Source organism: Rhodococcus sp. NPDC019050 (genome assembly GCF_055664235.1).
Map to the genome: position 1 here is coordinate 308,302 of NZ_JBVOON010000001.1, position 55,281 is coordinate 363,582.

General features: G+C 67.5%; 55 protein-coding genes, 1 tRNA gene and 1 pseudogene (2 of these 57 cut by a window edge). 21 read left to right on the forward strand and 36 right to left on the reverse strand.

Annotation, left to right across the window (positions count from 1 at the left end; all coding sequences use genetic code 11):
- The 3 genes from AC0B44_RS01455 to rsmI form a co-directional block, all read right to left on the reverse strand.
- Positions 1-1,020, reverse strand: partial view of an nSTAND1 domain-containing NTPase gene (locus AC0B44_RS01455; RefSeq protein ID WP_471901148.1) — the beginning only. Its footprint begins 2,955 nt before the window's first position; 1,020 of the gene's 3,975 nt are visible here — the first part of the coding sequence; it begins with the start codon at positions 1,018-1,020; the stop codon falls past the left edge of the window.
- Between the two features lie 251 nt (positions 1,021-1,271).
- On the reverse strand, positions 1,272-2,684 hold the full coding sequence (locus AC0B44_RS01460; protein ID WP_471901149.1) for an alanine/glycine:cation symporter family protein: 1,413 nt from the start codon (positions 2,682-2,684) through the stop codon (positions 1,272-1,274).
- A gap of 63 nt (positions 2,685-2,747) precedes the next feature.
- The gene (rsmI, locus tag AC0B44_RS01465; RefSeq protein ID WP_471901150.1) at positions 2,748-3,614 is read right to left on the reverse strand and encodes a 16S rRNA (cytidine(1402)-2'-O)-methyltransferase; all 867 of its coding nucleotides are present in this window, start codon (positions 3,612-3,614) and stop codon (positions 2,748-2,750) included.
- Between the two features lie 23 nt (positions 3,615-3,637).
- Here rsmI and AC0B44_RS01470 point away from each other — a divergent pair, with 23 nt between their 5' ends.
- Positions 3,638-5,191: a dolichyl-phosphate-mannose--protein mannosyltransferase gene (locus AC0B44_RS01470; protein ID WP_471901151.1), complete on the forward strand. Its 1,554-nt coding sequence runs from the start codon at positions 3,638-3,640 to the stop codon at positions 5,189-5,191.
- Here the strand turns inward: AC0B44_RS01470 and AC0B44_RS01475 are convergent, their stop codons facing one another.
- The 4 genes from AC0B44_RS01475 to mscL (AC0B44_RS01490) all read right to left on the reverse strand — a co-directional run bounded on the left by AC0B44_RS01475 (position 5,192) and on the right by mscL (AC0B44_RS01490) (position 8,692).
- Positions 5,192-5,971 (reverse strand): T3SS (YopN, CesT) and YbjN peptide-binding chaperone 1, encoded by a 780-nt coding sequence (locus AC0B44_RS01475; RefSeq protein WP_471901152.1) that lies wholly within the window; start codon positions 5,969-5,971, stop codon positions 5,192-5,194.
- Between the two features lie 109 nt (positions 5,972-6,080).
- Entirely contained in the window at positions 6,081-7,685 is a 1,605-nt protein-coding gene (locus tag AC0B44_RS01480) for a BCCT family transporter (protein ID WP_471901153.1), read from the reverse strand.
- Between the two features lie 130 nt (positions 7,686-7,815).
- Positions 7,816-8,178: a GntR family transcriptional regulator gene (locus AC0B44_RS01485; RefSeq protein ID WP_471901154.1), complete on the reverse strand. Its 363-nt coding sequence runs from the start codon at positions 8,176-8,178 to the stop codon at positions 7,816-7,818.
- A 49-nt stretch (positions 8,179-8,227) separates the two neighbouring features.
- Positions 8,228-8,692, reverse strand: a complete 465-nt coding sequence (gene mscL, locus AC0B44_RS01490) for a large conductance mechanosensitive channel protein MscL (protein WP_471901155.1) — start codon at positions 8,690-8,692, stop codon at positions 8,228-8,230.
- A 124-nt stretch (positions 8,693-8,816) separates the two neighbouring features.
- Between mscL (AC0B44_RS01490) and arsC the strand changes: the two genes are divergently transcribed.
- On the forward strand, positions 8,817-9,164 hold the full coding sequence (gene arsC / locus AC0B44_RS01495; protein ID WP_471901156.1) for an arsenate reductase (glutaredoxin): 348 nt from the start codon (positions 8,817-8,819) through the stop codon (positions 9,162-9,164).
- Positions 9,165-9,181: 17 nt separating this feature from the next.
- On the opposite strand, the gene AC0B44_RS01500 is transcribed toward arsC, so the two are convergent.
- On the reverse strand, positions 9,182-10,396 hold the full coding sequence (locus tag AC0B44_RS01500; RefSeq protein ID WP_471901157.1) for an arginine deiminase: 1,215 nt from the start codon (positions 10,394-10,396) through the stop codon (positions 9,182-9,184).
- 87 nt (positions 10,397-10,483) lie between these two features.
- Here AC0B44_RS01500 and AC0B44_RS01505 point away from each other — a divergent pair, with 87 nt between their 5' ends.
- Entirely contained in the window at positions 10,484-10,969 is a 486-nt protein-coding gene (locus AC0B44_RS01505; RefSeq protein ID WP_471901158.1) for a heme-binding beta-barrel domain-containing protein, read from the forward strand.
- On the opposite strand, the gene AC0B44_RS01510 is transcribed toward AC0B44_RS01505, so the two are convergent.
- Positions 10,929-11,804 carry an SDR family oxidoreductase gene (locus AC0B44_RS01510; protein WP_471901159.1) on the reverse strand — a complete coding sequence of 292 codons (876 nt, stop codon included), beginning with the start codon at positions 11,802-11,804 and terminating at the stop codon, positions 10,929-10,931. The two genes, AC0B44_RS01505 and AC0B44_RS01510, sit on opposite strands and share 41 nt — an antisense overlap.
- A gap of 62 nt (positions 11,805-11,866) precedes the next feature.
- Positions 11,867-12,010, reverse strand: coding sequence for a hypothetical protein (locus AC0B44_RS01515; RefSeq protein ID WP_471901160.1), 144 nt, complete (start codon positions 12,008-12,010; stop codon positions 11,867-11,869).
- Between the two features lie 147 nt (positions 12,011-12,157).
- Between AC0B44_RS01515 and AC0B44_RS01520 the strand changes: the two genes are divergently transcribed.
- Both AC0B44_RS01520 and AC0B44_RS01525 read left to right on the forward strand, forming a co-directional pair.
- Positions 12,158-12,520: an ArsR/SmtB family transcription factor gene (locus AC0B44_RS01520; protein ID WP_471901161.1), complete on the forward strand. Its 363-nt coding sequence runs from the start codon at positions 12,158-12,160 to the stop codon at positions 12,518-12,520.
- Positions 12,517-13,032, forward strand: a complete 516-nt coding sequence (locus AC0B44_RS01525; protein WP_471901162.1) for an SRPBCC family protein — start codon at positions 12,517-12,519, stop codon at positions 13,030-13,032. The genes AC0B44_RS01520 and AC0B44_RS01525 overlap by 4 nt, the downstream gene beginning before the upstream one ends.
- Before the next feature lie 77 nt (positions 13,033-13,109).
- Here the strand turns inward: AC0B44_RS01525 and AC0B44_RS01530 are convergent.
- The 5 genes from AC0B44_RS01530 to AC0B44_RS01550 all read right to left on the reverse strand — a co-directional run bounded on the left by AC0B44_RS01530 (position 13,110) and on the right by AC0B44_RS01550 (position 17,344).
- Positions 13,110-13,185: transfer RNA gene (locus tag AC0B44_RS01530), tRNA-Ala, on the reverse strand.
- A gap of 178 nt (positions 13,186-13,363) precedes the next feature.
- Positions 13,364-14,263, reverse strand: coding sequence for a divisome protein SepX/GlpR (gene sepX, locus AC0B44_RS01535; protein WP_471901163.1), 900 nt, complete (start codon positions 14,261-14,263; stop codon positions 13,364-13,366).
- Positions 14,264-14,498: 235 nt separating this feature from the next.
- Positions 14,499-15,134: a GNAT family N-acetyltransferase gene (locus tag AC0B44_RS01540; protein WP_471901164.1), complete on the reverse strand. Its 636-nt coding sequence runs from the start codon at positions 15,132-15,134 to the stop codon at positions 14,499-14,501.
- The gene (gene glp, locus AC0B44_RS01545) at positions 15,134-16,399 is read right to left on the reverse strand and encodes a molybdotransferase-like divisome protein Glp (protein WP_471901165.1); all 1,266 of its coding nucleotides are present in this window, start codon (positions 16,397-16,399) and stop codon (positions 15,134-15,136) included. Before glp ends, AC0B44_RS01540 begins: the two co-directional genes overlap by 1 nt.
- A 33-nt stretch (positions 16,400-16,432) precedes the next feature.
- A complete protein-coding gene (locus AC0B44_RS01550; protein WP_471901166.1) occupies positions 16,433-17,344 on the reverse strand; it encodes a UTP--glucose-1-phosphate uridylyltransferase in 912 nt (303 codons plus the stop codon).
- Positions 17,345-17,404: 60 nt separating this feature from the next.
- Here AC0B44_RS01550 and AC0B44_RS01555 point away from each other — a divergent pair, with 60 nt between their 5' ends.
- From AC0B44_RS01555 to mscL (AC0B44_RS01570), 4 genes are all read left to right on the forward strand, one after another.
- Positions 17,405-18,007: a 5-formyltetrahydrofolate cyclo-ligase gene (locus AC0B44_RS01555; protein ID WP_471901167.1), complete on the forward strand. Its 603-nt coding sequence runs from the start codon at positions 17,405-17,407 to the stop codon at positions 18,005-18,007.
- Between the two features lie 84 nt (positions 18,008-18,091).
- Positions 18,092-18,409, forward strand: coding sequence for an FmdB family zinc ribbon protein (locus AC0B44_RS01560; RefSeq protein ID WP_471901168.1), 318 nt, complete (start codon positions 18,092-18,094; stop codon positions 18,407-18,409).
- 97 nt (positions 18,410-18,506) lie between these two features.
- A complete protein-coding gene (locus AC0B44_RS01565) occupies positions 18,507-19,229 on the forward strand; it encodes an SAF domain-containing protein (protein ID WP_471901169.1) in 723 nt (240 codons plus the stop codon).
- Between the two features lie 216 nt (positions 19,230-19,445).
- Positions 19,446-19,880, forward strand: a complete 435-nt coding sequence (gene mscL / locus AC0B44_RS01570) for a large conductance mechanosensitive channel protein MscL (protein WP_471901170.1) — start codon at positions 19,446-19,448, stop codon at positions 19,878-19,880.
- Between the two features lie 86 nt (positions 19,881-19,966).
- Here mscL (AC0B44_RS01570) and AC0B44_RS01575 read toward each other — a convergent pair whose 3' ends face one another.
- The 7 genes from AC0B44_RS01575 to AC0B44_RS01605 all read right to left on the reverse strand — a co-directional run bounded on the left by AC0B44_RS01575 (position 19,967) and on the right by AC0B44_RS01605 (position 26,320).
- Entirely contained in the window at positions 19,967-20,626 is a 660-nt protein-coding gene (locus AC0B44_RS01575; RefSeq protein WP_471901171.1) for an MspA family porin, read from the reverse strand.
- A gap of 53 nt (positions 20,627-20,679) precedes the next feature.
- A complete protein-coding gene (locus AC0B44_RS01580) occupies positions 20,680-21,393 on the reverse strand; it encodes an MspA family porin (protein ID WP_169652560.1) in 714 nt (237 codons plus the stop codon).
- Between the two features lie 578 nt (positions 21,394-21,971).
- Positions 21,972-22,205, reverse strand: coding sequence for a hypothetical protein (locus AC0B44_RS01585; protein ID WP_471901362.1), 234 nt, complete (start codon positions 22,203-22,205; stop codon positions 21,972-21,974).
- 4 nt (positions 22,206-22,209) lie between these two features.
- The gene (locus AC0B44_RS01590) at positions 22,210-22,707 is read right to left on the reverse strand and encodes a MogA/MoaB family molybdenum cofactor biosynthesis protein (protein WP_471901172.1); all 498 of its coding nucleotides are present in this window, start codon (positions 22,705-22,707) and stop codon (positions 22,210-22,212) included.
- A gap of 87 nt (positions 22,708-22,794) precedes the next feature.
- Entirely contained in the window at positions 22,795-24,060 is a 1,266-nt protein-coding gene (locus AC0B44_RS01595; RefSeq protein ID WP_471901363.1) for a S1C family serine protease, read from the reverse strand.
- A 161-nt stretch (positions 24,061-24,221) separates the two neighbouring features.
- Positions 24,222-25,622 (reverse strand): HAMP domain-containing sensor histidine kinase, encoded by a 1,401-nt coding sequence (locus AC0B44_RS01600; protein WP_471901364.1) that lies wholly within the window; start codon positions 25,620-25,622, stop codon positions 24,222-24,224.
- Between the two features lie 8 nt (positions 25,623-25,630).
- Positions 25,631-26,320, reverse strand: a complete 690-nt coding sequence (locus tag AC0B44_RS01605; RefSeq protein WP_471901173.1) for a response regulator transcription factor — start codon at positions 26,318-26,320, stop codon at positions 25,631-25,633.
- A 78-nt stretch (positions 26,321-26,398) separates the two neighbouring features.
- Here AC0B44_RS01605 and AC0B44_RS01610 point away from each other — a divergent pair.
- The 5 genes and pseudogenes from AC0B44_RS01610 to AC0B44_RS01630 form a co-directional block, all read left to right on the forward strand.
- A pseudogene (locus AC0B44_RS01610) lies at positions 26,399-26,533 on the forward strand (30S ribosomal protein S14); the annotation flags it as partial.
- 23 nt (positions 26,534-26,556) lie between these two features.
- Positions 26,557-26,814 carry a 30S ribosomal protein S18 gene (gene rpsR / locus AC0B44_RS01615; RefSeq protein WP_072699716.1) on the forward strand — a complete coding sequence of 86 codons (258 nt, stop codon included), beginning with the start codon at positions 26,557-26,559 and terminating at the stop codon, positions 26,812-26,814.
- A 515-nt stretch (positions 26,815-27,329) separates the two neighbouring features.
- Positions 27,330-28,256 carry an AEC family transporter gene (locus AC0B44_RS01620; RefSeq protein ID WP_471901365.1) on the forward strand — a complete coding sequence of 309 codons (927 nt, stop codon included), beginning with the start codon at positions 27,330-27,332 and terminating at the stop codon, positions 28,254-28,256.
- Between the two features lie 45 nt (positions 28,257-28,301).
- Positions 28,302-28,703, forward strand: a complete 402-nt coding sequence (locus AC0B44_RS01625; protein ID WP_471901174.1) for a hypothetical protein — start codon at positions 28,302-28,304, stop codon at positions 28,701-28,703.
- Positions 28,704-28,723: 20 nt separating this feature from the next.
- Positions 28,724-29,911 (forward strand): MFS transporter, encoded by a 1,188-nt coding sequence (locus tag AC0B44_RS01630; protein ID WP_471901175.1) that lies wholly within the window; start codon positions 28,724-28,726, stop codon positions 29,909-29,911.
- A 13-nt stretch (positions 29,912-29,924) separates the two neighbouring features.
- Here AC0B44_RS01630 and AC0B44_RS01635 read toward each other — a convergent pair whose 3' ends face one another.
- Both AC0B44_RS01635 and AC0B44_RS01640 read right to left on the reverse strand, forming a co-directional pair.
- Positions 29,925-31,859, reverse strand: coding sequence for a vWA domain-containing protein (locus tag AC0B44_RS01635; protein ID WP_471901176.1), 1,935 nt, complete (start codon positions 31,857-31,859; stop codon positions 29,925-29,927).
- Positions 31,859-33,244 (reverse strand): ATP-binding protein, encoded by a 1,386-nt coding sequence (locus tag AC0B44_RS01640; RefSeq protein WP_471901177.1) that lies wholly within the window; start codon positions 33,242-33,244, stop codon positions 31,859-31,861. The genes AC0B44_RS01635 and AC0B44_RS01640 overlap by 1 nt, the downstream gene beginning before the upstream one ends.
- A gap of 188 nt (positions 33,245-33,432) precedes the next feature.
- Between AC0B44_RS01640 and AC0B44_RS01645 the strand changes: the two genes are divergently transcribed.
- On the forward strand, positions 33,433-34,392 hold the full coding sequence (locus AC0B44_RS01645) for an alpha/beta hydrolase (protein ID WP_471901178.1): 960 nt from the start codon (positions 33,433-33,435) through the stop codon (positions 34,390-34,392).
- A gap of 276 nt (positions 34,393-34,668) precedes the next feature.
- Positions 34,669-34,908, forward strand: coding sequence for a hypothetical protein (locus tag AC0B44_RS01650; protein WP_471901179.1), 240 nt, complete (start codon positions 34,669-34,671; stop codon positions 34,906-34,908).
- 44 nt (positions 34,909-34,952) lie between these two features.
- Here the strand turns inward: AC0B44_RS01650 and purH are convergent, their stop codons facing one another.
- From purH to AC0B44_RS01670, 4 genes are read right to left on the reverse strand one after another with little or no spacing between them, the layout of a single operon-like run.
- The gene (gene purH, locus AC0B44_RS01655) at positions 34,953-36,512 is read right to left on the reverse strand and encodes a bifunctional phosphoribosylaminoimidazolecarboxamide formyltransferase/IMP cyclohydrolase (protein WP_471901180.1); all 1,560 of its coding nucleotides are present in this window, start codon (positions 36,510-36,512) and stop codon (positions 34,953-34,955) included.
- Complete coding sequence (gene purN, locus AC0B44_RS01660) at positions 36,499-37,146, reverse strand: phosphoribosylglycinamide formyltransferase (protein WP_471901366.1); 648 nt, start codon at positions 37,144-37,146, stop codon at positions 36,499-36,501. The genes purH and purN overlap by 14 nt, the downstream gene beginning before the upstream one ends.
- A 54-nt stretch (positions 37,147-37,200) precedes the next feature.
- A complete protein-coding gene (locus tag AC0B44_RS01665) occupies positions 37,201-38,760 on the reverse strand; it encodes a cell division protein PerM (RefSeq protein ID WP_471901181.1) in 1,560 nt (519 codons plus the stop codon).
- 49 nt (positions 38,761-38,809) lie between these two features.
- On the reverse strand, positions 38,810-39,967 hold the full coding sequence (locus AC0B44_RS01670; RefSeq protein WP_471901182.1) for a DUF5336 domain-containing protein: 1,158 nt from the start codon (positions 39,965-39,967) through the stop codon (positions 38,810-38,812).
- Between the two features lie 76 nt (positions 39,968-40,043).
- Here AC0B44_RS01670 and AC0B44_RS01675 point away from each other — a divergent pair, with 76 nt between their 5' ends.
- The gene (locus tag AC0B44_RS01675) at positions 40,044-40,667 is read left to right on the forward strand and encodes a YigZ family protein (protein ID WP_471901183.1); all 624 of its coding nucleotides are present in this window, start codon (positions 40,044-40,046) and stop codon (positions 40,665-40,667) included.
- 87 nt (positions 40,668-40,754) lie between these two features.
- On the opposite strand, the gene sucD is transcribed toward AC0B44_RS01675, so the two are convergent.
- Both sucD and sucC read right to left on the reverse strand, forming a co-directional pair.
- A complete protein-coding gene (sucD, locus tag AC0B44_RS01680; RefSeq protein WP_169621435.1) occupies positions 40,755-41,657 on the reverse strand; it encodes a succinate--CoA ligase subunit alpha in 903 nt (300 codons plus the stop codon).
- A gap of 16 nt (positions 41,658-41,673) precedes the next feature.
- Positions 41,674-42,843, reverse strand: a complete 1,170-nt coding sequence (sucC, locus tag AC0B44_RS01685) for an ADP-forming succinate--CoA ligase subunit beta (RefSeq protein WP_471901184.1) — start codon at positions 42,841-42,843, stop codon at positions 41,674-41,676.
- A 469-nt stretch (positions 42,844-43,312) separates the two neighbouring features.
- On the opposite strand from sucC, the gene AC0B44_RS01690 reads away from it, so the two are divergent.
- Positions 43,313-44,269 carry a M23 family metallopeptidase gene (locus tag AC0B44_RS01690; protein ID WP_471901185.1) on the forward strand — a complete coding sequence of 319 codons (957 nt, stop codon included), beginning with the start codon at positions 43,313-43,315 and terminating at the stop codon, positions 44,267-44,269.
- A gap of 96 nt (positions 44,270-44,365) precedes the next feature.
- On the opposite strand, the gene pcrA is transcribed toward AC0B44_RS01690, so the two are convergent.
- The gene (pcrA, locus tag AC0B44_RS01695) at positions 44,366-46,729 is read right to left on the reverse strand and encodes a DNA helicase PcrA (protein ID WP_471901186.1); all 2,364 of its coding nucleotides are present in this window, start codon (positions 46,727-46,729) and stop codon (positions 44,366-44,368) included.
- A gap of 128 nt (positions 46,730-46,857) precedes the next feature.
- Between pcrA and AC0B44_RS01700 the strand changes: the two genes are divergently transcribed.
- Positions 46,858-47,166 (forward strand): chorismate mutase, encoded by a 309-nt coding sequence (locus AC0B44_RS01700; RefSeq protein ID WP_471901187.1) that lies wholly within the window; start codon positions 46,858-46,860, stop codon positions 47,164-47,166.
- 114 nt (positions 47,167-47,280) lie between these two features.
- Here AC0B44_RS01700 and AC0B44_RS01705 read toward each other — a convergent pair whose 3' ends face one another.
- Positions 47,281-48,732, reverse strand: a complete 1,452-nt coding sequence (locus AC0B44_RS01705) for an NAD-dependent succinate-semialdehyde dehydrogenase (protein ID WP_471901188.1) — start codon at positions 48,730-48,732, stop codon at positions 47,281-47,283.
- Positions 48,733-48,810: 78 nt separating this feature from the next.
- Between AC0B44_RS01705 and pgi the strand changes: the two genes are divergently transcribed.
- Complete coding sequence (pgi, locus tag AC0B44_RS01710; RefSeq protein ID WP_471901189.1) at positions 48,811-50,448, forward strand: glucose-6-phosphate isomerase; 1,638 nt, start codon at positions 48,811-48,813, stop codon at positions 50,446-50,448.
- 25 nt (positions 50,449-50,473) lie between these two features.
- On the opposite strand, the gene AC0B44_RS01715 is transcribed toward pgi, so the two are convergent.
- From AC0B44_RS01715 to AC0B44_RS01725, 3 genes are all read right to left on the reverse strand, one after another.
- On the reverse strand, positions 50,474-51,256 hold the full coding sequence (locus AC0B44_RS01715) for an FAD:protein FMN transferase (protein WP_471901190.1): 783 nt from the start codon (positions 51,254-51,256) through the stop codon (positions 50,474-50,476).
- Positions 51,257-51,329: 73 nt separating this feature from the next.
- Positions 51,330-52,952, reverse strand: a complete 1,623-nt coding sequence (locus AC0B44_RS01720) for an acyl-CoA dehydrogenase family protein (RefSeq protein WP_471901191.1) — start codon at positions 52,950-52,952, stop codon at positions 51,330-51,332.
- Positions 52,949-53,545, reverse strand: coding sequence for a TetR/AcrR family transcriptional regulator (locus AC0B44_RS01725; RefSeq protein WP_471901192.1), 597 nt, complete (start codon positions 53,543-53,545; stop codon positions 52,949-52,951). The genes AC0B44_RS01720 and AC0B44_RS01725 overlap by 4 nt, the downstream gene beginning before the upstream one ends.
- A 74-nt stretch (positions 53,546-53,619) precedes the next feature.
- Between AC0B44_RS01725 and AC0B44_RS01730 the strand changes: the two genes are divergently transcribed.
- Positions 53,620-54,843: a hypothetical protein gene (locus AC0B44_RS01730; RefSeq protein ID WP_471901193.1), complete on the forward strand. Its 1,224-nt coding sequence runs from the start codon at positions 53,620-53,622 to the stop codon at positions 54,841-54,843.
- Here AC0B44_RS01730 and AC0B44_RS01735 read toward each other — a convergent pair.
- Positions 54,834-55,281, reverse strand: the 3' portion of a protein-coding gene (locus tag AC0B44_RS01735; RefSeq protein WP_471901194.1) for a helix-turn-helix transcriptional regulator. Its footprint extends 272 nt past the window's final position; the window shows 448 of its 720 coding nt (coding positions 273-720); the start codon falls outside the window, past its right edge; the stop codon is at positions 54,834-54,836. The genes AC0B44_RS01730 and AC0B44_RS01735 overlap by 10 nt on opposite strands.

Below are 55,281 nucleotides of genomic sequence, written 5' to 3' on the forward strand. Positions count from 1 at the left end.
CACCCCGACCATCCGTGCGGGAATCGTGATGACCTCGACGAGATCGGAGCGTTCGAGTGGCTGCACCGTCTTGGTGCGACGTTCGAGTGCGCGTGCGAGCACCGGAGACGTCACGGCCTTGTCGTAGAAGTCGGAGCGCATGGTCGCGACGACTATCGCGGGAGCGTCACCGACATGGCCGGTGGCGGCGATCTCGAGCAACCGCAGGAATTCGGTGCGCTCGGCGGCGTCGGCGCACTGGGTGAACAGTTCCTCGATCTGGTCGACGACGATGAGCAGCGTGGTGGCCGAGGTTCGCGCGAGTTCGTCCCGCAACACCGCCTGCACGGCGGCCGGGTCGGTGCGGTCCCCGACCTCGGCGAGTCCGGGAAGCAGTTCGCTCAGGCGTGCGACCGGGTGCGTTCCGGGAGTGAGTACGAGCGACCGGTAGTCCGATCCCTCGCTGCACAGCAGCGGGATCAAGCCGGCCCGCACGAGTGAGGACTTTCCGACGCCGGACGCGCCGGTGACGATAACGGGGCCCTGTCCGTGGGCGGCCGTCACGACGTCCGCGAGCGCACGCACGCTCTGGGCGCGGCCGAAGAACAGGCGGGCGTCGTTCTCCTGGTACGACGCGAGGCCCTTGTACGGGCGGACGCCCTGCGGCACCGCCGGTGGTGTCTTCTCGGTGCGTGGCGTGCCGCTCTGTCCGCGGGCGTTGGTCCACCAGGATTCCCACTGTTTGAGTGAGTAGAGACCCGTGACGGGCGGCTCGGAGTTCAGCGCGCGGGCCGCGCGGATGAGGACGACGAGCACCGGGTGGACCGATTCGAAACTCGCGGGTAACCGGGTGCCGCTCCGCCAGTCGCTCACGCGCTGGACGGACACGGCCCTGTCGGATCCCATGGCGCGTGCTACCGCAGCGGCCTCCGACACCACCTTCTTCAGTGCCGGCCGGCCCGCCGCGGCGAAGAGCATGCGGAGTTGGTCGGCGAAGAACTGCCGCTGCGCGGCACCGGGCTTCCGGCTGGTCTCCGACATCTGTTCCGCGCCCTTTCACCTCCCGTTTCCTCGCGGAGCGGGTCCCATCTGTCCGCTGCGGAATAATTCCTCACCGCGGTTGAGCTGGGATGATACCCGTTCCGCGCGTCATCGTCTTTGTACGACCCGCCGCGGACGAGGCAAAGTAGGTGCCACGCAAGGGTCACACCTTGCCAGGTGGGGTGAGGCCTCCGCGCTGATAGGGACTGATGAGGGGTAGCCCCGGTCCGCGCGGAGGAAGCCCGCTCGCCTTACACGCTGTCGGGCCTGTCGCCCGGCCTGTCGGCGGTCCGGTTCTCGCCGAGCAGATAGGGATCGCGGTCGAGGTACGCCTTCGTCTCCCGCGCGATCATTCCCGACAGCACCAGCAGGCCGATCAGGTTCGGCAAGGCCATCAGGCCGTTCATCACGTCGGAGAAGTTCCACACGACCTCGAGCTCGGTGGTCGCTCCGATGAAGATGACCACCACGAAGATCGCGCGGTAGGGCAGCACGCCTCGTGCCCCGACGAGCCGTTCGAGGCACCGTTCGCCGTAGTACGACCATCCGAGGATCGTCGAGAACGCGAAGAACACCACCGAGACGGCGACGATCCAGCCACCCCACTCACCGCCGAGACCGGTCGTGAATGCGGTCGACGTCATGGTCGCGCCGCGTTCGCCCGTCGTCCACGCCCCCGTCGTGATGATGACCATTCCGGTGAACGTGACGACGATGATGGTGTCGATGAACGTCTGCGTCATCGACACGAGTCCCTGGCGCACCGGGTGCGTGGTCTGTGCCGCAGCAGCCGCGATCGCCGCGCTGCCCATTCCCGACTCGTTCGAGAAGATGCCGCGCGCGACGCCGTAGCGCAGCGCCACCATGAACACCGAGCCGATGAACCCGCCCGTGGCGGCGGTGCCAGTGAAGGCGTCGGTGAAGACCAGAGCGAACGCGGACGGAAGCTCACCGATGTTCAGTGCCAGCACGAGGATGCCCGCGCCGACGTAGAGAACGATCATCGCCGGCACGAAACCGGCGGTCACCTTGCCGATCGACTTGATTCCGCCGAGAAGGACCGCGCCCGCGAGCACCGCCATCACGACCCCGCTGCCCCAGGTGGGCACACCGAACGTGTCGTCGAGCTGGGTGGCGACAGTGTTCGCCTGGGTCATGTTGCCGATTCCGAAGCTCGCCAGGACCGCGAACACCGCGAACAACAGACTCAGGACGAGGCCGAACCGGTTCGGGATCGCGCGCGCCAGGTAGTGCTGCGGTCCGCCGTTTTGTTCACCTCTCGCGTCGAGGCGGCGGTACTTGACCCCGAGGAACGCCTCCGAGTACTTGCTGGCCATGCCGACGAGGCCGGTGATCCACATCCAGAACAGCGCGCCCGGTCCACCGAAGTAGATCGCGGTGGCCACGCCGGCGATGTTGCCGACGCCGACGGTCGCTGCCAGGGCGGTGGTCAGCGCCTGGTACTGCGAGATGTCGCCTTCCGACGCACCGGGGTCGTGGCGGGTGATCAGGCCCAGCCGCAGCGCGGGCCACAGCTTCCGGAACTGCACACCGCGCAGTCGCACGGTCAGCACCAGGCCGGTGCCCAACAGAAGCGGAATCAGCAGGAACGGACCCCAGACCACCTCCGCTGTCTTGACGAAAAAGTCGTTCAGCGCGTTCATGTACTCCCCTGGTCGTCGATTCGACCGGGAAAGTGTAGGCGCTCCCGCGGGGGCTGCCTCGCGTCAGGTACGTCGGGCGTCGAGCACGGCGTCGTACAATTCACGCTTCGACACCCTGGTCCCGGCCACCTCTGCGCACGCGTCCTTCAGCCGCATTCCCTCGGCAACAAGGCCTTCCACAGCGTCGACCAGATCCTCGGGGTCGGTGTGCACGGCCGCGGCCCCTTCGAGCACGACGGTGATCTCGCCGCGCGCCCCGTCGACAGCCCATTCGGCCAGTTCCGCGAGGGTTCCGCGGCGAACTTCCTCATAGGTCTTCGTCAGCTCCCGGCAGACCGCCGCGCGCCGGTCACCGCCCAACACGGCCACCGCGTCGGCCAGGCACGCCGCCAGCCGATGCGGTGCCTCGAAGAATACGACCGCGCGCGCTTCGGTGGTAAGCGACTGGAACCAGGCGCGTCGCTGCCCCTGTTTCCGGGGCGGGAACCCGTCGAAGCAGAAGCGCTCGACCGGCAGACCCGACAATGCGAGCGCCGTGGTCACCGCCGACGGGCCGGGCAGACAGGTCACGGGCAGGCCTGCCTCCACACACGCCGCGACGAGCCGGTACCCGGGATCGCTCACGGACGGCATACCGGCGTCGGTGACCAGAAGAACCGTCAGACCCGCCTCCACATCCGCGACCAGGCCGGGCAGCCGAGACACCTCGACCTGGTCGTAGAAGCTGACGACCCGGCCGGTGATGGTGACTCCCAGCGCGGCGGCGAGCGAACGGGTGCGCCGGGTGTCCTCGGCGGCGATGACGTCGGCGGTACCGAGGGCATCGCAGAGTCGTTTCGATGCGTCCCCGATCTGGCCCATCGGTGTGGCGGCCAGTACGAGTCGTCCTTGTCCCGGGGACTGCGCCTGCGCCGGATTTACTGCCTGCATGGGGTTCAGCCTACGATCGGGACGTGACCGTGACGGACCACCGCCCTGATCCGGCGCCGGACCGCCGCCTGCTCAGCCCCGGGCCACTCGTCCCGCCGCCCGATCCCGGTCCCACCGACCGGGCCCGCGGATGGATCGTCACGGCGTTCGTCACCGCGCTCGCGGCGATCACCCGGTTCACGATGCTCAACTACCCCACCGACGCCAAGACGCCCGTCTTCGACGAGAAGCACTACGCGCCGCAGGGATGGCAGGTGCTCACCGGCGGCTGGATCGAGGACAACCCGGGCTACGGCCTGGTCGTGCATCCCCCGATCGGAAAACAGCTGATCGCGGTCGGTGAGGCCCTGTTCGGCTACAACGGGTGGGGCTGGCGTTTCTCGTCGGCGGTGGCCGGGGTGGTGCTCGTCCTGCTGGTCGTGCGCATCGTGCGGCGCATGACCCGTTCGACGATGCTCGGCGCGATCGCCGGCCTGCTTCTGGTCGTCGACGGCGTGACGTTCGTGTCGTCGCGCCTGGGAATGCTCGATATCTTCCAGGCGGTGTTCGTCGTCGGCGCGTTCGGGTGCCTGATCGTCGACCGCGACGACATCCGGGCGCGCATCGCACGTGTGCGGGCGGAGGGGCGTATCACCGACAGCCCGTGGGGTCCGCGGTTCGGTGTGCGCTGGTGGCGCTTCGGGGCGGGCATACTGCTGGGTCTGGCGATCGGCACAAAATGGTCCGGCCTGTATTTCATCGCGTTCTTCGGATTGATGTCGGTGGCGTTCGATCTCGCCGCGCGCCGCTCCTACGGGGTGCAGCGGCCCTGGATCGGGACGGCCCTTCGGGACATCCCTCCTGCCCTGTACGCGCTGGTCGTCGTCCCTGTGCTCGTGTACCTGGCGAGTTACTGGTCGTGGTTCGCCAGCGAAACAGGTGTCAACCGACACGCCGTCGGCAATCAGATCGGCCGGGACAGCACGTTCTCGTTCGTCCCCGACGCGGTGCGGTCGCTGTGGTACTACAGCGCCAACGTGCTCGAGTTCCACTCCGGCTTGACGAATTCGGCCGGCAACCAGCATCCCTGGGAGTCGAAGCCGTGGACGTGGCCGATGGGCCTGCGTCCGATGCTGTACTACTTCGCCGACGGCGAGAACATCTCCGGTTGCGGTGCCGAGCAGTGCGTCAAGGCGGTGATGCTCGTCGGCACCCCCGCGCTGTGGTGGGTGTCGCTGCCCGTCCTCGCGTGGGGACTGTGGCAGATGCTCGTCCGCCGCGACTGGCGGTGGGCCGCGATTCTCACCGGATACGGTGCCGGCATCCTGCCCTGGTTCGCCTCGCTCGACCGCCAGATGTACTACTTCTACGCCGTCCCGATGGCACCCTTCCTGGCGATGGCCGTCGCCCTGACCCTCGGCGACATCCTGGGTGGACGGCAAGCAACGCGGCGGCGGCGCACCGTCGGCCTACTCGTGGTGTGCCTCTACCTGGGCCTGGTGGTGGCGAACTTCGTCTGGTTGTGGCCCATCCTCACGGCGGTGCCCATCTCGCTCGAACAATGGAACTCCCAGCTGTGGTTGCCCAGCTGGCGTTGATCACGACGGTGGTTCGTCGAGGACCGTCTCTTCGATGTCCGGGTCGATGACGTCCGGATCGATCTCGCCGCTGTAGCGGGTCCCGTCGAATCGCCGCGCAAACCGTGCGTCCACGGTGCCGAGGAAGATCGTCAGCATCTCGAGCAGGTCGTTGAGGTGGCGCGGAACGAACGGGTCTCCGAGCATGTCGACGGTCGCGACGAGCCGGTCCTCGACGAGCACGACTTTGATGTGGGGCCAGTCGCGGTTGAGGTCGACGAGGGCTTCGGCCGCCCCGGACCGTTCGGCGATGCCGTGCAGGAGCGGCGCCCACAACTGGACGCGGTGGGCGGGGCGATCGACGATGACGAACACCGCGTGCGAGTCGAGGACGAGCACGAAATCGCCGTCGGCGTCCACAGGGGCCGGTCGGCCTAGGCGACGGGTGAGGGTGTCCGACACCCGGTCGCGGAGGGCGCCGTCGGCGAGCGCGTCGTCGGTGTGGAGGAAGATCGGATGTACGACGTTGCGGTGTCCCCGCAGCACGGAAACGACGTGACGTGCGAGTTCGTCGGCGTGTGCCACGGAACGGGTGACGGTGTCCGCACCGGCGACCGCCACCTCGACGCGGCCCTCGGGCCGGGGACATATCCGCACATAGGTGGCCGGTCCGTGTGCCGTGTCCATGCTGATCCCGATCGACTCCGACCCGGCAAGAGCGACGATGCGGTCGGCCAGGGTCTCGCCGAACCGGTCCCAGTCCCGGTCCAGGACTTCATCGAAACGGTCCTTCTCGGTCACGCGCACTCCTCTCGAAGAGCAAAGGCGGGCAGCGGACACGGTACTGCGGGCCACGGGCATGTCCGGGCAGGCGCGCGGATGATCTTGCGACTCGTTACTCCGTGCGCGCTCACTTCACCTGGCGCAACGTCCTTCGCGCACGGCGGGTACCGGTGATGAGCGGATCGGTCGACAGGTCGCGATACAAGCAGACGCACAGGCCGATCATCACCACCACGAACGGCACCGCCGCGATGATCGTCATCGTCTGGAGTGCGTTGAGAGCGTCGGATCCTCCCGTCCAGAGCAGCAGCGCGGCGACACCACCGGTGAGCGCGCCCCAGAACGCCACGATCCAGGGACTCGGCCGCAGTGTCCCGCGTTGGCTGAGGCTGCCCATGACCATCGACGCCGCGTCCGCGCCGGAGACGAAGAAGATCGAGACGAGCAGCATGACCACGACGGTGGACACCCCGACCAACGGAAGGTTGCCGAGCATGCCGAACAGTTGGCCTTCCACATTTTCTGCGCCCGCGATGTCGAAACCGTCCTCCTGCTGCCGGATCGCCGCGCCCCCGAAGATGGCGAACCACAAAAGACTGACGACGCTCGGGACGAGCATCACACCGACTACGAACTCCCGGATCGTTCGGCCGCGACTGATGCGGGCGAGGAACATCCCGACGAACGGTGCCCACGACACCCACCAGGCCCAGTAGAAGATCGTCCAGCTCGAGAGCCATTCCCCGGCCGGACTGTTGGATGCGGCAGTGCGCGCCGACATCTGGGCGAAGTCCGAGGCGTACGCACCGAGGGTCGTCGGGATCAGGTTGAGGATGAACACCGTCGGCCCGAAGACGAAGACGAAGAGCGCGAGGATTCCTGCGAGGACCATGTTGATGTTGGACAACCACTGGATGCCCTTGGCGACTCCGGATACCGCCGATGCGATGAACGCGAGCGTCAGGATCGCGACGATCCCCACGAGCAGGGCGACGCCGGCCGTTTCGAGCCAACCGTTGATCTCGAATCCCGACCCGATCTGCAGCGCACCGAGACCGAGCGACGCCGCAGTGCCGAAAAGCGTCGCGTACAGGGCGAGAATGTCGATGAATTTCCCGAGCGGGCCCTCTGTACGACGGCCGAGGAGGGGAATGAAGGCGGCACTGATGAGTTGCCTGCGCCCTTTCCGGAAGGTGCCGTATGCGATGGCCAGTCCGACCACCGCGTAGATCGCCCACGGGTGCAGGCCCCAGTGGAACATCGAGGTCGCCATCGCGGTTCCGGTTCCGCCGACGGTGCCCGGAGGCGCGTCGACGTAATGGCTCAGCGGTTCGCCGACGCCGAAGAACATCAAGCCGATGCCCATGCCCGCGCTGAACATCATCGCGATCCAGCTGACGGTGCGGAACTCGGGTGTTTCCCCGTCCTGCCCGAGGGGGATGCGGCCGTACTTGCTCAGTGCGAGCCACAGCACGAAGAACACGAATCCGCTGGCTGCGAGGACGAACAACCAGCCGAGTTCGACCACGATCCAGTCGAGCACGTTCGCCGTGACCGTGTCGAAGCTCTCGGTGCCCAGCAGACCCCACAGGACGATGACGACGACGAGACCGGCCGCGACGCCGAAGATCACGCGGTCGGTGCGGGGTGGGTGCCCGGTGGTGTCGGGCGAAGAAATTACGCTCGTTTCCGGGGTTTCTCCGGGCACGAGCCGATCAGGAGGCACGCTCATTCGTCAAACGTTGCAAGGTCCAACAGGTTGTGAGGCGCTTTCGAAGAACTGTGCGGTCACCGAAACACTCGGAAACACGTCGACCTGCGCTTTTTCTCCGCGTTTACCCTTTCTCATCACGGGATGAACGTCAGCCCGCGCGGAGGGCCGCCCGCACCAGTGCCAGCACTTCTTCGTCGGTGATTCCGAGCCCGCGGACCGTGGCGACGTATTCGCTCGTCGCGCGCTGGGCGCCGACTCGCGTCGGGTCACCGTTCGCGGCGACGAAGGTGCCGCCCCTGCCACGCGTCTCCAGGACGCCCGCCTGCTCGAGTTCGCGGTAGGTCTTCGCGACGGTGTTGGGTGCGATCCCGAGGGTCTCGGCGAAACCGCGAACCGTGGGCAGTTTGGTGCCGGAGATGAGGTCGCCTCGATGCACGAGTTCGACGATCTGGCGGCGGAGTTGCTCGAAGGGCGGGACCGCCGAGTCGTGGTCGATGACGATATCGAGCATCTTGGCAGGCTAGCAGCGCTTCCGCGTCGTCATCGCCACAACGGAAGAGCTACCCGGCGTTCACTTTCGTAGCGCCGGCACGGCCGTCCTCACGCCGGTCGAGAGAATCGTCGCCGCCCTGCTTGTACGTGCCCGTCTCGAGCAGGTCGCGGATCTGGATCAGCAGGTCCGTCTCGCTCAGCGGCTCGTCCTCGGGTTCCTTGTCCGGCGCGAAACGCGCCTTGGCGAGGTTCACCGGGAGGATCAGCACGAAGTACACGACCGCGGCGATGATGAAGAAGTTGATCCCCGCCGCGATCACGGCGCCGATGTCGATGAAGGTGGCGTCGTTGGATGCGATGACCCGGAATCCGAAGCCCATCTCGTTGTCGCCGCCGACCGCTGCGATGAGCGGGTTGATGATGTTCGAGGTGAATGCGGTCACGATGGCGGTGAACGCGGCGCCCACCACCACAGCGACAGCGAGTTCGATGACGTTGCCGCGCAGGAGGAAGTCCTTGAAGCCTTTGAGCATGTGTCCCGCGCGCCTTTCGAAGATCCGTATGGAGGGTAGTAACCCCGCGAGATCGTAGAGGCAGACGGGGACGGCCCTCAAACCGGTGGCGCCGGCGGACGGGTGGGCAGTGCAGAATCAGGCCATGGCTACCCACGCGACGATCTATCACAATCCCCGGTGCGGCACGTCTCGCAACACCTTGAAGTTGTTGCAGGAATCGGGCATCGAACCCACTGTGGTCAAGTACCTCGATACTCCGCCCTCGCGGGACGAGCTGACGACATTGCTCGCCGACGCCGGGCTGAAGCCCAGCGAGGCCATCCGATCCAGGGAGTCGCTGTACACCGAACTCGGCCTCGCCTACGCGAGCGAAGAGGACCTGCTCAGCGCCATGGTGGAGAATCCGATCCTCATCGAGCGGCCCCTGGTCGTCACCGACAAGGGCACCGTTCTGGCTCGCCCGGCCGACCGGGTGCGCGAGATCCTCTGACGACCTCCCGCCGAGGTTTACACGGGTGCTCGGGACAGTGGGCACGACATGCATCGCGGGCCGCCGCGGCCGGAGCCCAGCTCCGACCCGGCGATCCGCAGCACTTCGATCCCGGAATCCTCGAGCCGCGTGTTGGTTTCGACGTTCCGTTCGTACGCGACCACCACGCCGGGTGCCACTGCGAGAGTGTTGTTGCCGTCGTCCCACTGCTCGCGCTCGGCGACCACGGCATCGAGACCGGTGTCGATCACCCGCATCTTTTCGATACCCATGGCGTCGGCCGCGGCTTCGAGGAAGGGCCGCGGACCGGAGATCCGGACTCCACCGTCGCCGGATTTACGAATGGTGAAGGCCTGCAATGTTTCGCGAACGGCCGGATACATGACCACCGCGTCGACATCGACCATCGTGCACACCGTGTCGAGGTGCATCGACGCGCGTTGCTGGGCAATCGGCACCGCCAGCACGGTGTGCGCGATTCCGTCTTCGAATGCACTGCGCGCCAGAGCTTCTGCTCCAGCGGGGCTGGTTCGCTCGCCCACTCCCACCGCGATGACGCCCGGCGCCGGCAACAGAACGTCGCCACCCTCCACCGGGGCGGTGTGGGATTCGTAGGCACGTCGCACGCCGAGGAATTTCGGGTGGAACGCGTAGATGAGATCGGTGAGGTTGGATTCCCGGCGCCGCGCAGGCAGCGCGAGCGACGGAATCGCCACGCGGGGACCGATCCAGAACGACGAGTCACGGGTGAAGAGCAGGTTGGGCAGCGGATCGATAGCGAAATCCCCACCGTGGTGCATCAGCCGCACCAGTGACGGCGCGACGTCCAGACCCTCGGCGGGAAGTTCGTCGAACGTCATGCCGGCGACGAGTATGCGGGCGAGGTCGGGCGCGGGCACCGAACGGAGATGCCCCGCGAGTTCTTCCGCCAGTGGGTGCCCGAGCCGACGCGGGTCGACGGCGCTGGAAATACTCTGCACCCGCGCCGCCCCGCTCACCTCGAGCGTCTCGGTCAGCAGGTCGGTCAACAGGAGGACCTCGACGCCGCGGCCACGCAACACTTCGGCGAAGGCGTCGTGTTCTTCCTGCGCGCGTGCCACCCAGGGCAGGGCGTCGAACAACAACTGGTCGTTGTTCCGGGGAGTGAGCCGCTCAAGTTCTGCCCCCGGCCGGTGCAACATCACCGCCCGGAGCGCACCGACTTCGGAATCGACACCCCACGGAGCATTCATGCTCCGAATCTAGCGACTGCGGGCGGGTTGGGCGCGGCCGGTGGGAGGATCACACGAACGTGTCCGTTATGAGCAGGAGGCCCGCCCGTGTCACAGTCCCCGTCCCAGGACTCCCCCGATCCGCTGGGTGAACTGGCGCCGTTCGCCGGCCGCTGGACCGGGGAAGGAGAGGGCCACTACCCCACGATCGACGACTTCGCCTACGTCGAGACGATCGAGCTGATGCCGTTGCCCGGCAAGCCGTTTCTGATGTATGTCAGCCGCACGAAGCATCGTGACGAGGGACGGCCGTTGCATACCGAGAACGGCTATCTGCGGAGGTCCGGCGGCGACGTCGAATTCCTCATCTCACAACCCACCGGGTTCGTCGAAATCCAGCGTTCCCAGCTGTCGCAGGGAGTGCTCGACTTCACACCCGTGGTGCTCGAACGGTCGCCGGACGCGAAGCCTGTCCACGAACTGAAACGACGATTCGTCCTCGACGGCGACACCCTTCGGTACGACCTCTGGATGGCTCACGCCGACACTCCCCTCACCCACCATCTGCGCGCCGAGTTGCGGCGCGAGGGGTGACCACGCGACGGAAGTAGTCGTTGGCGGTCTGCATGACCAGGTTGTAGGGCGGCGCGAACTTGCGTGCCCACCAGTATCCGAACCGGGTGTCGAACGAGGTGTAGACGAGAAACCGGTTCTTCTTGATGCCTGTGACGATGCAGCGGGCCACCGTCTCGGGCGACGCCGCGTGCTTGACGAAGCGTTCGGTGATCTTGCGGACCTCGGGCCGGTCGCGGTCGACGCCCACGATCTGCACGCTGTCGACCAACGGCGTGCGTACCGCGCCCGGCACCACGAGAGAAACACCGATCCCGTCCTTCTTGAGATCGAACCGGAGGACCTCCGACACTCCGCGCAGTCCGAACTTGCTCGCGCTGTACGCCGAGTGCCACGGCAGGGCCAGGAGACCGGCGGCAGACGAGACGTTGACGAGGTGCCCGCCCCGCCCGGCTTCCATCATCGGCGGCACGAAGTTTTCGATCACGTGGATGGGACCCATGAGATTGACGTCGACCATCTGTTTCCAGTGCTTGTGCTCGAGACGATCGACGGTTCCCCACACCGACACGCCCGCCACGTTCGCCACGATGTCGAGGGACCCGCACCGCTCGTGGACGTCCGACGCGAACGCGGTGACCGCGTCGTAGTCCGCGATGTCGAGGGCAGCCGAATGCAGAACAACACCGCCGCCGTCTTCGACCTGCCTCAAAACCTCCGCCAGTCCGTCAGCCGCCAGATCGGTGAGGACCAGTGCTGCTCCCTCACCGGCAGCTTGGAGTGCCAGAGCGCGCCCGATACCGCTCGCGGCGCCGGTCACGAGAAACTTGGTGCCGCGCAGATCCGTGATCGCCATGGCGACACACTAACGGCCACGGCACGATTCGGTGCCGAGTAGACGCTAGGAGACGCTGACGCTCAGAGACGCTGGGCCATTTCCTCCTGGTATTGCTGGATGGTCCGCTCGATGGTCACGTTGTCTTCGGTGCGGCCTTCGCTCCGTGCGAGGTCTGCGCGTTCGCGCAGCACCCGGATGGCACGGCGAAGCTCGTCATCACTCATCCTCTGGTCCATGGATCCAGTCTGACCGTTCCGGCTGCGCCCCGCTACCGCTCGAGCAGCCTCGTCTCCGCCGTGTTCGAGGCACTGCGACCGGGCTTTCTCGTATATATCAGTGCGTGTATATATGTGTAAGCGCATACTGAAGATGTGACCACGACCACCGTGTTGGGAACCATCGCCGAACCGACCCGCCGGCGCATCCTCGATGCCGTCCGATCCCGCGAGCGCTCCGTCGGCGACCTCGTCGAGATCATCGGTATGCCGCAGCCCGGCATCTCCCGTCATCTCAAGGTGTTGCGCGAGGCAGGACTGGTCGAAGTCCGACGCGACGCGCAGCGGCGGCTCTACCGCCTCCGCGCAGAACCGCTCAGAGAACTGGACGTATGGCTCGAGCCGTACCGCGCCGAGTGGTCCGATCGCCTCGATGCCCTCGAACGACATCTCGGCAGGACAGCACGCTCTCCCGAACGCACGACACCACCCGACCCCACAACGAAGGAGCAACCATGAACCCCAGCACCAACGGCACCGTCGAGCGCACGCCCGGAGGCGGCGTCGTCCGCTTCGACCGCTCGCTTTCCTTTCCCATCGATGAAGTTTGGGCCGCGCTCACGGAACCGGAGCGGCTCGCCGACTGGTGGCCGCCGTTCGCAGCAGACGTAACCGTCGACCTGCGGGAGGGCGGCAAGATCGTCTTCGATTGGCCGGATTCGGACTTCCCGACGCTCGAGTTCACGATCGTGCGTCTCGAAGCGCCCACCCTCCTGGAACACAGTCACACGAGCCCCGGCTCGTGGATGCGTTACGAACTCGAACCCACCGACGACGGCACCCGGCTCCTCGCCACCTACTTCGTTCCCGATCTCGACACGGCCATAGCGCGCGGCGACCTGATCGGGCTGCACTACTCGCTCGACCGCCTCGTACCGGCGCTGTCGGGCCACCCGGTCGGGTGGGACAATGCCGCCTTCGACGCACTGCGGGAGGTGTACGCGAACCTCGGCGCCCAGCCGCAGGGCTGACGCGAAAAAGGCAGAAGACAACCACCGGAAACGACGAATGCGGCCTCCCGGAGGGAAGACCGCATTGCCCGAACTCGTGGTGGAGCTGAGGGGAATCGAACCCCTGACCTCTTCGATGCGAACGAAGCGCGCTACCAACTGCGCCACAGCCCCGTAGGTTCCTGACGGAACCGACTCGGAAACCTTAGCAAACCTTCCTGTGCAATACGAAATCGGTTGATCGTTGCAGGTGAGTCGTCCTTTCAGGCCGCAGCGGAAGGGCCCGCACCGTACTGGTGCGGGCCCTTCGCGTGCCGTCTCTTCGAGCCGTCCGATCCCGTGTGTCGCGGGATCACTGCCCCGCTGCGCGGGGGATGTAGTCGCGCGGCGGTTCGTCCCCGCCCCGCTCGTCGTAACCCATCTCGTCGTAATCCCGGTCGTGGTACCCACGTGCGCCGTAGCGCGGCTCCTCGTATCCCGGGTCGAGGTAACCCGAGTCGTCGACGTAGTACCCCAGGTGGTCGAAGTCGGGATCTTCGTCGTCGATCTCCAGCACGACGGCACCGCGTCTACGCAGACGTTCGGGAACCAGTCTCAGTTCTTCGTCGGTACGCGACTCGACACCGAGACGGGACCGCTGAAGCCGGGCGAGCCGACGCCGACGGATCTCCTGCTCGAGTTGCACCTGCCGGCGGAGGTAGAAGAGGTAGCCGACGATCGCAGCGGTTGCCGCGCCACAGATCCACCACATCACCGACGACACGATCAGAGCGAGGGCTCCGGTGAGGATCGCGGCGATCAGCAGTGCGAGGACCGTGCGCTGACGGGCGTCGTAGCGCTGGGCGCTGGCCACGGCATCGGCGTGCGGGTCGAATCCACCCCGGCCGCGGCGCTGCGGCACGAAATCGCGTGCCGTCGCCCGCTGGGGCCGGTGGTCGTGTGCAGTTTCGTATTCAGAGTCGAATTCGTCGTGGGTGTCGAGATCGGGCCTGTCCTCGAGGTCTGTGTCCATGCGGTCCTCCGCTGGGTGTCCGTGCGTGCGGTCACGACTCGGACGCCAGTGCGGGTCGCTGCGATGACCGGCCGCGGGCCCTCTCGGGGCGATCGGCTCGTCGTCACCGCGATGCAGAACCCGTGTCGCAAGCGCGGCGTCGGTCGTCTGCCGGATCCGTGGACGCTTGGTGACCAGCATCGGGACCAGAACGAACAACCACACGGCAACAAGACCGATCCACAGGAGTGAATTCGGCATCCGGCGGCCCTCCTCCCAGTCGTCACCTGCCAGTCCGTCGGCGCCACCGACCTAACTCAGGCTAGCGGCATCCACATAAATACCCGTAGAGAAACGCCGACTCAGGTGACTACTGCAGCCACTCGAGGCACGCTCTCCCACGTGACACATTGTTCACTCTAGTCACAGAGATCACGCAGACGCTGAGGATTTTCACTCAGGTTCGTAGTTACATTTGTTACACCGCAGAGACGTTTCAAGACCACGTTGCCCGGCCACCCCGAACGAGGCGGTCGGCCACCGACCCGGGAACCTCTTCGACGGTCATCGCAACCAGCAGGTGGTCACGGAATCGGCCGTGCACGTCGAGATAGCGCTGGAGCAGGCCTTCTTCACGGAAACCGACGTTCTGGAGCACCGCTCGGCTGGGCAGATTCTCCGGTCGCACGGTCGCCTCGACCCTGTGCAGACCCACCGGACCGAAGCAATGATCCAGGCCCAGGGCGACCGCCGCGGTGGCGACGCCGAGGCCGTTGACGTCCTTCTCCACCCAGTAGCCGATCCACGCAGACCGCAGCGCACCGCGCACGATGTTGCCGACCGTGATCTGTCCGCAGAAGCGCCCGTCGAGTTCGATGGCCATCGGGATCATGTGTCCCCTGTGCGCTTCGGCTCGCAGACTCCGGTACAGGCCGGGCCACACCGAGATGTGGTGCCGCATGTCCCACGGGGACTCTCCGGTGGGCTCCCACGGCTCGAGGTGTGCGCGGTCGCGCAACCGCAGGCGACTCCAGGCGGCCGCATCCCGCAGCCTGAGCGAGCGCACGGTGACGAGGCCACCTTCCACCCGTAGCGGACCCAACCGTGCCGGCCATCCGGGGTGTCGGGACATCAACCGCGCTGCCCGAGAAACGCCACGTCCACACGTTCGCCGGCGCGCACCTCGGAGGTTTCCGGTTCCACGATCACGAGGCAGTTGGCTTCGGCGAGCGTCGCGAGCAGATGCGACGACGCGCCCGCAGCACCCCCGAGCGCCTGCACGAGATAGTCGCCGGTCGCCTCGTCGCGCAGCAACTGCCCGCGGAGGTATCCCTTCCGGCCGGGGATCGAGGTGACGGGTGCGACCGTGCGTGCGGACACGATTCGGCGCATCGGCTGCCTCCGCCCGAGCGCAATGCGGATCAGGGGCCGGACCATGACCTCGAAAACGACGAGAGCACTGACGGGGTTGGCCGGCAGCAGAAACGTGGGAACCTCGTCCCGGCCGAGCCGGCCGAAACCCTGCACGGACCCCGGATGCATCGCGACGCGTTCCACCTCGAGGTCGCCGAGATCGGCCAGGGCCTCCCGGACGTCCTCGAGGGCGCCGCCGCCCACCGCACCGGCGATCACCACGATCTCGGCGCGAATGAGCTGACCCTCCACCACTTCACGCAATCGCTTGGGGTCGGTGCTGGCGATGCCCACCCGGTTCACGTCGGCCCCGGCGTCGCGGGCGGCCGCGGCGAGCGCGTAGGAGTTCACGTCGTACACCTGGCCCGGACCGGGGGTGCGTTCCACGTCGACGAGTTCGCCGCCGACGGAGATCACCGACAGTCGCGGCCGGGGATGTACGAGCACCTTGTCGCGGCCCACCGCGGCGAGCAGGCCCACCTGTGCGGCGCCGATGATCGTGCCCGCACGCACCGCGACGTCACCCGGCTGCACGTCGTCACCGGTGCGACGGACGTAGTCGCCCGAGCGGACGGGCTTGAGCACCTTGATGCGGGCGGCACCTTGATCGGTGTAGTCCAGCGGCAGGACCGCGTCGGCGAGCGTCGGCAGCGGAGCACCGGTGTCGACACGCACCGCCTGGCGAGGTTGCAACCGGATGGGCTGTCGCGACCCCGCGCGGACTTCACCGACGACGGGGAGAACAATGTCCTCGGTTCCCGCGTCGTCAGCATCCGACGAACGGCGCCCTTCCGGAGGTCGCACATCGACGCCGCGCACGGCGTAGCCGTCGATCGCGGCCTGGTCGAAACCGGGCAGCGGACGCTCGGTCACCACTTCCTCGGCGCACAGCAAGCCCTGCGCTTCGGAAATGGCTACCCGGACCGGCCTGGGTGCGACTGCAGCCGCTGTGACCCTCGCCTGCTGATCCTCAACCGACCGCATACCGCTTCTCGACCTCCAGCCAGGTGCTGCCTGTCACTTTTCCAGGCGCTCGATCAGCCACTCGCGCAGCGAGGGACCGTACTCGTCCGTGTTCAACGCAGAGTCAACCGCAGCGCGAAGGTACCCGCCGGGATTTCCGAGGTCGTGTCGGGTGCCGCGGTGCACCACCACGTGGACGGGGTGACCCTCGGCGATCAGCAGTGCGATGGCGTCGGTGAGCTGGAGTTCTCCGCCCGCTCCGGGCTCGATGCGGCGCAGTGCGTCGAAGATCGCCCGGTCGAGCAGGTAACGACCGGCGGCGGCGAACGTGGACGGAGCGTCTGCGACGTCCGGCTTCTCGACCATGCCCAGAACCTTGAGCACGTCGGGGTTGACGGCATCGGGGACGATCTCGACGTCGAAGACGCCGTACGCGCTCACCTGCTCCTTGGGCACGTCGATCGCGCACAGCACCGAACCGCCGCGCTTGGCGCGCACCCGCTGCATGACCTCGAGGACACCGACGGGCAGCACGAGATCGTCGGGCAGCAGCACGGCGATCGCTTCCTCGTCGTCGTCGAGAGCAGCCTCCGCGCACGCGACCGCGTGGCCCAGTCCGAGCGGCTTCTCCTGGATGACCGACTCGACTTCGAGCAAGCCCTGCGCCTTGCGAACCTTGGCGAGAAGTTCGTACTTGCCCTTCTCCTCCAGCTTCGATTCGAGGACGAGGTCTTCGACGAAGTGCGCGACGACACCGTCTTTACCGGGTGCAGTCACGATCAGCAGTCGCTCCGCGCCCGAATCGGCTGCCTCCCCCGCGACGAGCTCGATACCCGGGGTGTCGACCACGGGGAGAAGCTCCTTGGGGACCGTCTTCGTTGCGGGGAGGAACCGCGTACCCATGCCCGCCGCCGGGACAACCGCGGTCTTGAAGCGCCACGCCGCGCCGTCCGTTTTGTTCGTCATAGACTCCCACCCTAACTTCGGCCAACCGATCGATGGCCCCGTGATCTTAAGGCGACCCTGATGGCCCGCACTTCCAAAGCAGTCTGGCGTACCCGAATTCTTTCAGCGCGACACCATCTGGAGAGCGATCTTCGCCACGTCGAAGAACGCGCTCTCACGGCGGCGGCTGCGTCGCTGGCGCCCGCCGGGTCCACGGTCTGTGCGTACGTCCCGGTCGGATCGGAACCTGGTTCGACGGCGTTCCTCGACGCGCTCGTGGACACCGGCCTCACCGTTCTCGTGCCGGTCACGCGGAAAGGATCAGCGCTGTCGTGGGCTAGGTATCTCGGGGAATCATCGCTGGTACCGGCCACTTTCGGGCTCAGGGAGCCGACGGGCGAGATCCTTCCACCCGAAGCTGTCGGCGAGGCGCACACCGTACTCGTCCCCGCCCTCGCGGTGGACGTCCGCGGCGTGCGACTGGGCCGGGGCGCCGGCTTCTACGACCGCACCCTGCACCTGGCATCTCCCGATGCGAGGATCGTCGCCGTCGTCCGCGACGACGAGCTGGTCGCGGAGTTGCCCGAAGATCCGCACGACATTCGGATGGGGTGGGCGCTCACTCCCGGGAAAGGGCTGGTCCGCCTCGGTACAGAGAACCGTGCGGAACAACACACCCGCTAGCGTTGTTGGCACTGTCGGCGATAGAGTGCCAAAGCTGCGGCATGACGAATGCCGCGGTACGACGAATTGGCGGAGGATCAACCGGTGCCCACCTACTCATATGCCTGCACGGCGTGCGACAACAAGTTCGACATTGTGCAGTCGTTCAGCGACGCTTCCCTGACCGAGTGCCCGGAGTGCAGCGGCAAGCTGCGCAAACTGTTCAACTCCGTCGGCATCGTCTTCAAGGGCAGCGGCTTCTATCGCACCGACTCCCGCAGCGGCAGCACCGCGAGCGAGAGCGCGAAGACCGAGTCGAAGTCGAGCAGCTCCGACACCTCCGGGTCCTCGACGAGCAGTTCCTCCTCGAGCACCTCGTCGTCGTCGAGCACGTCCTCGGCCCCCGCAGCCGCAGCGAGCTGACCCGACTTTCTCCACAGGCGGCCTGAGAATCCCCAGACCGCCGACGACCACGCTCCGCAGGACCGGCGGGCATGAACCGAACGCATAGCGTCGGCACATGCCCGTCGGTCCGTTTGCTTCTGTGCCCAGGTCCTCTCCTGCCGCGCGGGAACGCGCACCCCGGCCCGGCTCCTTACAGCCCACCCTCCCCGACCGTATCGCCGAACGACTGCGCCCCGGCCGGGCACGCGCGGGAACCGCGCGTCGCGTGGGTGCGGGGCTTCTCACCGCTCTCGCGATAGTCCTTGCGCTGCGGGGCAACTCGGACACCGAACAAGTGCCCGTCGTCATCGCCGCGCGGGATCTGACTCCCGGTCGCATTCTCACCGCCGACGACCTCACCATCGCCGACCGCGACTCCTCGAGTCTCGCCGCAGGCTCCCTCACAGATCCCGCGAACGCAGTGGGCCACACACTCGCCGGCCCCGTCCCCAGCGGTGAAATCCTGGTGGACGCGCGGTTGGTCGGGCCACGCCTCGCGTCCGCGGCTACAGGCGACGAGGAGGCCCGCGTGGTGCCGATCCGGCTCGCGGACGCCGGGGTCGGCGAACTGCTGCGCGAAGGCGACCTCGTGGACGTCGTGACCGTCGCCGGCGGGCCGGATGTCGCCGTTCCCGACGCGCACGTCCTGGCGCGGGGCGCGATCGTCGTACTCGCGCAGCGCGCGGACTCCGCTCGCGACCGGCACGACCGGGTGATTCTGGTGGCCCTCGAACCGGATCAGGCCACGGCCGTGGCAGCGGCATCGCTCGTCAGTGCATTGACGGTGACGCTGCATTGACGGTGACGCTGCATTGACGGTGACGCTGCACTGACGGTGACCCGGCACTGGGGTCGACCCGGCACCGAACGCGCGGCCGACGGAGATCTTGAGTCCGCATCGAACTGCGGGAGTACGCCATACCGAACGCGCGGCCGGTTTATCGTCGACCTGTGGATGCGATCCACAGCACGTGCCTGCGCTCGTTGCCGGAACCCCCGCACGAAGGAGAGCACCATGCTCAAAGGCTTCAAGGACTTCCTGCTCCGAGGTAACGTCCTCGACCTCGCGGTCGCGGTGGTGGTCGGAACCGCCTTCACGGCGATCGTCACCGCCTTCACGACATACGTCATCGAGCCCTTGATCGCCGCGCTGGGCGGCGACAACGAATTGGGTTGGGGCTTCCAGATCCTCGCCGACAATCCGGCCACGTTCATCAATGTGGGTGCGGTGATCACGGCCGCGATCAACTTCATCATCATCGCCGCGGTCGTGTATTTCGTACTCATTCTTCCCGCCAACGCGGCGAAGAAGAAGTTCGTCACCGAGGAGGCGGACAAAGAGGCGAGTGCCGAAGACCTGCTCATCCAGATCCGCGACATCCTCGAAGCGCAGGCCGGTACGCCGGGCCAGGGCGGCGCGCACACTCGGCCCACGCCGGATCTGTCGTAGACCTTCCGCACGAAAAAGGCTGGGCCCACTCGGATTTCCGAGTGGGCCCAGCCTGTGGTGCGGTTCGGCAGCTGCCGGACGTCTACTTAGACGGTCCAGACCTGACCGTAGGTGGTGACGTTGTCGCCGTTCGCGGTGATCGCGCGGACGAACGGACGCACCTGGACAGCGCCGAGGACGCCGGAAGCGGTGCCGTGGACGTTGGCGAACTGAACGGTCTTGAAGTCACCGTCGAACTCGCCCTCGGCGACGACGAGCTCCTCGATGCCCGGAGCCGGGGTCAGCTCGAGCTCAGCGTATGCCTGCGGGAGGATGTCGGTGACCGTCAGGTCAGCCGAAGCCGGACCTTTGAGCGGATCGAGGCCAACCCCGAATTCTGCCTCGAGGCCCGGGGTGGAGTAGGTGACGCCGATGGCGCCGTCGATGCTGCCGGCCCATGCGAACTGGTAACCGAACTGGAAGGTGGTGCCCTCCGCGTCGGCTGCACCCTCACCGAGGATGTTGGCGGTGCCGCGGCCGTTGTGGAAGAACTCGCGGTTGAACGGGCTTCCGCCGAGGGCCGGAACGCCCTGGATGAAGGTGTCTTCCTGCGTCACGACGACCTCGAGGCCGTCGGAGACGATGCGGTTCTGATCGTTGACCTCGGCCGAAGCGGCACCGGAGGCACCGAGGACCAGACCGAGAACGGCGGCACCGGCCACAGTGGCGTTACGGGCGGCCTTGAAGCCACGCGACTTGATTCCCATGATTACTCCGTTTTTGGTGGTGGGTACTACTGGTGGGATGGGCAGTGCAGGACTCAGAGGGTCCAGACCTGGCCGTAGGTCGTGACGTTGTCGCCGTTCGCGGTGATGGCGCGCACGAACGGACGCAGCGAGACCGGGCCGATGACGCCGGTGGCGGCACCGTGAACGTTGGCGATCTGAACTTCCTTGAAGTCGCCGTCGAATTCGCCTTCGGCGACCACGACTTCTTCGATCCCGGGTGCCGGGGTGAGCTCCACGGCCGCGGTGGCCTGCGGGAGGATGTCGCTGACCGTGGTGTCGATCGGGCCGACCTCGGGCGCGTAGACCTGAACGCCGTCGACCTCGACCGGGTTGCCTTCGTCATCCAGGACCGGCACGAACGTCGTGGTGGCCGAGGCCTCCAGCTGCGGGCTGCTCCAGCTGAAGCCGATCGAGCCGTCGATCGACGCCGACCATGCGACCTGGTAGCCGAACTGGAAGGTCGTGCCCTCGAAATCGGCGGCGTCGGGGCCGACGATGTTTGCGAGACCACGCCCGTTGTGGAACCACTCACGGCTCAGGGGGCTGCCACCGATCGGGGGCACACCCTGAATGAAGGTGTCCTCCTGAGTGACGATGACTTCGTTGCCGTCGGAGACGATCCGGTTCTGATCGTTGACCTCTGCGCTCGCGGCGCCGGTCGATCCGAGAACCAGACCGGCCACGGCGGCCGCCGCCACCGTGGCGTTGCGGGCGGCTCTGAAACCGCGTCGCGTCTGAATCTTCATGAATGCCTCATCCGTTCTCTGAGTGCCGGGTGGCGCACCCGCGTCCGGCACTGCTGGTCGCCCTCGTCGCCCGCGAAGGCGTTCTCCACAGCGAACGCACCGCCGGAGTGCCCGCCGGTGCGTTCGGTGCGTCAATCGTCCACACGGTTTTGCGTTACCGATTCGAGATCGAAGAGCCGGTGTGTGAGACCTCTCCACGACCTGATCGAACCTGAGAGGGAGATTAGACCGTGACCTTTCGCGGGGCAACGGCTACAGATTCACGCATCCCGGACATCCGCCGATGTGCGCTCGTCGCTCGGCGAGGCCGACTGTATTCGGGGCCACATGCCCCGGCTGTCACATGTGTCTCACGGCTGCGGCACGCACGAATCGGCGGCGCGCGGGGTTTCAGCAGGTGACAGTGGGCATTCCCCGTTTCAGAGACGGAGAAACCTTCGAAGAATGTGCCCGGGGGCACATGATCCTTGTTGCCGTGAACAAGACTGCGGACTGAACGGAATGTTTCGAGAACGTTTCGTTGCGGCCTATAACGGGTTCATCTCGAACCAAGGGTAGGCTCACCAACGTGTTGAAGATCACACGAGTCCGTGGTGTGGAGGTACTTGTCGCCGGAGCCATTCGTCGGAATCCCCGCCGCCGCCGCGCCCGTCACCCCCTGTGTCGCGTTCGTCCCGGGTGGTCTCGGGAAGTACGTCGCCGAAGATGCGCGCGAGCCGCGCCCGGTCGATCCGGGCGCGGCTCGGGGACGGTGACGCAGACTGTTCGGCTGCGTTGTCGGCGGGTGTTCCGCTCGACTCGTCGTCGGAAATTGTCCTACTCCTCCACTCGCGAAAATTCCTGGATCACATGTGCCGCCAGCGGCAGCAACGTCGCCATGCCGTCGCGGATCGCGGCGCGCGACGACGCCAGATTGGCGACGAGCGTCGACCCGGACACGCCCACCAGACCGCGCGACAGGCCGGCGTCCACATTGCCGGAAGCGAGACCCGATGCACGCAGCGCCTCGGTGATGCCGCGGATCTCGCGATCGAGAACGTCCGCGGTGGCGTCGGGCGTCACGTCACGCGGCATGACGCCGGTTCCGCCGACCGAGATCACGAGGTCGACACCGCCGATCACCGCGGTGTTCAGTGCGTTACGGATCTCCACCTCGTCGGCTGCGACCGTGACCACTCCGTCCACGGCATAACCGGCTTCCACCAGCAACTCCGTGACGAGCGGACCGGCCGCGTCGGGGCTGTCCCCGTGGGAGACCCGGTCGTCGACGATGACGACCAGCGCACGGCCGATTCTCAGGTCTTCCATTTCCATGACACCCACGGTAGTTCTCGGCTGCGGCACACGCGCTACATGCGCGGAATTGTGAGCTATGTCCATTTGTTCGGGCTCCTCGCCGCTCTACCCCGACGTCGTTTCGACGTCGACGGTGTTCTGGTTTCCGTTCGCATCCTGGTAGGTGATCTTCACCGTTTCGCCGGGTGCGCGCGAACGGATCGCCGCGATCAGGGAATCACCGTCGGTGATGACCCGGTCGTCGACCTTGACGATGAGTGCGCCGCTGGGGATACCCGCGCGCTCGGCCGGCCCACCCGCCACGACCTCGGCGACACGTGCGCCGTCCTCGTTGTTCTGCGACGGCACCTGGACGCCGATGACGGCGTGCTGCGCCTTGCCCGTGTCGATCAGTTCGTCGGCGATGCGCCGGGCCTGGTTGACGGGAATCGCAAATCCCAGGCCGATCGACCCCGACTGCGAACCGGCCGTGGCGATCGCGGTGTTGATCCCGACGAGCCGGCCGTCCATGTCCACGAGCGCGCCACCCGAGTTCCCGGGGTTGATCGCGGCATCGGTCTGGATCGCGTCGATCACCGAACTCTGATTCCCGGTCTGGCCGCTGGTCGACACCGGTCGTTCGAGCGCCGAGACGATGCCGGAGGTGACCGTGCTCTCCAGGCCGAGCGGGGAACCGACCGCGACGACCTCCTGCCCCACCTGGATATTGTCGGAATTGCCGAGCTCGATCGGCGTGAGGTCGTTACGGCCCTCGGCACGGATCACCGCGATGTCGGAGACGGCGTCCGTCCCTTCGATGCTCGCGGGCGTCGAGGTGCCGTCGGAGAAGTAGACCTTCAGTTGCGCCCCACTGCCGGCGCCCTCGACCACATGGTTGTTGGTGAGAATCAACCCGTCCGACGACAGAACGACGCCCGAACCTTCCCCGCTGCCGGTGCGGCCGAGGACCTCGATGCGCACAACGCTCGGCACCACTTTCTGCGCGACGGCCTGCACGCTCCCCTCGGGCGCCTGGACAACGGTCGCGTTGTCGTTCACGGGCGCGTCGAGCGAGTTCACCGCCGGGCCATTGCTACCGGAATCGTTCACCGCCAGCGCACCCACCGCCCCGCCGATGCCCCCGCTGACCAGAGCGAGCGCGATCGCGCCGGCCACCAGCGCCGAGCGGCCGGGCATACGTCCGGGGCTGCGCGTCGGCTGCGGGGCCGGTCCCTGCGGGTACCCGCCGGTCGGCTCGCCCGGACCGTACGGTCCGGGAATCTGGCCGGGGCCGCCTACCGGCTGCGTCGGTCCGTACGGGCCGGATGGCTGCCCTTGCCCATAGGGATGGGGTTGCGGTGAACCTGCACCGCGGGTCGGGTCATCGTTCATGGTCATCGCCTTCATCCGATTCGAGCATCAGGACGAGTGTCCGGTCGCGCGAGGCGCTGCGACGCCTCGGCATCCACTATTCAGAATGGACTGCTCGTCTGAGAGGGGGCTTAAGATTCGGCCCCGAAGTTCCTGTCAGTCCGATCCGCCGGGATGAGCCGCTATGCCCGGTGCGCCCCGGTCTCGTCGTCGAGGTCGGGCGTTCCCGGCAGCACGATGCGGATCAACGCGCCGCCCCGCTCGGATCGATCGACGGCGATCGTGCCCCCGTGTTTCATGACGATCTGACGAACGATGGCCAGCCCCAGCCCCGACCCCGGCATCGAGCGCGCACTGGTCGCGCGATAGAACCGCTCGAAGACGAGTTCGCGTTCCTCTTCTGGGATGCCGGGACCCGCGTCGTCGACCGTGATCTCCATCAGACCGGGACCGATCTGCCGCATGCGGACGAACACCTCCGCGCCGGCGGGACTCCATTTGGCCGCGTTGTCGAGGACGTTGACCATGGCCCGGGTGAGCGCCGCGTGATCGCTGAAGACGTACCAGGGCTCGGTCGTCGCGGTGAAGACGACGTCGGTCCGGCGTCGTCGCGCCCGCTCGAGACTGCGGTCGACCACCTCGGCGATGTCGACGGCCTCGAACACCGCCTCCGGCGCATCCTCGCGCGCGAGATCCACCAGGTCCCCGACGAGCGTGGAGAGTTCTTCGATCTGCCCCACGACATCCTCGCGAAGCTCGGCCATGTCCTCGGCGGGCAGGCTCGGTGCGCCCGGCCTGCTCGCCGCGATGAGCAGTTCCATGTTGGTACGCAGGGAGGTCAGCGGGGTCTTCAGTTCGTGGCCGGCGTCCGCGACGAGCCTGCTCTGCCGTTCGCGCGACTCGGCGAGCGCCCGCAGCATCATGTTGAAACTCTCGGTGAGCCTCGCCAGCTCGTCGTGTCCGCTCACCCGGATCGGCCTCAGGTCGTCGGTGCGCGCGACCCGCTCGGCGGCGGCCGTCAGCCGCGCGACCGGTCTCAGGCCCGTCCGGCCGACGGTCGCTCCCACGGCCGCGGCCAGCACAACGCCACACCCACCGACGACGAAGAGCACGCTCGCCATCCGGTTCAGCACTTCCACGGTGGGCCGCAGCCGTTGTGCGATGACCACCGTGCTGCCACCGGGCATGCGCTGGGCGAGGACGCGTTGCTGGTCGACCGTCCGTAGCGACGACTCGCGCTCGCCCTCCGCCACGGCCAGCTCCGGTTCGCCGATCGGTACCGACGATCCGGGCGGGACGTACCGGCTCAGGTCGCTGTAGATCAACGCGACGCTGATGTCGGAACTGTAGAGCTGGGCGCCACCGATGTATCGCGGGTCGTAGGTGATGAGCGTGCTCGACTCGACCAGCGCCTCGGCGCGGGCACGAAGTTGCTGATCGACGTCGGCGTACAAGGCGCGGGCCACGACGGCGTACGCGGCGATCGAGGTGACCGCCACGGCGAGTGCGACAGCGCCCGCCGCGAGCAGGGTGACCCGGGTACGGAGCGGCACCGACCGCGTCAGCAGCATCGGCGGCCGCATCTTCGACTTCACGGTGCGGTCTCGCGCAACACGTACCCGACACCGCGCACGGTGTGGATGAGGCGGGACTCACCCCCGGCCTCGGTCTTCCGCCGGAGGTAGCCGACGTAGACCTCCAGGGCGTTTCCCGAGGTGGGGAAGTCGTATCCCCACACCTCCTCGAGGATCCGGCTGCGGGACAGCACTCGCCTAGGGTTCGCCATCAGCATCTCCATCAGGGCGAACTCCGTGCGCGTCAAGCTGATCCGGCGCTCACCGCGGGTGACCTCCCGCGTCGCCGGGTTGAGGGTGAGGTCCTCGAACCGCAACGTCTCCTCGGCCGACGCGTCGGGGTCCGGAGTGGCGCGGCGCAACAGTGCTCGCAGGCGCGCCAGCAGTTCCTCGAGTGCGAACGGTTTGGGAAGGTAGTCGTCCGCTCCGGCATCAAGACCGGCGACGCGCTCGGACACCGAGTCGCGGGCCGTCAGCACCAGAATCGGCAGGTCGTCGCCGGTACTACGCAGGCGCCGGCACACCTCCAGGCCGTCGACGCGGGGCATCATCACGTCGAGCACCATGGCGTCGGGCCGGGACGCCACGACGTGTTCGAGGGCTTCCTGCCCGTCCGACGCGAGGTCGACGGTGTATCCGTTGAAGCTGAGAGAGCGGCGCAGCGATTCCCGCACTGCCCGGTCGTCGTCGACCACCAAGATGCGCATGGTTCTCAGTGTGGACCGAGCCGCTGAGAATTGACTGAGCGGCGTGCCGTACCGCCCGAGCTGTCCTGCGGTCCGGACCGTGCCGCCCGTCCGGTAAGATTACTCAATCGAGACGCTGCGGACGGCCGCCCGCGCGGCCACTGCGGAGGTTCGGGCTCTCACGAGGGTGCACGTGAAGCAGCCCACCGCGGGGAAATACCCGGCGTCCACAAAGTCGAGCTGGTGAGGAGCGAGATATGGCAGTCAAGCGAGGACCGTCCAAGAAGTCGCGTGCCGTTGAGGGACGCAAGCCCAAGAAGAATCCCCTCTTCGCGGCGAAGATCGATTACGTCGACTACAAGGATGTGAACCTGCTCCGCACGTTCATCTCCGACCGCGGCAAGATCCGCAGCCGTCGCGTGACCGGGCTGACCCCGCAGCAGCAGCGTCAGGTCGCCATCGCCGTGAAGAACGCGCGCGAGATGGCTCTCCTGCCCTACATCAGCAGCAAGTAGGCGCCCAGCGCCGGCAAGCTCCGACAACCGCTCCTTCCGCATTCCGGGAGGAGCGGTTGTTCGTCTGCGGCCCCGCAAAATCGGGCAAACTGTGCATTATCATCGCCGAACGGCTGAACCGCTGCCACAAACACCAGAATTCCCTGTTTTCGGTTGGCATCCATTCCGATTTCCGGATAAGTTTTTGTCCGCTGAACGAATTGCACTGCCGGGGAGGACAGGGAATTCGTTTCGGCGGAATGCCCCACACGGCGTGACGGCTCACCAGTCCCCACCGACACCGAGCCTTCCGAGCGTGATCACGGGGCATTCACCCCGCCTGCTGCCCTTCGGGGCAGGTTGTCGGGGACGCCCCGCCGGCGGCGGGATAACACCCACCGTCGGCGGCGTAGCGTGACCGACCCCCTGGCTTGCTGCCGTCCCCCACAGGCCCGAGCCGAATCCGTTACCGGTGGTAACCTTTTTCGCCGGGTCGAAAAGGCCCGATAGAGCTTTCGTACGAGTGGGTGAATTCGGTGTCGGGCGTGGTCGCGGGGTTCACCGTCATCTTCGTCATCATCGCCATCGGATTCGTACTCGGGCGCCGCGGGACTCTCGGCGCCGAGGCACAAACCGTGCTCAGCCGGTTGGTGTTCTTCGTTGCCACCCCGGCACTATTGTTCGACGCGCTCGCCACCTCCGACCTCGCGGTCATCTTCTCGCCGAACCTCTATGTCGCCGCGGCCACCGCATTCGCCGTCGCGATCACCTATTTCGTCGTCGCAGCGTTGTGGCTGAAACGTTCCGTCCCCGAACTGACCATCGGTGCGTTGTGTGCCGGGTACGTCAACTCCGCGAACCTCGGTATCCCGATCGCGGTGTTCGTCCTCGGCGACGCGTCGTTCGTCGCGCCGCTGCTGCTCTTCCAGATCGTGGTGCTCTCCCCGATCGCACTGACGATGCTGGACCTGTCGACCATGCGTGCCGGCGCCTCCCGGCTCGACACACTCACGGCACCGTTCAAGAACCCCATCGTGCTCGCGGGTGCCGCCGGACTCGCGGTCGCGGTGAGCGGCTGGACAGTTCCCCAGGCGATCCTCCAGCCGTTCCACCTGCTCGGCGGAGCCTCGGTGCCCGGCGCGCTGCTCGCCTTCGGGTTGTCGCTGCAGGGCGTACGGGTTCTGGAGAAGGGTACGAGCCCCCGCCGCGACGTCGCCCTGGCCTCGGTGCTGAAAATCGTCGTGCAACCACTTCTCGCGTACGCGATGGGTCGCTACCTGCTCGGCCTGGAAGGCCACGCGTTGTTCGCCGTCGTCGTGGTCGCCGCCCTGCCCACTGCCCAGAACGTCTTCGTCTATGCCAGTGCGTACGGGCGCGGCATGGTGCTCTCGCGCGACACCGCGCTCGTCACCACCCTCGCCTCGATTCCCGCGATCGGCATCATCGCCTCCCTGCTGACGTGAGTGCCGGAGACCATCCCGGCGCAGGTGCGGGCCTAAGGTGGCCGCATGCGCCTGATCGCCCTGCTCGCTTCGAGCGTTCTCGCCGCCGCGTGCGGATCGAACAGCCACGACATCGAGCCGTTGCCGGAAATCGCTGCGCCGCAAGGGGCGACCGCATTCGTCGCGCGGCCGGACATCGTCGACGCCCATCCGGTGCAGATCCAGGGCTGGTCGCGGGCGGGCGACGACCGTATCGCGCTGCACTTCGAGACGGGAACCCCGGAATGCTACGGCGTCGACGCCGTCGTCACCGAGACTGCCGACGCCGTGGGTGTCACGGTTCTCGGCGGCACACTGCCCGAGGCGAAAGACAAGATGTGCATCATGATCGCGGTGACCGGAACGCTCGAGGTTTCGCTCCAGCAACCGCTCGGAGAGCGGATCGTCACGGCAGGTGAGCCGCACTGACTGCGCCCGACCGCGACGCGATGTTCCCGACTCCCCGGACCGGCGTCCCACGACACTGGTTGTTGTACCTGTGCACCGCGACCGCTCTCCTGCACGCCGCGTTCCAGTCCGTGAGGGTGCTGGTGTCCTATCGGATCCTCGCGCTCGGCGGCGACGCCGCGACGATCGGTCTCGTCACCGCCCTGTACGCGATCGTGCCGTTGGTTGCGGCAGTCCGGATGGGCCGGTCCGTGGACCGCGGTCACGCCGCCATGATCCTGCGAACCGGCGTCGTGGTGTCCACGCTCGGCGTCGGGCTCATCGCGGCGAGTTCGGGCCTGCTGGTCCTCGCGGCCGGCAACATCGTGCTCGGGCTGGGGCAGTTGCTCGTCACGGTGTCGGGCCAGGCATTTGTTTCGATCCTCTCGCCACCCGACAGGCTCGACCGGGGATTCGCGGGGATCACCCTCGGCGTGTCGGTCGGCCAGGCGGTCGGGGTGCCGATCGCGGGGATCATCGCGGCCAACCACAGTGCGGACGACGGCAACGTCGAGACCACGGGAGCGTTGCTGGCCATGACGGTGATTTCGGCGGTCGCGCTGCCGTTCGTGCTCGGACTCCGGGAGCCGCCTGGCTCGGGTCGCACCGCCGACGACGGTGCGCCCCAGTCGGTGCGGTCGATGCTCGGCACCCGGGGCATGAAACCGGCGATGCTGTCGAGTCTGATCGTGCTGGCCTCCGTCGACCTCGTCGTGGTGTACCTCCCCCTCCTGGGAGAGCAGTTCGGCTTCGGGGTCCTGCTCGTCTCGGCACTGCTGACCGCGAGGACGATCACGTCGATCCTGTCCCGCGCGCTGTTGCCGTGGGCGCTGCGGCACGTCGGCCGGCGACGCCTGCTCATCTCCGCCACGGCCGGCACCGTCGTGCCTGTCGCACTGATCCCGTTCGTGCCGAATCCCTGGCTCATCGCCGCGCTACTCGCGGTGTGCGGGGCGTTCTGGGGCGTCGGCCAGCCACTCACGATGACGTGGGTCGTCGAACTGGTGGCACCGTCCGACCGGGCGTCGGCGCTGGCGGTGCGTCTCACCGGCAACCGTCTCGGGCAGGTGCTGATCCCTGTCGCCGCCGGAGGGATCGCCGGGGTCGCCGGCGTGGCGTCGGTGTTCTGGGTGACCGCTGCGTTGCTGTCCGCAGCGGCCACCTCGACCTGGCGTGCCCTGCGCACCTGACCCCTCGGGTCCGTCAGCGCCGGCGCATCCGCACGTAGTCGCCCACGACCGCAGCACCGAGACCGTCGAGGTCGGGTGCGACGACCCGTCCGCCCACCCGTCGTGCCATGCGGTCGACAATCCGCGCGAGCCCGGGGTCGTCACCGAGCCGGAAGATCGTCACCTGGGCGCCGATCTTGGCGAGGTGATCGAGTTCGCGCACCGTCAGGCCGAGCGTGCGCGCACTCGGTGGATAGTCGAATGCCGCATATCCCTCGGGTTCGAGATGGGCGGTGGGCTCACCGTCGGTCACCACCAGCACGACGGGCTGCGCGTTCGGATGACGACGGAGGTGCCGGCCGGCCAGCATGAGCGCGTGGTGCAGGTTGGTGCCCTGCTCGTACACACCGTCGAGACCCGCCAGTTCCGGTGCCGTCACCACCCGCGCGTGCCGCCCGAACGAGATCAGTTGCAGGGCGTCGCCGCGGAATCGCGTCGACACCAGGTGGTTCAGTGCGAGTGCGGTGCGCTTCATCGGCACCCAGCGGCCGTCCATGACCATCGAGAACGACGTGTCGACGAGCAGCGCGACCGCCGCCTGCGCCCGCTGTTCGGTGTCGACGACCTCGACGTCGCTCACCGACATCCGGACCGGCACCCCCGGGCTGCGCAGGGTCGCGTTGGTAAGAGTCCGCACGACGTCCCACGGCTCGGTGTCGCCGAACTCCCACGCCTTCGTCGCCCCGGTGGGTTCGCCCATCGCCCCGGCCCGCCGCGATTCGCGCTGTCCCGTGCGAGACGAGATCCGGTTCATCACGTCCCGCAGCGCAGTCTGGCCGAGTTGGCGCATCGCCTTGGGCGACAGGCGCCACTGGCCGTCCGCCCCGCGGTCGAAGAACCCCTGCTGCTGAAGCTCCTTCTCCAGAGCCGCGAGCGTGCGGGCGTCGGCGACCGCCTGCGGCCCGAGATGCCGTTCGAGTTCGTCGAGGTCGATGTCGTCGAGCGACGCCCCGGCGTACTGCTGCGACAACTGCTCGGCGAGCTGGTCCAGTTCCGAGATCTCCTGGAGGGCGGACGTCGCCTCGCCCAGTCCCATCCCTTCGTCGCCGCGGGCACGTTCGGACCCGGCCCAGTCCTCGCCGGGCCGCGCGGCGCGCAGGTGGCCGTCCAGCCGGTCGAGCTGGTTGGTCAGAGCCGGCGACCCGAACGCCTGCTGCGCGAGTGCGTCGAGTTCTTCGCGCTGTTCCGGTGTGAGCGAGTTACGCAGTCGCTGGGCCGCCGCCGCACGTTGAGCGAGCGAGTCGAGCAGTTCTTCCACGTCCTGCGGGTCGTCGGGGAAGAACTCGCCGTGCTCGGCCATGAACTGTTCGAAGTCCTCGGGGGTGTCCTCCCCTCGGGCGTGCTTGTCGAGCAGGTCGTTGAGGTCCTCGAGCATTTCGGAGATGCGCTGCCGGTCTTCCTCGGTGGCGCCTTCGAGTGCCTGCTTCATGCCGGCGAACCGCTGGTCGAGCATTTCGCGGCCGAGCAGGTCGCGAATCTTCTCGTAGTCCGCCCACGCCCGGTCGCTGCGCCAGTCGTAGTCGGCGAGTTCCTGGACGGCCTGCGCCGGTGACGCCGGTAGCTCTTCGATGCGCATTTCGGCGAATCGGGCGTCGTCGTCGAGGGCGCGCGCAAGCTCTTTCCGTTCCTCGAGGACCGCCCGGTCGAGCAGTTCGCGCACCTCCCTCAGAGTGCCGTCGAGATTGGTGCGGTCGAGCAGTTCCTTCCTGCGCCGGTTGGCTTCCGCGGCGAGTTTGTCCAGGCCGCGCATCCCGTTGCTCCCGCGACGCAGCAGTTCGCGCAGCGCTCGCTGCGGCGACGCCCCGGCCAGGACGTCGTCGCCGATCGTCGCGAGTGCCTCCCGCAGATCCACGGGAGGTGCGAGCGGGTCGCCTCCGTGGTACGGGCCGTAACGCGCGGAACGCTCCATCAGGAGTACACCGCCGTACCGCCCGGGCCGGCGTCCTTGGCGATGCGTCGCGCCAGGTAGAGGCCTTCCAGCGCGAATTCTGCTGCCGCGGCGCGGGTTCCGCTGTCGGACCCACCGAGCCGCTCGGCGATGGTGTCGAGGACGGGCAGTTCGGGCAGTGCGTCGAGCAGCCCTTTCGCGGTGACCCGTTCACCGGTGATCACCGGTTCGCCCTCCTCGACCGCTGCGACGAGAGGCGCGAGATCGATCCCGGCCAGCCGCGTGCGGGCCGTCTCCGCGGTCGCACGGCGCAGCAGGTGATCGAGGACTTCGAACTCCCGGCCTTCCTCCCCGGACTCGAATTCCACCTTCCCGCGCAGCACCTCGACGACGGTGCCGAGGTCGACGGGCCGCGCCACCGGGTCGTCCTCCCCCAGTACCGCGCCGCGGTGCATCGCGGCGGCGGCGACGGTTTCGGCGCCCGCCACGGCGAACCGCGCGGAGACGCCGGAGCGCTGGTCGACGGATGTCGACTCACGGAGCAGGCGGGTGAAACGAGCGAGAATTTCGAGGAGGAAATCGGGGACCCGAGCCTGGAGGTCGGCTTCCTGTTCGATCACCGCGATCTCATCGTCGAGTTCCGTCGGGTAGTGGGTGCGGATCTCCGCGCCGAAGCGGTCCTTGAGCGGGGTGATTATCCGGCCACGGTTGGTGTAGTCCTCGGGGTTCGCACTCGCGACGAGCAGGACGTCGAGCGGGAGGCGCAGGGTGTAGCCGCGCACCTGGATATCGCGTTCTTCCATGACATTGAGCAGCGACACCTGGATACGCTCGGCGAGGTCGGGAAGCTCGTTGATCGCGACGATGCCGCGGTGCGCGCGAGGGACCAGACCGAAGTGGATGGTCTCGGGATCGCCGAGGCTGCGTCCCTCCGCGACCTTCACGGGATCGACGTCGCCGACGAGGTCGGCAACCGAGGTGTCGGGGGTTGCCAGCTTCTCGGCATACCGCTCGCTGCGGTGACGCCATTCCACCGGCAGGTCGTCGCCCAGTTCCGCCGCGCGGCGGATCGACGCGGGGGTGATGGGTTCGTAGGGGTGCTCGCCGAGTTCGGATCCGGCGATCACGGGAGTCCACTCGTCGAGAAGCAGGGAGAGGGTGCGCAGCAGGCGTGTCTTGCCCTGGCCGCGTTCTCCGAGCAGCACCACGTCGTGGCCGGCGAGCAGGGCCCGCTCGAGCTGGGGTACGACGGTGTCGTCGAACCCGACGATGCCGGGCCAGGGATCGGTACCGTCGCGCAGCGCCGCGACGAGGTTCTGCCTGATCTCGTCCTTGACCGGACGATGCACGTGGCCGGAGGCGCGCAGCTCTCCGAGGGTGGACGGGCGCGATGTGGGAGACGTCACCCCATCAAAGGTACGACCGTGCGACGGTTTCGGCACCTGCTACACGAGGAACCCTGCCCCCACCTTCACAGCAGCGACGCGATCGCCGCGAATCACCGGGGAATTCGCTCCGTACCGGCGACTTCGGAGGTGCGCGTTCGGGACGCCTGAGTACGGACCGGGCAACCCCTTTCTGATAGACACGGTGTATGTCGGACACCGAGATCACCTTTTCCAGCGGCGACGTGACCCTGCACGGCAGTGTGCGGGTACCCGTGTCGATGAGGGGTGCGGTGCCCGGTGTGCTGTTGCTCGCCGGCAGTGGGCCCACCGACCGCAACGGTGACAGTGCCCTGCTGCCGGGGCCGATCGGTACGCTGCGCCACCTCGCCGACGTCCTCGAACGACACGGATTCGCGAGCCTGCGCTACGACAAGCTCGGCAGCGGCGTCACGGGCCTCGGTCCCTACGACGTGGAGGACGTCGCCGATCTCGGATTCTCGACGTTCATCGACGCCGCGTCCGCGGGTCTCGATTTCCTCGCCGCTCAGCGCGGTGTCAACGCCGACCGCCTCTACGTCGTCGGGCACAGCGAAGGCGCGCTCATCGCCCTGTCGCTCGCGCAGGACAATCCCCGGATCAGGGGCATCGGTCTGCTCGAACCCCTCGCGGTACGTCTGCTCGATCTGCTGACCGCCCAGATCGACGCCCAACTCGACGCGGTGGTCATCGCGCAGAAGCTTCCCGTGCAGATCGCCGACGAACTCCGTCTCGCACTGACCGGGGCCGTCGAATCCCTGCGCGCCGACGGCACTCTCAGCGACAACCTGCCCGAACCGCTCCGCAACGCGGGTCTCGTCCCCGCCAACGCAAAAGCTCTCGCCGAGGAAGACGCACTCGATCCTCGGATGCTCGCCGCCCAGATCGACGGCGACCTGCCGGTCTTGTCGAGCGCGTCGACAAAGGACATCCAGGTACGCATCGAAGATGTCGATGCGCTCGACGATGCCCTCGTGCACACCCGGCTGACCAAGTTGCGGATGACGCACACGAACCATGTCCTCAAGGACATCGGCATCCAGCAGTCGACGGGTGCCGACTACGTCGCCGACCTTCCGTTCTCGCAGGAGTTCACGTCCGGATTCGAGGCGTGGCTGAAGAGCCTGTGAGCGCCCCCGCGAAATAACAAATGTCGCTTTCGCGTTATTGGTGTATGGTCTCCCGTTAACCCGTTGGTGCGCCCGAGAAAGGTACGGTTCGATGCGATACAAGCACATGCATGTCGTCGGCTGCCCCGTACCGTTCATGCATTTCCGCGCACCCTTTGCCGCGAGGCGACCCCGAGAATAGAAGTCACACGACGACTCCCTCTCGGGCACCCGGGCACATCGCCCCGGGTGCCCTTTCTTATCCCCACAGCTTTGATTCCTGACAGGAGAAACACCATGAAACTTCGTATCGACCCTGGCGGATCCGTGCCGTCGGACCTGCCCGGCGACCTGACCGGTCATGCCATCACGATCGATCTCAGTCGCGTCGGCGGAACCGAAAGCGGTGCCGCCGCAGCAGATCTGATCCGCGAACTGCTCGACCGGGGCGCTGCACGCCTCGTCATCTCCGAGGGCCGCGGATCCCGGGGAACCGAGTCCGCGCACGACGACGCCGCCCACTCGCACGCTGCCTGACCTGCAGGCACGTGCGCCGTGGACGGCGCCGTCCGGTACTTGCGTCAGTGCGCGAAGTGGCGAGCACCCGTCAGATAGAGGGTGACCCCTGCTTCGCGTGCCGCCTCGATGACCTCGTTGTCGCGCACGGATCCACCGGGCTGAACGACGGCCTTCACGCCGGCCTCGGTGAGCACCTGCAGACCGTCCGCGAACGGGAAGAACGCATCCGACGCGGCTACGGAACCCACCACGCGGTCGCCCGCGCGGGTCACGGCCAGACGCGACGAATCGACGCGGTTGACCTGTCCCATGCCGACTCCGACGGTCGCGCCGCCCGAGACCAGCAGAATCGCGTTGGACTTCACGGCGCGCACGGTGCGCCACGCGAACTCGAGGTCACGCAGGGTTGCTTCGTCCGCGGCGTCGCCGCACGCGAGTTGCCAGTTGGCCGGCGAATCACCTTCGGCATCGAGCGCGTCGCGTTCCTGCAGCAGCAGGCCGCCGGAGATCTGACGCATCTCGATCTGCGACGACTTCGGCGAGTCCGCCCGCAGGATGCGGATGTTCTTCTTGCGGGAGAGCACTTCCACCGCACCGTCCGCATACGACGGCGCGATGATGACCTCGGTGAAGATCTCGGCGACCTGCTCCGCCATCTTCACGCTCACCTCACGGTTCGCGGCGATCACGCCACCGAACGCCGACACCGGGTCGCATTCGTGGGCGTTGCGGTGGGCGGTCGCGATGTCGTCGGCGATCGCGATGCCACACGGGTTGGCGTGCTTGATGATCGCAACGCACGGCTCGTTGTGGTCGTGCGCGGCGCGCCAGGCTGCGTCGGCGTCCTGGTAGTTGTTGTACGACATCTCTTTGCCGTGGAACTGCTCAGCCTGCGCGAGTCCCGGCTCGCCCGACTCGTCGACGTACAGCGCGGCGGCCTGGTGCGGATTCTCGCCGTAGCGAAGCACATTCGCGCGAGTCCACGTGGCGCCGGTCCAGCCCGGGAACTTCGATTCCTCGTCCGACACCGCGTAGCCGCTGTTCATCCAGCTTGCGACCGCGACGTCGTAGGCGGCCGTGTGCTGGAACGCCTGCGCGGCCAGGCGCTTGCGCTGCTCGAGGGTGAAGCCGCCACCCGCGACGGCGTCGAGGACATCGCCGTACGCGGCGGGATCCACGACCACAGCCACCGACGGATGGTTCTTCGCAGCGGCCCGCACCATGGACGGCCCGCCGATGTCGATCTGCTCGACACACTCGTCCGGGGTCGCACCCGAGGCGACCGTCTCCGTGAACGGGTAGAGGTTCACCACGACCAGTTCGAACGCCTCGATGCCCAGGTCGGCGATCTGGTCGAGGTGGTCCTGCTTGCGCGTGTCGGCGAGGATGCCGGCGTGGACCCGCGGGTGCAGCGTCTTGACGCGACCCTCGAGGCACTCCGGAAAACCGGTGAGCTCTTCCACTCTCGTCACGGGCACGCCCGCTCCGGCGATCGTCGCCGCGGTGGAGCCGGTCGAGACGAGCTCGACTCCCGCCTCGTGGAGCCCTGTCGCCAGGTCCACGAGTCCGCTCTTGTCGTACACGCTGACAAGCGCGCGGCGCACTGTCTTACGTTCGGTCACCGGGGATCACGGCCTTTCGTCCATCGGAAACAACTCCACGGGTGGCGACGGCGGCGACCACTTCTGCCAGCAACCGTCGCTCCACAACCTTGATTCGTTCGTGCAGGCTCGCTTCGTCGTCGCCCTCGAGAACGGGCACCGCCTCCTGCGCGAGCACCGGGCCGGTATCGACTCCGCCGTCGACGAGGTGCACGGTCGAGCCGGTGACCTTCACGCCGTACGCGAGCGCATCGGGCACCGCGTGCGCTCCGGGGAACGACGGCAGCAGTGCCGGATGCGTATTGATGATGCGGCCGCCGAAACGGTCGAGGAACGCCGGACCCAGGATCTTCATGAATCCCGCGCTCACCACGAGATCGGGCTCGAACTCCGCGACGGCCTCGGTCAGCGCGCGATCCCAGGCGGCACGGTCCGAGTGGTCGCGCAGCGCGACCCGCAACACGGGGACACCGACCGCTGCGGCGTGCTCCTCGGCACGGCATTCGCGGTCCACACCGACCGCGACCACGTGCGCGGGGTAGTCGGCGTCGCGGGCCGCGTCGAGCAACGACGCCAGCAGGCTCCCCGTTCCGGATGCGAGGACGACGAGCCGCGCCGGTGCGGTGGGCGGCAGCAGGTCACGCGAGGCAGTCAGGGCACTACTCCTGGAACTCGAGGGGGTCGGCCGACGAACCGGCCGTGTGAAAGCCTAGTCGGCGCTCTTCCCGCGCTTGCCCTCGACCTCCGGCTCCAGCGCGGAGTCTTCCTCCGGGAGGGCGTCGTCGGTTGCCTCGGCATCGGCGGCGGACGGCCCCTTGCGGGTCGAGTCCGGCTGCTCCTCGGCGTCCCGGCTGCCGTCCTCTGCCGGATCGACCTCGTCGTCTTCGTGATCGTCGGTCCCGAGTTCCGTCTCGGGATCATCGACGTCGTCGTCCCACTCGGAGTCCTCGTCGTCCCAGTCGGAGTCCTCGTCCTCCATCACGTCGTGGTCGTCGTCCATCACGTCGTGGTCGTCGTCCATCACGCTGTGGTCGTCACCGAGGGCGCGGGCGGCCAACCGGCCCTCCCGCCACATGAGCAGTTGCGCGACGATGAGACCGAGAAGCCCCGCCCACGCGAACAGGAGCACCCCGGCGAGCCACCAGTTGGCGCCGACGATCCCGAATATCCCCAGCGGACCGCCCGCCGCCCAGGTGATCCCGGCGGTGACGAGCCCGGCAAGGCCCGCCGCCGCCAGTACGGTCCGCGCCGCGTCGAGGCTGCCCACCGGCGCCCCGTCCGCCTGCGCCTGGAGCGTGCGTTGTGCGGCGAATCGGCCGAGCAGCGCGCCGACCGTCGCGGGGGCCGCGAGCATCACCGGCCACAGCGCGTGCGCCGGACCGGCGGGGATCGCCGCGAGAATCGGAAGTGCCGGCAGGTCACCGCCGGACGCTTCGAACAGACTCAGACGGACCTGCCCGAACTGCGCGGTGCTTCCCGCCAGCGTCGCGGACGCACCGATCACGAGATTCGGGAGGTAGAGGATCGACAGGACGGTGAGTCCGAGAACGCCCGTCCAGCTTTCACCGCGCGCGAGCAGTTCGCCGACCGTCGTCCACGACAACAGCAGCCCGGCGACGACGAGGACGCCGCCCACCGCGAACATACCGAGCAGTGCCCTCGCCGCAGGGCGGGCCGACAGTACGAGCCATTCCGGCACCCGGTACCGGACGACGAAGGTTTCCCACGTGCGTGAGCCGATGCCCAGCAACGCCGCGAGGAGGTACAACCCCGTGACCCAGCCGAGTGCGGCCGCGGGGTTCGGTGACGCGACGGGAAGAACGGCTGCGGCATCCTGCATCACGACGAGCGCGACGACCGTCACGATCAGCGGGCCGGCCAGGGTCGCCGCAGCGATGCGCGCGGCATCGCGCCCTTCGAGTTGGTACCCGGTGTACGCGACCACGGCGTCTGCCGCGGACCCTGCCCCGCGTGCCGACAGCCACACCAGAACCGCTGTGGGCAGCAGGGGAAGCACACCCAGTGCTGTGCCGTCGATCGTGAGGGTCACCTGGTGCAGTGCCAGCCACGTACCCGCGACCGCCGCATAGACACCGGTCAGGTCGCTGTTCGCGAGGACCATCGTGGTGACCACCACGGTGGCGACCACCGCGACGGTCACGGCCGGAAGCCGGCCCGCGGTACCGACCAGGATGCGGAAGCGCTCCGGATCGAGGTGGTCGTCCTCGGAGGGAGTGTGCCGGGTGGACCGGCCGAGCGTCGAAGTCATCGAGACGAGGGTGTCACCGACTGCTCTCCGATGGTGTCAGGCGCGCCGATCACCGCTGGTCGTCCGGGGCACGGAACGCCTGTGTGGGGGCAGGCTCTCCCGCTCCCGGGTTCTGTGACTCGTCTGCGCGCTCGGCAGGAGTGGTGGACTCCGACGTGGACGGCGCGTCGTCCTGCCGCAGGTTCTCCTCCGTCCGGTGGGTGTCCGCGCGCTCTGCGTCCTGCTGCTCGTGCTCGGAAGAAACGCTCGCGCCGGAGTGCTGCTGTGCGTACTGGCCCGGCTGCTGACCGTACTGGGCTGCTGTGAACTGCTGCGTGCGGTCCTGGTCACCGACACGATGCTCGTCGCCGACGCGCTGTTCACCCGGCGTGGCCTGCTGACCGAACTGCCCACCGTGCTGCTGGGCACCGGCGAAAGGCTGGTCGCTCGCTTGCTGACCGGCGGGGTACTGCTGCCCGCCGAACTGCGGACCCGCGTACTGCTGGGCGCCGAACTGCGGACCCGCGTACTGCTGGGCGCCGGCCGCTTGCCCGCCGTACTGCTGGCCGGGGTACTGCTGACCGCCGTACTGCTGGCCCGGGTACTGCCCGCCGAACTGCTGGCCGCCGAACTGCTGGCCGCCGAACTGCTGGCCGGGGTACTGCTGACCGCCGTACTGCTGCCCGCTGTACTGCGGACCCGGGTACTGCTGTCCACCGAACTGTTGGGCGCCCTGCTGCGTCGAACCCTGTTGCGGCACACCCTGCTGGGGATAGCCCTGTGCGCCACCGGTCTGCCGGGTCGTACGTCCGGGCACCAGAATGCCGAGTCCGAACAGGAGACTGACCACGGCCAGCGCGGACTGCACGAAACCGAAGACGAGGATCGTGACCCCGCCCCATGCGATCCCGGTGTCCTCCGGAAGGTGGAACAACTGGAAGAGCGACGTCACGAACCCGACTCCCGACGCGACCACCGCGACGGCCCGCAGATCCTGGCCCGGGAGCAGGGAGAGCGCCGCGCTGACACCACCGAGCAGCAGGAAGGCCAGGGGCACCACGGCGAACCCGAAATCGAACGACGAGAGTGCGACGCGGGAGCCGAATGTGATGCTCACGTACGGCGCGAGACCGAGCAGAAAGTTCACGACGCCGAGTGCGGCGACCACGAGTGGCAGCAGCAGCGGGACCACCTTGTTCGGGGTGGATTGCCCTGCGGGGAAATTCATCGGTCCTCCTGCTGTCGATTCGGCTGTCGTCGATCTCCTGCGTACCAGCCTAGGCACGACCCGGGAGAATGGGGCCATGCCGCACACTTTTGTCCCTGGTCGGGACGTCGCAGTCGAAACCGAGGTCAAACGGTCACGGTTTCTCGCGACACTCCGTCGTGTCGAGTCGAGCGAGGCGGCACTGGCCTTCGTGGAGGAACAACGGCGACTGTATCCCGATGCCCGCCACCACTGCTGGGCGTTCGTCGCCGGGGACGAGCGGGCGGCGCGTGCCGAGCGGTCGAGCGACGACGGCGAACCGGGCGGAACCGCGGGGATACCGATGTTGCAAGTGCTGCACCACCGCGATCTGGTGAACGTGGCTGTCGTGGTCACCCGCTGGTTCGGGGGAATCAAGCTGGGGGCCGGCGGACTCGTACGCGCCTATTCGGGAGCGGTCACCGCGGCACTCGATTCCGTGCGCCTGGTCGCGCGTGTCCGGCGGGAACTGTTCGAACTGGAGGTGGATCACGCCGACGCGGGCCGCGTGGAAGCCGAACTGCGGCAACGTGGGGTGAGCGTGCTCGGCGTGACGTACGGCGATCGTGCGGTGCTGACGGTCGCCACCGCAGACACCGACGGCCTCACCGCGACGGTCGCCTCCGTCACCTCCGGGTCGGGTGACCTCCGGTCCGTCGGCCACCAGTGGGTCGACGCATAGGCCCCGAAAAGCACACTGCCCGTGTGTGTCCCGGGTAGCCGAGCTACCGGGACACACACGGGCAGGGAGAGCCGTGCAGTGCGGAAATTACAGCGACTGCAGGATTTCGCGCGCGAGAGCGGCGGTCTCGGACGGCGTCTTGCCGACCTTCACACCGGCTGCCTCGAGGGCATCCTTCTTGGCCTGAGCGGTACCCGAGGAGCCGGAGACGATGGCGCCGGCGTGGCCCATGGTCTTGCCCTCGGGAGCGGTGAAGCCTGCAACGTAGCCGACGACCGGCTTGGTCACGTTGGCCTTGATGTAATCGGCTGCGCGCTCCTCGGCGTCGCCGCCGATCTCGCCGATCATCACGATGACCTTGGTCTCGGGATCCTTCTCGAACGCGGCGATCGCGTCGATGTGGGTGGTGCCGATGACCGGGTCGCCGCCGATGCCGATGGCGGTCGAGAAGCCGTACTCACGGAGCTCGAACATCATCTGGTAGGTCAGGGTGCCCGACTTCGACACGAGGCCGACCGGGCCCTTGCCGGCGATGTTCGCCGGGGTGATGCCGACGAGCGCCTCACCCGGGGTGATGATGCCGGGGCAGTTCGGGCCGATGATGCGGGTCTTCTCGCCCTTGTCGACGTTGTAGGCCCACGCGTACGCGGAGTCCTGCACCGGGATGCCCTCGGTGATGACGACCAGCAGCGGAATCTCGGCGTCGATCGCCTCGACGATGGCGTCCTTGGCGAAGGCCGGGGGAACGAACGCGATCGAGACGTCCGCGCCGGTCTCCTTCATGGCCTCTGCGACGGTGCCGTAGACCGGCAGCTCGACGGCGTTGCCGTCCTTGTCGGTGTGCGAGACCGTGGTGCCGGCCTTGCGGGCGTTGACGCCGCCGACAACCTGGGTGCCGGCCTTGAGCATGAGGGCGGTGTGCTTGGTGCCCTCGCCGCCGGTGATGCCCTGGACGATGACCTTGGAATCCTTGGTAAGGAAGATTGCCATTGTTCTGTGTGTCCCTTTACTTCGCTGCGTAGGCGAGTTCGGCAGCCTTGTCGGCAGCCTCGTCCATGGTGGCGACGACCGTGACCAGCGGGTGGTTGGCCTCGGAGAGGATGCGGCGACCCTCCTCGACGTTGTTGCCGTCGAGGCGGACGACCAGCGGCTTGTTGGCCTCGTCGCCCAGCGTCTCGAGGGCGCCGACGATGCCGTTTGCCACCGCGTCACACGCGGTGATGCCACCGAAGACGTTGACGAACACGCTCTTGACCTGCGCGTCGTTCAGGATGACGTCCAGGCCGGCGGCCATGACGGCAGCCGAGGCGCCGCCACCGATGTCGAGGAAGTTGGCGGGCTTGACGCCACCGTGCTTCTCGCCTGCGTAGGCGACGACGTCCAGGGTCGACATGACCAGTCCGGCGCCGTTGCCGATGATGCCGACCTCACCGTCGAGCTTGACGTAGTTGAGGTCGTTCTCCTTGGCCTTGAGCTCGAGCGGATCGGTGGCGTCCCGATCCTCGAACTCTGCGTGGCCGGGCTGACGGAAGGACGCGTTCTCGTCCAGCGTGACCTTGCCGTCGAGTGCCAGGATCTGGTCGTCCGGGGTACGGACGAGGGGGTTCACCTCGACGAGGAGAGCGTCCTCCTTGATGAACACCTCCCACAGCTTCTGGATGGTGTTGGCTGCGGCGTCGAGCACCTCGGCGGGCAGCTTGCCGGCCTCGGCGATCTCGCGCGCGAATGCGAGGTCGACGCCCTTGACTGCGTCGACCGGGATCTTTGCGAGGGCGTCGGGGTTCTCCTCGGCGGTGACCTCGATCTCGACGCCACCTTCGACCGAGCACATCGCCAGGTAGGTGCGGTTGGTGCGGTCGAGCAGGAAGGAGATGTAGTACTCCTCGGCGATGTCACTCGCCTCTGCGACCAGCAGCTTCTTCACGACGTGGCCCTTGATGTCGAGGCCCAGGATGGCCTCGGCGTTGGCCACCGCGGCGTCGACGTCGGCGGAGTACTTCACGCCTCCGGCCTTGCCGCGGCCACCGACCTTGACCTGCGCCTTGACCATCACGGGCTTGCCGATTTCCTCGGCGATCTCGCGGGCCCCGGCGACCGTGTCTGTAACACGTCCGGCCGACGTCGGCACGTCATGCTTGGCGAAAAGTTCCTTCGCCTGGTATTCGAAGAGATCCATCTGCTCACCGTCTCGTCTGCGTTCACGCCCGCTCGGGGGTATTGAGCGGGCCGGTTCGGACTCTAGTTACATGGACGCCCCACGAAACGTCCGCTCTCCGACCATGTGTCCCATGTCACGGAGCGCGAACGCCGAGGGTCAGCTCACGGGTTTCCTCCCGGGATGTGAGAACGCCGCAACCAAGAGGAGCACCATCCCCAGGATGACAGGCGCGGCTCCCGGCGCCGCGACCGGTCCCCTTTAGACCCGAGGACGACTCTCCACATTCCTTTGCATTGCGAAAAGTATTGGACGTTTGAACCCTCGCCTGCCGGGCCAATCCCCACTTTTCCCAGCAATTAACTGTGATGCCGCTCACATAAGTGCTTTGAATCGCGTTATGGGTTGCCCCGCTTGCGATCGTTTCGTTACCGTCCCTCTGGTCAAGTAACGATGAGGTCACGAAAACGATGAGGTCACGAAACGGAGGATGGCGATGCGCCCAGGCAGTCCGATTGCCAACAGCCACGCCCGCCGCCCCGAAACGGCACCGGACGACTGGAACGCCTGGACCACAGCGACCATCGATTTCCGCACGACCGGCCTGACCTCCGAGCCGACTTACTACACCGAGACTCCCGACAGCACGGATTCTGCGGATACCACCGCTCCCGCGCGTCGCGGCGGAGCACACCGGGTGCCCACTCCCCCGACCGCCCTCAAGGGTCGCGCCGCAGTCTTCGCCGTCGCCGCAGGCGCTGTGGTCGCCGCCGGCCAGGCAGCGACCAACGGTTCGCCCGGCCAGAACGCAGAACACACGCAGGTCGCCCTCGCCGCAGACAGCAACGACTCCTCGGTCATCACGGCCACCGCAGTACCGCAGGCCTCTCAGTTCGCTTCCGAGAGCACGGGTTCGGCACCCTCGCAGGCACCCCAGGTGCTCAACATCGCCGACCCCAACGACCTGTCGCAGTTCTCGAACCTCCTCGCCAAGGGCGAACGCTTCAGCGAGGAGCGTGCGGCGCGCGAAGCAGCGGCCCGTCGGCCCCTGTTCGTCCTTCCCGCGGTGGGTGCGTTCACGTCCAACTACGGTGCCCGCTGGGGCACCCTCCACGCCGGCATCGACATCGCGGGCCCCATCGGGACCCCGATCCTCGCGGTTGCCGACGGCGAAGTCATCGACTCGGGCCCCGCATCCGGCTTCGGCATGTGGATCCGGTTGCTGCACGCCGACGGCACGGTCACCGTCTACGGGCACATCGACCAGTCCCTGGTCAGCGTGGGCCAGCAGGTGCTGGCCGGCGACCAGATCGCCACTATGGGCAACCGCGGCTTCTCCACCGGCCCGCATCTGCACTTCGAGGTACACCTCAACGGCGTCGACAAGATCGACCCGGTGCCGTGGCTCGCCACCCGGGGCATCGCGCCCGGCAGCAACCGCGACTGACCAGAGTACCGCGACCGCACCGCGCCCGGTCCCGCCGCACCCTGCCACGCCGGCGCACCCCCTGTTCGACGGGCGCCGCCGGCGACTACACGGCCGTTAGAGCTTGATCATCGGCACTCCGCCGACCAGCATCAGCCGGACCTTCCCGGCACTTCCGAAGTCGATGACCACCGTCGCGGTGGGACCGGACCCCTTCTTCTCCAGAACCGTGCCCAGCCCGTACTTGTCGTGGCTCACCCGGTCGCCGACATCGAGCACGAGATGGTTGTTGCGTCCGCGCGGCGCACCGAAACTCGGCGACGACGACCTCTGCTCCCCCGCGCCGAACCTCGACCCGGTGCCGGAACCGATGGCGTGTCCGCGTCCGGGCCCCGGATCCGTGCGCTTCCATTCGATCAGATGCTGCGGAATCTCTTGCAGGAAACGGGATTCCGGGTTCGTGACGGGTTGCCCCCACGACGAGCGCAGCACTGCCCGGCTGACGTAGAGACGACGGCGTGCGCGCGTGATGCCGACGTAAGCCAGTCGTCGCTCCTCGGACAACTCGGCCGGATCACCGAGCGCGCGCATGTGCGGGAACTGCCCGTCTTCCCAGCCGGTCACGAACACCACCGGGAACTCGAGACCCTTGGCGGTATGGAGGGTCATCAACGTGACCACGCCGTCCTGGTTTTCGGGAATCTGATCGGCGTCCGCGACGAGAGAGACCTTCTCCAGGAAGGCCGCGAGCGATCCGGGGTCGGGGTCGCCTTCTTCGCGGCCGACATCCTCGATGCCCTCGGCGTTACGCACGTCGGAACTGAATTCCCTTGCCACGCTGACGAGTTCGTTGAGGTTGTCGAGCCGGGCGCCGTCCTGCGGATCGTCGCTGGCAGCGAGTTCGGAACTGTACCCGGTGCGTTCGAGGATCGCCTCGACCACGTCGCCGATGTCGACCGCGTCGTTGCCGTCGGCATCGGAGACCACGAGCATCGCGCGCAATTCGTCGAGAAGTGCGACGAAGCCGGCGATCGCCTTCTGCGCACGGGTGTTCAGCAGGGCCACCTTGCCCTCGGCTGCATCGCGCAGCGCCTCCCCGAACCCGATGCCGAGACGCTCGGCATGCGCGGCCACGCAAGCCTCGGCGCGGGCGCCGATTCCGCGCCGGGGCGTGTTGAGGACGCGCCGCAGGCTCACGGTGTCGTCGGGGTTGTCGAGGACCTTGAGGTACGCCACGATGTCGCGCACCTCCTTGCGCTCGTAGAACCGCACGCCACCGACGACCTTGTACGGCACGCCGTGACGGATGAACACGTCCTCGAACGCGCGGGAGGCGTTGTTGGTCCGGTAGAACACGGCGATGTCGGAGAACTTGATGCCCTCGTCGACGAGGCGGTCGATCTCGGCCGCGACGAAACGTGCCTCGTCGTGCTCGTTGTCGGCCACGTACCCGACCACGAGATCGCCCTCACCGGAATCGGTCCACAACCGCTTCTCACGGCGGCCCGTGTTGCGGGAGATGACCGCGTTCGCGGCGGAGAGAATGTTCTGCGTCGACCGGTAGTTCTGCTCGAGCAGGATCGTGCGCGCCTGCGGGTAGTCGCGCTCGAACTCCTCGATGTTGCGGATGGTCGCGCCGCGAAACGCGTAGATCGACTGGTCGGCGTCGCCGACGACGCACAGTTCGCTCGGCTCGACGGCGGAGTCCTCGTCGGGGTCGCCCACGAGCGTGCGGACCAGCACGTACTGCGCGTGGTTCGTGTCCTGGTACTCGTCGACCAGCACGTGCCGGAAGCGCCGGCGGTAGTACTCGGCGACGTCCGGGTGGGCCTGCAGCAACGCCACCGTCTCGCCGATCAGGTCGTCGAAGTCGAACGCGTTCGCAGCACGGAGACGCTGCTGATAGACGGCGTAAACGCGCGCGACGATCCGTTCCAGTTCGGACGCATCCGCACCGACGGCCGCCGCTGCCTCTTCCGGGCCGATCAACTCGTTCTTGAGGTTGGAGATCTGGGTGGCCAGCAACCGCGGCGAGTACTTCTTGATGTCGAGGTCGAGGTCCTTCGCGATCATCGTCAGCAGGCGGCGAGAGTCGTCCGAGTCGTAGATCGTGAAGTTGGAGTTCATGCCCGACAGCAGGCTCGCCTGGGCCCGCAGAATCCGGACGCAACTGGAGTGGAAGGTGGACACCCACATCGACATCGCACGCGGACCGACCAGGGCGGCGACGCGCTCGCGCATCTCCGCTGCGGCCTTGTTGGTGAAGGTGATGGCCAGCACCTGACCTGGGGCGACACCCCGTTCTGCCAGCAGGTAGGCGATCCGCCGTGTGAGCACCGCCGTCTTGCCCGAGCCCGCACCGGCCACGATGAGCAGGGGTCCGCCCTCGTGAGTGACCGCTTCCCGTTGTTGTGGATTGAGTCCCTCGAGGAGCGCGTCCGAGTCGGGGGCAGTATGGGCGGAGGCAACGGGAGTGTTCATCGTTCTACCAAACTACCGGACCCGTACGACAGCGAATCCCCGACTTGGCCGCCGATTGACAGGGTGGCAAACTGGACGTTATGTCATGCGCCCTTCACCGGTCGGACGGCCAGCGCTGACGCGAGGAGATGACATTGAACACCGACATCGACGCTGCTCTTTCCGGCGATACCGCCGACGAAGTGCCTACCACCCAGGCCGAGATCGACGAACTCCGCAAGGAGATCGATCGCCTCGACGCCGAGATCCTGGCCGCGGTCAAGCGCCGCACCGAGGTTTCGCGCATCATCGGCCGCACCCGGATGGCGTCGGGCGGCACACGGCTCGTGCACAGCCGCGAGATGAAGGTACTCGAGCGTTTCAGCGAGCTGGGCCAGGAAGGCCACACCCTCGCGATGCTGCTGCTGCGCCTCGGCCGGGGACGCCTCGGCCACTAGGCCCGAGGGGCCTCGGCCCGGTGGCCCACGGGCCTTGTTCGCCGTACACACCGCTCGTCTCGGCGCTGTCCGGCCCGTGGGCGTAGCGACCGGGAATCCCGTCGCTACCGTCGCCTACTGAAGCGCGATGTACTTGGTCTCGAGGTATTCCTCGATACCTTCGGTTCCGCCTTCCCGGCCGATGCCGGACGCCTTGATCCCGCCGAACGGTGCGGCGACATCCGACACCACTCCCCTGTTGACGCCCACGATGCCCGACTGCAGGGCATCCGACACCCGCAGGGCCCGGTCCAGGTCGCGCGTGAAGATGTATGCCGCGAGGCCGTATTCGGTGTCGTTCGCAGCGTCGACGGCCTCCTCCTCGGTGTCGAAGCCGGTGACTGCGGCGACGGGCCCGAAGACCTCTTCCCGGAGGATGCGAGCGGTGCGCGGCACGTCGTCGAGCACGGTCGCCGGATAGAACCATCCCGGGCCTTCCGGGGTCTCCCCACCGAGCCGTACCTTCGCTCCGCCGGCCACCGCGTCTTCGACCAGTTCGATCACGGTCTTCTTCTGGTTCTCGTTGATCAGCGGCCCGAGTGTGGTGTCGGGATCGATGCCCGAGCCGAGCCGGTACGACGCCATGCGCTCGGTGAGCTTGGTGACGAATTCCTCTCGGACCGAATTCGCCACGTGGAACCGGTTCGCAGCGGTGCAGGCCTCGCCGCCGTTACGCAATTTGGCCGCGACGGCACCCTCGACCGCCGCGTCGAGGTCGGCATCGTCGAACACGACGAACGGCGCGTTCCCGCCGAGTTCGAGCGAAGTCCGCAGAAGAGAACGGCCGGCCTTCTCCGCGAGCGAGCGGCCCACTGCCGTCGAACCGGTGAACGTGAGCTTGCGCAGTCGCGGGTCGTCGAGCAGTGGCCCGGTCACGTCTCCGGCACTCGAGGTCGGGAGTACCGACAGCACGCCGGCCGGAAGACCGGCCTCCTCGAACAACTGGGCGAGCAGCAGCAGGGTCAGCGGTGTTTCCGAGGCGGGCTTGACGAGCATCGTGCACCCCGCGGCCAGCGCGGGTGCGATCTTGCGGGTGCCCATCGCGAGGGGGAAGTTCCACGGCGTGATCGCCAGGCACGGTCCAACCGGTTGTTTGGTGACGAGAATCCTGCCGTTGCCGGCGGGCGCCGGGGTGTAGCGGCCGGCGATGCGTACCGCCTCCTCGGAGAACCAGCGCAGGAACTCGGTGCCGTACGCGACTTCGGAACGGCTCTCCGGCAACGCCTTACCCATTTCGAGTGTCATGAGCAGCGCGACATCGTCGGCGCGGTCGCTGATCTTCGCCCACACCTCCCGGAGGAGTTCGGCACGCTCACGAGGGGCTGTCGCGGCCCAGTCGCGGCCTGCGGCCACCGCAGCATCCAGGGCGCGCATGGCGTCCTCGGGCGTCGCGTCCGCCACCTCGGCGATTACGTCGCCCGTGGCGGGATTGTGGACGGGAAAGGTCGCTCGATTTCCGGCAGGCACCCACTCGCCACCGAGAAAGAGGTCGGTGGGCACGGACCGGATCAGTTCTGATGTGTCCATGGGTCCCATCATGCGCGCCCCGCGCCGCGCAAGGTGCAAACCCGGCGGTACGAGCAGGTGGACACTAGGGTCGATCGCATGACCGACGTGACCGGATCGACCCCGTGGCAGCAGTTGACCGACCATCTCGCGGAACTCGAAGGGACGCATCTGCGGGAGTTGTTCGCGGCTGATCCCGGACGCGCCGAAGCGATGACCGCGGTCGCCGGGGACCTGGTCGTGGACTACAGCAAACACCGGATCACCGCCCGCACGCTGGAGTTGCTGCTCGATGTCGCCCGCACCGCCGGCGTCGAACGCGCCCGCGATGCGATGTTCGCCGGGGAGCACGTCAACGTCACCGAGGACCGGGCGGTGCTGCACACCGCGTTGCGGCTGCCGCGGTCGGCACAATTGGTCGTCGACGGCCAGGATGTCGTCGCCGATGTGCACGAGGTGCTCGATGCGATGGGTGAGTTCACCGATCGGGTGCGCGACGGCCGGTGGCGGGGTGCGACCGGGCAGAAGATCACCACGGTGGTCAATATCGGGATCGGCGGGTCGGATCTGGGGCCGGTGATGGTGACCCGGGCACTGCGGCATTATCACGACGGACCGGCGGTGCGGTTCGTGTCGAATGTGGATCCGGCGGATCTGACGGGGGTGTTGACGGGGCTGGATCCGGCGTCGACGTTGTTCGTGGTGGCGTCGAAGACGTTTTCGACGCTCGAGACGTTGTGTAATGCCACGGCGGCGCGGCGGTGGGTGGTCGCGGCGTTGGGTGAGGATGCGGTGGCGTCGCATTTCGTGGCGGTTTCGACGCATGCGGAGCGGGTGGCGGCGTTCGGGATCGATCCGGTGAACATGTTCGGGTTCTGGGAGTGGGTGGGTGGCCGGTATTCGGTGGATTCGGCGATCGGGTTGTCGGTGATGTGCGGGATCGGGCGGGAACGGTTTGCGGAGTTGCTGGCGGGGTTCGCGGTGATCGATGAGCATTTCCGGTCGGCGCCGCTCGAGCGCAATGTCCCGGTGCTGTTGGGGTTGTTGGGGGTGTGGTACACGTCGGTGGTGGGGGCGCAGTCGCGGGTGGTGTTGCCGTATGCGAATGATTTGGTGCGGTTTCCGGCGTATCTGCAGCAGTTGGCGATGGAGTCGAACGGGAAGTCGGTGCGGGTGGACGGGTCGCCGGTGGGGTGTGCGACGGGGGAGATTTTCTGGGGTGAGCCGGGGACGAACGGGCAGCATGCGTTTTTCCAGTTGTTGCATCAGGGGACGCATGTGGTGCCGGCGGATTTCATCGGGTTTGCGCGGTCGACCGATGATCTGCCGGTGGTCGATGGGTCGGGGTCGATGCATGAGGTGTTGATGGCGAACATGTTTGCGCAGGCGAAGGTGTTGGCGTTCGGGAAGTCGGCGGCGGAGATTCGGGCGGAGGGGGTGCCGGAGGGGTTGGTGGCGCACAAGGTGATGCCGGGGGATCGTCCGTCGACGACGGTGTTGGCGCCGGTGTTGTCGCCGTCGACGTTGGGGCAGTTGGTGGCGTTGTACGAGCATGAGGTGTTCGTGGAGGGTGTGGTGTGGGGGATCGATTCGTTCGATCAGTGGGGTGTGGAGTTGGGGAAGGAGCAGGCGTCGGTGTTGGCGCCGGTGTTGGGGGGTGTGGGGGATCCGGGTTCGGGTGATGGGTCTACGGACAACCTGATCCGGATCTACCGGCGGATGCGCGACGCACAGTAGGGCCGCTGACCCGGCGCGCGGAGCGTCACGCAGCGCACGTGTCGGGCCACGCCGTCGTGGTGTGCACGTGGCCCTGTCCGTCGACGAGACGCGCGGCGAGTTCGCCCTGCTCGAGCCATGCGACAGCATCGATTTCGCTTCGCAGCGCCGTCTGGGCCGCAGCGTCGGCCCACACCGCGTCGGGCGCGACGACCGTGACCACCCGCCAATTGGCCGCCGCCTCTTCCCCGGCCCGGCGGGACGCGATCGCGGTACCGCCCGGAAGTTCGATGTCGTCCCGTCCCGGCAACGCGACCTGCCAGCCGCCGGCCGGACGCGTGCCGGCGGTCGCCGCCGTGTCGCCGATTCGCAGCAGGACGCCACATTCGAGATCGTCTGCGGCGAGTGCTGCGCCACGGTCGGCGGTGTCGGCGCGTGCCGTCTCGTCGATGTCCAGGCTCGCACCCCACGGCGCGAGAACGGTGTCGCCTTCGACGCGCACGTCGAGGTAGCTCGGCACGGGATGAATCGGTGGAATCGATTCGGTGTCGATGCGGTTGTCGACGGGCGTGACGGCGCCACCGGTCATCCGAGCGGCCCGCATGGCGGATCTGAGCAACCCCGCCAGGCGCGGCGTCACCCGCACCGGCACGCCCTGCCCGAGATTGACTCTGTGCAATTCGGCGTCGCCGCGGCGCAGATCGCATGCCGCTTCGGACACGTCGATCACCGAGCGCACCAGTTCTTCGGCACTCGGGAGGGCACGCGGTTCGGTGACCGCGAGCACGACGTCGCCTCCCCACCCCCGCCAGCGGCTGCTACCGATCATGACGATCTCCCCTCGGAGTGCGGGATTCGCCGACGACCCCAGTATGCCTCGGGTTCGTCGCGCTGAACCCGCCTCAGATCCGGGACAGGATCGCTTCGGTGTCCACTCCGGTCGGCAGCGTCCCGAAGGCGATCCCCCAGTCGTCGTCCAGCCGGCTCGCGCAGAACGCGTCGGCGACGGCATGGTCGCCGTGCCGGACGAGCTGGGCTCCCTGCAGGACGAGCGCCATCGACTCCACGATGCGCCGCGCGCGGTATTCGATGTTCTCCAGGTCTGCCAGTTCCTTGCCGACGCGGGCGATCGCGTGGTCGAGCCGCGAATCCGCACCCTCCGCGAGGCGCACTTCGGCGAAGAACGCCTCGACCGTGTCGGGCTGCTTGACCATGGCGCGCAGCGCATCGAGGGCCGCGACGTTTCCGGACCCTTCCCAGATCGACATGAGCGGTGCCTCCCGGTACAGCCGCGGCATGCCGGACTCCTCGGCGTAGCCGTTTCCACCGAGGCATTCGAGCGCTTCGGCGGCGTGGGCGGGTGCCCGCTTGCAGACGAAGTACTTCGTGACCGCCAGCGCGATCCGTCTCAGCGCCGCCTCCTGCGGGTCACTCGCCGCGCGGTCGGTGGCGCCGGCGAGCCGCATCATCATCGTGGTCGACGCCTCCGATTCGACGACGAGGTCGGCGAGAACGTTGCGCATGAGGGGTTGATCCACGAGGAGCGCGCCGAAGGCCGCGCGGTGCCGCGCGTGGTGCACCGCGCGCAGCGTCGCCATCCGCATTCCCGTCGCGGAACCGATCACGCAGTCGAGCCGGGTCATGTTGACCATGTCGATGATGGTCGAGACACCGCGTCCTTCGGGTCCCACGAGCCATCCGACAGCCCCCTCGTATTCGATTTCCGAGGACGCGTTGGACTTGTTTCCGAGTTTGTCCTTGAGCCGCTGGATACGGATGCCGTTGCGGGTGCCGTCGGGAAGTACCCGTGGCAGCAGGAAACACGTGGGTCCGGCCTCGGTGTTCGCGAGGGTGAGAAAGACGTCCGACATCGGGGCGGACGTGAACCACTTGTGCCCGACGATCGTGTACGTGCCGTCTGCGTTCGGCGTCGCTGTGGTGGTGTTGGCGCGGACGTCCGATCCGCCTTGCTTCTCGGTCATCGACATCCCGGCGATGAGGCCGCGCTTCGATGCCGGTGTACGCAGACCGAAGTCGTAATGCGGTGCGGCGAGCAGCGGTTCGTACTCCGCGGCGAGCGCCGGATTGTGGCGCAGCGCCGGGATCGCCGCGTAGGTCATCGAAATGGGGCACATGTGCCCGGCGTCGGCCTGGCCCCACACGTAGAACTTGGCGGCGCGAGCCGCGTGCGCTCCGGGGCGCGGATCGCGCCACGGCGCACCGTGCAGACCGTGCTCCACCGCGACCGTCATCAGATCGTGCCAGTGCGGATGGAACTCGACTTCGTCGATGCGATTGCCGTACCTGTCGTGAGTGCGCAGGACGGGCGGGTACTCGTTGGCGAGGCGGCCCCAGTCCTGCGCTCGGACTCCTCCGGCGAGCGCCCCGAGTTCGTGCACCTCGTCCTCGGACCAGCCCGCTCCTTCACGGTGCAGTCCTTCGATCAGGGCGCGGTCGTGTGCCGCGCTGTAGGGCACGAGGTCGGGAGCCTGGTTCGTCACCGTGTGGGTCGGAGGGAAGTTCATGGGAGCGCTCCTAACGCGCGTAGGGACAGGGCCACGAGGTCCGGCACCGTCTCGGCCGACGCCCCGCCGGCTTGCAGGGGGCCGGTGAGGACTTCGCCGACCGCGCCGACGAGCGCGGCAGCGGCCAGATCCGGGTCCTGGTCGGGGAATTCACCGGTGCCGATGCCGTAGCGGACAGCACCCTCGAACGCCGCGGCGAACGCTCTGCGCATCACCAACCGCTCGACGTCCACCGCCGCGTCGACGGGTTCGGCGAGCAGGGCGTAGGCGAGTACGGGATTGCGCAGTGCCCGGAACGCGAAGGTCTCCACGACCGCCGCGATACGCGAGACGGCCGATCCGGCCTGCGCGGCGGACGCGACGGCGTCGACTTCCCGGCCGCACAGGTCCCGGAAGATCTGCACCATCAGGTCCGACTTGTCGGTGAAGTGCCGGTAGACGCTGCCGGTGGCGACTCCGGCGCGATCGGCGACGGCGGCGATCGTCAATCCTTGGAATCCACGTTCGGCCACCAGGGCGACCGCCGCGGCGGCGATGGCGTCGCGCTGGGCGTCGAGGCGTTGCTGGACCGCAGGGGTCCGTCGGTAGGCCACACCAAGGATTGAACTCCGATTCAAATCTTGGGTCAACAGGGTTTCCGACTGCGGTCGGCGCTACGGTCGTACGCATGACTCGATTGAGCGTGGTGGACGAGATGTTCCTCCACCGACACCGCGGTTCCGGACTGCCGTCGGTGATGCAGGGACTGTGGCGCACCGACGACACCGTGCACGCTCCCCTGCTCATCTCACTCCACGACGCGTTGTCGCAGGGCCCACTGGGCCGCCGGGTGGTTCGCGCCCGCATACCGGGCGCCCGCCCGCGGTTCGTGCCGAGCACGCATTCGTATCCGCTGCGCTACCCCGCCGAGAAGGTGGCCGACGACGCGATCGTGGAATGGGCCGACGCGCAGACTGAGGTCGACCTCGATCCCGAACGCGGACCCGGGTGGTCTCTCGTCGCAGCACATCTCGCCGGTGGTGGCACCCTCGTCTCCCTCGTGTGCTCCCACGTACTGACCGACGCGCGAGGGTTGATCGACGCGGTCGCGCAGGCCCTGGCCGGCGACATCGAACCACCCGAGGCATCTCGCACCTCCGACCTCCGCGACGCGATGCATGTCGCCCGCACGGTCGCTCGCGGTCTCCGCGGCGTGCGCCGATCCGGCCGGCGAGAGAAGCCGCCGATTCCGCTGTCGGTGCGGTTGCGCCCACGCACCGCCCTGATCGACGTACCGAGCGAAGAGTGGGACACCGTTGCGGGCGCCGGAGACGGCACTGCGAATTCGCTGATGCTCGCCGTCGCGTCCGGGATCGCGCGTCGCGCGGGTATCCCTCTGCCCCTGAAGATTTCGATTCCGGTCGACGACCGCGACTCGGGCACCGTCTCCAACGGGGTGTCGATGACCGGCATCACTGTGGACGCCGACGACACCGTCGCGTCCCTCCGCGCGAAAGCCGCGCTCTCCTACCGCCAACCCCGCGAAGGCGCTCCGCACGGCATCCCTGCCGAGATCGTGCAACTCGTTCCCGATCGTGTCGCGGCGCGCATGACGCAGGGCGCCGGCGAGCGAGACATGTTGTGCTCCAACATCGGACGCGTCCCCGCCGTCCTCGATGCGTTCGGGCCGCACCGCACCACCGGAGTGGCGATGCGCGCCATGCACCCCGGCCTCGGAACGAGGGAGGCCACGACCTCCACTCGTCTGTCGACGTATCTGTGCAGCCGCGACGATCGCTACACGCTCGCGGTCGTCGCCCTCGACGAGGAGCGCTTCCCCGACACACCGGCGCTGCGCCGCTTCATCGACGAAGAGTTCGCAGAGCGAGGTCTGCACGCCACCTACTGGTGACCGGTTGCGCCGGCGTCTCTTCCGAAGTCGGTGCCGAACCAGCGCGCGATCGATTCGTCCGGCGGATCGCGGCGACGATACGTCCCCGGGACGCGTTCCACCTCGCCGATCCGGTCCATCCGGTAGGTGCGCCACGTGTCCCTGTCGAGGTCGAATCCGACGAGGTACCAGTACCCGGATCGGTAGACGTGACGGTACGGATCGACGACGCGGACCGACGGTGCGTCCCGGCGGTCGCGGTACGCGAACCTGATCCGCCCGGACTCGGCAATCGCATCGGCCATCGCACCGACGGTCTCGGCGTTGACGTCGTGCGCCTCGCCGAGCACCTCGGTCGCGACATCCACAGCGTGGGCACGCTGGTGCAGGGACGGCGGCAACACGTTTTCGAGTTTCGCCAGAACAGTATCCAGGTGGGCTCTGTCCGCAACATGAGGC

Excerpts from the sequence above, each read along its gene's own strand:
- sucD (WP_169621435.1), bottom strand. The coding sequence starts at position 41,657 with ATGGCAATCTTCCTTACCAAGGATTCCAAGGTCATCGTCCAGGGCATC.
- AC0B44_RS01485 (WP_471901154.1), bottom strand. The coding sequence starts at position 8,178 with ATGCTCGATATCGTCATCGACCACGACTCGGCGGTCCCGCCCTTCGAG.
- arsC (WP_471901156.1), top strand. The coding sequence starts at position 8,817 with ATGGCTACCCACGCGACGATCTATCACAATCCCCGGTGCGGCACGTCT.
- sucC (WP_471901184.1), bottom strand. The coding sequence starts at position 42,843 with ATGGATCTCTTCGAATACCAGGCGAAGGAACTTTTCGCCAAGCATGAC.
- rpsR (WP_072699716.1), top strand. The coding sequence starts at position 26,557 with ATGGCAGTCAAGCGAGGACCGTCCAAGAAGTCGCGTGCCGTTGAGGGA.
- AC0B44_RS01565 (WP_471901169.1), top strand. The coding sequence starts at position 18,507 with ATGCCCGTCGGTCCGTTTGCTTCTGTGCCCAGGTCCTCTCCTGCCGCG.
- AC0B44_RS01555 (WP_471901167.1), top strand. The coding sequence starts at position 17,405 with ATGGCCCGCACTTCCAAAGCAGTCTGGCGTACCCGAATTCTTTCAGCG.
- AC0B44_RS01515 (WP_471901160.1), bottom strand. The coding sequence starts at position 12,010 with ATGAGTGATGACGAGCTTCGCCGTGCCATCCGGGTGCTGCGCGAACGC.
- AC0B44_RS01540 (WP_471901164.1), bottom strand. The coding sequence starts at position 15,134 with ATGTCCCGACACCCCGGATGGCCGGCACGGTTGGGTCCGCTACGGGTG.
- AC0B44_RS01525 (WP_471901162.1), top strand. The coding sequence starts at position 12,517 with ATGAACCCCAGCACCAACGGCACCGTCGAGCGCACGCCCGGAGGCGGC.
- pgi (WP_471901189.1), top strand. The coding sequence starts at position 48,811 with ATGACCGACGTGACCGGATCGACCCCGTGGCAGCAGTTGACCGACCAT.
- AC0B44_RS01715 (WP_471901190.1), bottom strand. The coding sequence starts at position 51,256 with ATGATCGGTAGCAGCCGCTGGCGGGGGTGGGGAGGCGACGTCGTGCTC.
- AC0B44_RS01690 (WP_471901185.1), top strand. The coding sequence starts at position 43,313 with ATGGCGATGCGCCCAGGCAGTCCGATTGCCAACAGCCACGCCCGCCGC.
- AC0B44_RS01460 (WP_471901149.1), bottom strand. The coding sequence starts at position 2,684 with ATGAACGCGCTGAACGACTTTTTCGTCAAGACAGCGGAGGTGGTCTGG.
- AC0B44_RS01625 (WP_471901174.1), top strand. The coding sequence starts at position 28,302 with ATGCGCCTGATCGCCCTGCTCGCTTCGAGCGTTCTCGCCGCCGCGTGC.
- mscL (WP_471901170.1), top strand. The coding sequence starts at position 19,446 with ATGCTCAAAGGCTTCAAGGACTTCCTGCTCCGAGGTAACGTCCTCGAC.
- AC0B44_RS01630 (WP_471901175.1), top strand. The coding sequence starts at position 28,724 with ATGTTCCCGACTCCCCGGACCGGCGTCCCACGACACTGGTTGTTGTAC.
- AC0B44_RS01480 (WP_471901153.1), bottom strand. The coding sequence starts at position 7,685 with ATGAGCGTGCCTCCTGATCGGCTCGTGCCCGGAGAAACCCCGGAAACG.
- rsmI (WP_471901150.1), bottom strand. The coding sequence starts at position 3,614 with ATGCAGGCAGTAAATCCGGCGCAGGCGCAGTCCCCGGGACAAGGACGA.
- AC0B44_RS01575 (WP_471901171.1), bottom strand. The coding sequence starts at position 20,626 with ATGGGAATCAAGTCGCGTGGCTTCAAGGCCGCCCGTAACGCCACTGTG.
- AC0B44_RS01650 (WP_471901179.1), top strand. The coding sequence starts at position 34,669 with ATGAAACTTCGTATCGACCCTGGCGGATCCGTGCCGTCGGACCTGCCC.
- AC0B44_RS01665 (WP_471901181.1), bottom strand. The coding sequence starts at position 38,760 with ATGACTTCGACGCTCGGCCGGTCCACCCGGCACACTCCCTCCGAGGAC.
- AC0B44_RS01730 (WP_471901193.1), top strand. The coding sequence starts at position 53,620 with ATGACTCGATTGAGCGTGGTGGACGAGATGTTCCTCCACCGACACCGC.
- AC0B44_RS01645 (WP_471901178.1), top strand. The coding sequence starts at position 33,433 with ATGTCGGACACCGAGATCACCTTTTCCAGCGGCGACGTGACCCTGCAC.
- sepX (WP_471901163.1), bottom strand. The coding sequence starts at position 14,263 with ATGCCGAATTCACTCCTGTGGATCGGTCTTGTTGCCGTGTGGTTGTTC.
- glp (WP_471901165.1), bottom strand. The coding sequence starts at position 16,399 with ATGCGGTCGGTTGAGGATCAGCAGGCGAGGGTCACAGCGGCTGCAGTC.
- mscL (WP_471901155.1), bottom strand. The coding sequence starts at position 8,692 with ATGCTCAAAGGCTTCAAGGACTTCCTCCTGCGCGGCAACGTCATCGAA.
- AC0B44_RS01670 (WP_471901182.1), bottom strand. The coding sequence starts at position 39,967 with ATGAATTTCCCCGCAGGGCAATCCACCCCGAACAAGGTGGTCCCGCTG.
- AC0B44_RS01635 (WP_471901176.1), bottom strand. The coding sequence starts at position 31,859 with ATGGAGCGTTCCGCGCGTTACGGCCCGTACCACGGAGGCGACCCGCTC.
- AC0B44_RS01510 (WP_471901159.1), bottom strand. The coding sequence starts at position 11,804 with ATGGCGATCACGGATCTGCGCGGCACCAAGTTTCTCGTGACCGGCGCC.
- AC0B44_RS01595 (WP_471901363.1), bottom strand. The coding sequence starts at position 24,060 with ATGAACGATGACCCGACCCGCGGTGCAGGTTCACCGCAACCCCATCCC.
- AC0B44_RS01720 (WP_471901191.1), bottom strand. The coding sequence starts at position 52,952 with ATGAACTTCCCTCCGACCCACACGGTGACGAACCAGGCTCCCGACCTC.
- AC0B44_RS01600 (WP_471901364.1), bottom strand. The coding sequence starts at position 25,622 with ATGCGGCCGCCGATGCTGCTGACGCGGTCGGTGCCGCTCCGTACCCGG.
- AC0B44_RS01550 (WP_471901166.1), bottom strand. The coding sequence starts at position 17,344 with ATGACGAACAAAACGGACGGCGCGGCGTGGCGCTTCAAGACCGCGGTT.
- AC0B44_RS01605 (WP_471901173.1), bottom strand. The coding sequence starts at position 26,320 with ATGCGCATCTTGGTGGTCGACGACGACCGGGCAGTGCGGGAATCGCTG.
- AC0B44_RS01500 (WP_471901157.1), bottom strand. The coding sequence starts at position 10,396 with ATGAATGCTCCGTGGGGTGTCGATTCCGAAGTCGGTGCGCTCCGGGCG.
- AC0B44_RS01580 (WP_169652560.1), bottom strand. The coding sequence starts at position 21,393 with ATGAAGATTCAGACGCGACGCGGTTTCAGAGCCGCCCGCAACGCCACG.
- AC0B44_RS01590 (WP_471901172.1), bottom strand. The coding sequence starts at position 22,707 with ATGGAAATGGAAGACCTGAGAATCGGCCGTGCGCTGGTCGTCATCGTC.
- pcrA (WP_471901186.1), bottom strand. The coding sequence starts at position 46,729 with ATGAACACTCCCGTTGCCTCCGCCCATACTGCCCCCGACTCGGACGCG.
- AC0B44_RS01675 (WP_471901183.1), top strand. The coding sequence starts at position 40,044 with ATGCCGCACACTTTTGTCCCTGGTCGGGACGTCGCAGTCGAAACCGAG.
- AC0B44_RS01700 (WP_471901187.1), top strand. The coding sequence starts at position 46,858 with ATGACATTGAACACCGACATCGACGCTGCTCTTTCCGGCGATACCGCC.
- AC0B44_RS01705 (WP_471901188.1), bottom strand. The coding sequence starts at position 48,732 with ATGGACACATCAGAACTGATCCGGTCCGTGCCCACCGACCTCTTTCTC.